The 56010-nt window shown below is 70.5% G+C and carries 55 protein-coding genes, 1 tRNA gene and 2 pseudogenes (1 of these 58 only partly in view); 32 read left to right on the top strand and 26 right to left on the bottom strand.

Annotated features, from left to right (window positions below; all coding sequences use genetic code 11):
• The 3 genes from SLP03_RS13315 to SLP03_RS13305 all read left to right on the top strand — a co-directional run.
• On the top strand, positions 1 to 956 hold the 3' portion of the coding sequence (locus tag SLP03_RS13315) for a phosphatase PAP2 family protein (protein ID WP_319460883.1). The gene continues 535 nt to the left of window position 1, outside the view; 956 of the gene's 1491 nt are visible here — the last part of the coding sequence; its start codon lies off the left edge, out of view; it ends in the stop codon at positions 954 to 956.
• 9 nt (positions 957 to 965) lie between these two features.
• Positions 966 to 1769 (top strand): endonuclease/exonuclease/phosphatase family protein, encoded by an 804-nt coding sequence (locus tag SLP03_RS13310; protein WP_319460882.1) that lies wholly within the window; start codon positions 966 to 968, stop codon positions 1767 to 1769.
• 286 nt (positions 1770 to 2055) lie between these two features.
• Entirely contained in the window at positions 2056 to 2313 is a 258-nt protein-coding gene (locus tag SLP03_RS13305) for a hypothetical protein (protein WP_319460881.1), read from the top strand.
• A gap of 425 nt (positions 2314 to 2738) precedes the next feature.
• Here the strand turns inward: SLP03_RS13305 and SLP03_RS13300 are convergent, their stop codons facing one another.
• Both SLP03_RS13300 and SLP03_RS13295 read right to left on the bottom strand, forming a co-directional pair.
• Positions 2739 to 3701: a TIGR03557 family F420-dependent LLM class oxidoreductase gene (locus tag SLP03_RS13300; protein WP_319460880.1), complete on the bottom strand. Its 963-nt coding sequence runs from the start codon at positions 3699 to 3701 to the stop codon at positions 2739 to 2741.
• A 169-nt stretch (positions 3702 to 3870) separates the two neighbouring features.
• Positions 3871 to 4689: a LysR family transcriptional regulator gene (locus tag SLP03_RS13295; protein WP_319460879.1), complete on the bottom strand. Its 819-nt coding sequence runs from the start codon at positions 4687 to 4689 to the stop codon at positions 3871 to 3873.
• Between the two features lie 132 nt (positions 4690 to 4821).
• On the opposite strand from SLP03_RS13295, the gene SLP03_RS13290 reads away from it, so the two are divergent.
• The 4 genes from SLP03_RS13290 to SLP03_RS13275 all read left to right on the top strand — a co-directional run bounded on the left by SLP03_RS13290 (position 4822) and on the right by SLP03_RS13275 (position 9424).
• Positions 4822 to 5991 (top strand): MFS transporter, encoded by a 1170-nt coding sequence (locus SLP03_RS13290; RefSeq protein WP_319460878.1) that lies wholly within the window; start codon positions 4822 to 4824, stop codon positions 5989 to 5991.
• A gap of 109 nt (positions 5992 to 6100) precedes the next feature.
• A complete protein-coding gene (locus tag SLP03_RS13285; protein WP_319460877.1) occupies positions 6101 to 7549 on the top strand; it encodes a transposase in 1449 nt (482 codons plus the stop codon).
• A 26-nt stretch (positions 7550 to 7575) separates the two neighbouring features.
• The gene (locus SLP03_RS13280; RefSeq protein WP_319460876.1) at positions 7576 to 8514 is read left to right on the top strand and encodes a hypothetical protein; all 939 of its coding nucleotides are present in this window, start codon (positions 7576 to 7578) and stop codon (positions 8512 to 8514) included.
• A 166-nt stretch (positions 8515 to 8680) separates the two neighbouring features.
• Positions 8681 to 9424, top strand: coding sequence for a class I SAM-dependent methyltransferase (locus SLP03_RS13275; protein WP_319460875.1), 744 nt, complete (start codon positions 8681 to 8683; stop codon positions 9422 to 9424).
• A 110-nt stretch (positions 9425 to 9534) separates the two neighbouring features.
• Here the strand turns inward: SLP03_RS13275 and SLP03_RS13270 are convergent, their stop codons facing one another.
• Positions 9535 to 10047 (bottom strand): GNAT family N-acetyltransferase, encoded by a 513-nt coding sequence (locus SLP03_RS13270; RefSeq protein ID WP_319460874.1) that lies wholly within the window; start codon positions 10045 to 10047, stop codon positions 9535 to 9537.
• Positions 10048 to 10204: 157 nt separating this feature from the next.
• Here SLP03_RS13270 and SLP03_RS13265 point away from each other — a divergent pair, with 157 nt between their 5' ends.
• Entirely contained in the window at positions 10205 to 10747 is a 543-nt protein-coding gene (locus tag SLP03_RS13265; protein WP_319460873.1) for a 2'-5' RNA ligase family protein, read from the top strand.
• Positions 10748 to 10775: 28 nt separating this feature from the next.
• Here SLP03_RS13265 and SLP03_RS13260 read toward each other — a convergent pair whose 3' ends face one another.
• The 6 genes from SLP03_RS13260 to SLP03_RS13235 form a co-directional block, all read right to left on the bottom strand.
• Positions 10776 to 12020 carry an RNA polymerase sigma factor gene (locus SLP03_RS13260; RefSeq protein ID WP_319460913.1) on the bottom strand — a complete coding sequence of 415 codons (1245 nt, stop codon included), beginning with the start codon at positions 12018 to 12020 and terminating at the stop codon, positions 10776 to 10778.
• A 21-nt stretch (positions 12021 to 12041) separates the two neighbouring features.
• Positions 12042 to 12434: a YciI family protein gene (locus tag SLP03_RS13255; RefSeq protein ID WP_319460912.1), complete on the bottom strand. Its 393-nt coding sequence runs from the start codon at positions 12432 to 12434 to the stop codon at positions 12042 to 12044.
• A 48-nt stretch (positions 12435 to 12482) separates the two neighbouring features.
• Positions 12483 to 14741 carry an alpha-galactosidase gene (locus SLP03_RS13250; protein WP_319460872.1) on the bottom strand — a complete coding sequence of 753 codons (2259 nt, stop codon included), beginning with the start codon at positions 14739 to 14741 and terminating at the stop codon, positions 12483 to 12485.
• Between the two features lie 147 nt (positions 14742 to 14888).
• Positions 14889 to 15800: a carbohydrate ABC transporter permease gene (locus SLP03_RS13245; RefSeq protein WP_319460871.1), complete on the bottom strand. Its 912-nt coding sequence runs from the start codon at positions 15798 to 15800 to the stop codon at positions 14889 to 14891.
• Positions 15797 to 16753: a sugar ABC transporter permease gene (locus SLP03_RS13240; protein ID WP_319460870.1), complete on the bottom strand. Its 957-nt coding sequence runs from the start codon at positions 16751 to 16753 to the stop codon at positions 15797 to 15799. The genes SLP03_RS13245 and SLP03_RS13240 overlap by 4 nt, the downstream gene beginning before the upstream one ends.
• A gap of 23 nt (positions 16754 to 16776) precedes the next feature.
• Positions 16777 to 18108: an ABC transporter substrate-binding protein gene (locus SLP03_RS13235; RefSeq protein WP_319460869.1), complete on the bottom strand. Its 1332-nt coding sequence runs from the start codon at positions 18106 to 18108 to the stop codon at positions 16777 to 16779.
• 278 nt (positions 18109 to 18386) lie between these two features.
• On the opposite strand from SLP03_RS13235, the gene SLP03_RS13230 reads away from it, so the two are divergent.
• The 5 genes from SLP03_RS13230 to SLP03_RS13210 all read left to right on the top strand — a co-directional run bounded on the left by SLP03_RS13230 (position 18387) and on the right by SLP03_RS13210 (position 24352).
• Positions 18387 to 20438, top strand: a complete 2052-nt coding sequence (locus SLP03_RS13230) for a beta-galactosidase (protein ID WP_319460868.1) — start codon at positions 18387 to 18389, stop codon at positions 20436 to 20438.
• Between the two features lie 479 nt (positions 20439 to 20917).
• A complete protein-coding gene (locus tag SLP03_RS13225) occupies positions 20918 to 21061 on the top strand; it encodes a hypothetical protein (RefSeq protein WP_319460867.1) in 144 nt (47 codons plus the stop codon).
• Positions 21058 to 22473 (top strand): transposase, encoded by a 1416-nt coding sequence (locus SLP03_RS13220; protein ID WP_319460866.1) that lies wholly within the window; start codon positions 21058 to 21060, stop codon positions 22471 to 22473. Before SLP03_RS13225 ends, SLP03_RS13220 begins: the two co-directional genes overlap by 4 nt.
• A gap of 15 nt (positions 22474 to 22488) precedes the next feature.
• Positions 22489 to 23265 (top strand): DeoR/GlpR family DNA-binding transcription regulator, encoded by a 777-nt coding sequence (locus SLP03_RS13215; RefSeq protein WP_319460865.1) that lies wholly within the window; start codon positions 22489 to 22491, stop codon positions 23263 to 23265.
• Between the two features lie 133 nt (positions 23266 to 23398).
• Positions 23399 to 24352 carry a sporulation protein gene (locus tag SLP03_RS13210; protein WP_319460864.1) on the top strand — a complete coding sequence of 318 codons (954 nt, stop codon included), beginning with the start codon at positions 23399 to 23401 and terminating at the stop codon, positions 24350 to 24352.
• Positions 24353 to 24417: 65 nt separating this feature from the next.
• Here SLP03_RS13210 and SLP03_RS13205 read toward each other — a convergent pair whose 3' ends face one another.
• A complete protein-coding gene (locus SLP03_RS13205) occupies positions 24418 to 24753 on the bottom strand; it encodes a hypothetical protein (RefSeq protein WP_319460863.1) in 336 nt (111 codons plus the stop codon).
• Positions 24754 to 25168: 415 nt separating this feature from the next.
• On the opposite strand from SLP03_RS13205, the gene SLP03_RS13200 reads away from it, so the two are divergent.
• The gene (locus SLP03_RS13200) at positions 25169 to 25591 is read left to right on the top strand and encodes a hypothetical protein (RefSeq protein WP_319460862.1); all 423 of its coding nucleotides are present in this window, start codon (positions 25169 to 25171) and stop codon (positions 25589 to 25591) included.
• An 86-nt stretch (positions 25592 to 25677) separates the two neighbouring features.
• Here the strand turns inward: SLP03_RS13200 and SLP03_RS13195 are convergent, their stop codons facing one another.
• Positions 25678 to 27897 (bottom strand): HelD family protein, encoded by a 2220-nt coding sequence (locus SLP03_RS13195; RefSeq protein WP_319460911.1) that lies wholly within the window; start codon positions 27895 to 27897, stop codon positions 25678 to 25680.
• A 237-nt stretch (positions 27898 to 28134) separates the two neighbouring features.
• On the opposite strand from SLP03_RS13195, the gene SLP03_RS13190 reads away from it, so the two are divergent.
• Positions 28135 to 28419, top strand: a complete 285-nt coding sequence (locus tag SLP03_RS13190) for a hypothetical protein (protein ID WP_319460861.1) — start codon at positions 28135 to 28137, stop codon at positions 28417 to 28419.
• A 93-nt stretch (positions 28420 to 28512) separates the two neighbouring features.
• Here SLP03_RS13190 and SLP03_RS13185 read toward each other — a convergent pair whose 3' ends face one another.
• Both SLP03_RS13185 and SLP03_RS13180 read right to left on the bottom strand, forming a co-directional pair.
• On the bottom strand, positions 28513 to 28848 hold the full coding sequence (locus tag SLP03_RS13185; protein WP_319460860.1) for a hypothetical protein: 336 nt from the start codon (positions 28846 to 28848) through the stop codon (positions 28513 to 28515).
• Between the two features lie 86 nt (positions 28849 to 28934).
• Positions 28935 to 30125 (bottom strand): LolA family protein, encoded by a 1191-nt coding sequence (locus SLP03_RS13180; protein WP_319460859.1) that lies wholly within the window; start codon positions 30123 to 30125, stop codon positions 28935 to 28937.
• A gap of 95 nt (positions 30126 to 30220) precedes the next feature.
• On the opposite strand from SLP03_RS13180, the gene SLP03_RS13175 reads away from it, so the two are divergent.
• Positions 30221 to 30877: a response regulator transcription factor gene (locus SLP03_RS13175; RefSeq protein ID WP_319460858.1), complete on the top strand. Its 657-nt coding sequence runs from the start codon at positions 30221 to 30223 to the stop codon at positions 30875 to 30877.
• Positions 30874 to 32511 (top strand): sensor histidine kinase, encoded by a 1638-nt coding sequence (locus SLP03_RS13170; RefSeq protein ID WP_413644519.1) that lies wholly within the window; start codon positions 30874 to 30876, stop codon positions 32509 to 32511. The genes SLP03_RS13175 and SLP03_RS13170 overlap by 4 nt, the downstream gene beginning before the upstream one ends.
• Positions 32512 to 32515: 4 nt before the next feature.
• On the opposite strand, the gene SLP03_RS13165 is transcribed toward SLP03_RS13170, so the two are convergent.
• Positions 32516 to 34084, bottom strand: coding sequence for a tetratricopeptide repeat protein (locus SLP03_RS13165; protein WP_319460857.1), 1569 nt, complete (start codon positions 34082 to 34084; stop codon positions 32516 to 32518).
• A gap of 57 nt (positions 34085 to 34141) precedes the next feature.
• Positions 34142 to 34603 (bottom strand): MarR family winged helix-turn-helix transcriptional regulator, encoded by a 462-nt coding sequence (locus SLP03_RS13160; RefSeq protein ID WP_319460910.1) that lies wholly within the window; start codon positions 34601 to 34603, stop codon positions 34142 to 34144.
• Positions 34604 to 34653: 50 nt separating this feature from the next.
• Here SLP03_RS13160 and SLP03_RS13155 point away from each other — a divergent pair, with 50 nt between their 5' ends.
• Positions 34654 to 35175 (top strand): VOC family protein, encoded by a 522-nt coding sequence (locus SLP03_RS13155; RefSeq protein WP_319460856.1) that lies wholly within the window; start codon positions 34654 to 34656, stop codon positions 35173 to 35175.
• Between the two features lie 24 nt (positions 35176 to 35199).
• Complete coding sequence (locus SLP03_RS13150) at positions 35200 to 36090, top strand: hypothetical protein (protein ID WP_319460855.1); 891 nt, start codon at positions 35200 to 35202, stop codon at positions 36088 to 36090.
• Here the strand turns inward: SLP03_RS13150 and SLP03_RS13145 are convergent.
• Complete coding sequence (locus tag SLP03_RS13145; protein ID WP_319460854.1) at positions 36065 to 36568, bottom strand: potassium channel family protein; 504 nt, start codon at positions 36566 to 36568, stop codon at positions 36065 to 36067. The two genes, SLP03_RS13150 and SLP03_RS13145, sit on opposite strands and share 26 nt — an antisense overlap.
• Positions 36569 to 36679: 111 nt before the next feature.
• The gene (locus SLP03_RS13140) at positions 36680 to 36859 is read right to left on the bottom strand and encodes a DUF4236 domain-containing protein (RefSeq protein WP_319460853.1); all 180 of its coding nucleotides are present in this window, start codon (positions 36857 to 36859) and stop codon (positions 36680 to 36682) included.
• Between the two features lie 305 nt (positions 36860 to 37164).
• Between SLP03_RS13140 and SLP03_RS13135 the strand changes: the two genes are divergently transcribed.
• Both SLP03_RS13135 and SLP03_RS13130 read left to right on the top strand, forming a co-directional pair.
• Positions 37165 to 37335 (top strand): hypothetical protein, encoded by a 171-nt coding sequence (locus SLP03_RS13135; protein ID WP_319460852.1) that lies wholly within the window; start codon positions 37165 to 37167, stop codon positions 37333 to 37335.
• Entirely contained in the window at positions 37332 to 37661 is a 330-nt protein-coding gene (locus SLP03_RS13130; protein ID WP_319460851.1) for a flavin reductase family protein, read from the top strand. The genes SLP03_RS13135 and SLP03_RS13130 overlap by 4 nt, the downstream gene beginning before the upstream one ends.
• A gap of 266 nt (positions 37662 to 37927) precedes the next feature.
• Here the strand turns inward: SLP03_RS13130 and SLP03_RS13125 are convergent, their stop codons facing one another.
• A complete protein-coding gene (locus tag SLP03_RS13125) occupies positions 37928 to 38383 on the bottom strand; it encodes an Rrf2 family transcriptional regulator (RefSeq protein ID WP_319460850.1) in 456 nt (151 codons plus the stop codon).
• 7 nt (positions 38384 to 38390) lie between these two features.
• Entirely contained in the window at positions 38391 to 39305 is a 915-nt protein-coding gene (locus SLP03_RS13120; RefSeq protein WP_319460849.1) for an AraC family transcriptional regulator, read from the bottom strand.
• Between the two features lie 156 nt (positions 39306 to 39461).
• On the opposite strand from SLP03_RS13120, the gene SLP03_RS13115 reads away from it, so the two are divergent.
• On the top strand, positions 39462 to 40238 hold the full coding sequence (locus SLP03_RS13115) for a RhlG family 3-oxoacyl-ACP reductase (protein WP_319460848.1): 777 nt from the start codon (positions 39462 to 39464) through the stop codon (positions 40236 to 40238).
• Positions 40239 to 40323: 85 nt separating this feature from the next.
• Here the strand turns inward: SLP03_RS13115 and SLP03_RS13110 are convergent, their stop codons facing one another.
• On the bottom strand, positions 40324 to 40755 hold the full coding sequence (locus SLP03_RS13110) for an SsgA family sporulation/cell division regulator (RefSeq protein WP_007457244.1): 432 nt from the start codon (positions 40753 to 40755) through the stop codon (positions 40324 to 40326).
• A 294-nt stretch (positions 40756 to 41049) separates the two neighbouring features.
• On the opposite strand from SLP03_RS13110, the gene SLP03_RS13105 reads away from it, so the two are divergent.
• From SLP03_RS13105 to SLP03_RS13095, 3 genes and pseudogenes are all read left to right on the top strand, one after another.
• Positions 41050 to 41592 carry a TIGR02611 family protein gene (locus SLP03_RS13105; RefSeq protein ID WP_319460847.1) on the top strand — a complete coding sequence of 181 codons (543 nt, stop codon included), beginning with the start codon at positions 41050 to 41052 and terminating at the stop codon, positions 41590 to 41592.
• Between the two features lie 50 nt (positions 41593 to 41642).
• Positions 41643 to 41717: transfer RNA gene (locus tag SLP03_RS13100), tRNA-Val, on the top strand.
• 679 nt (positions 41718 to 42396) lie between these two features.
• A pseudogene (locus SLP03_RS13095) lies at positions 42397 to 42761 on the top strand (aquaporin family protein); the annotation flags it as partial.
• A 579-nt stretch (positions 42762 to 43340) separates the two neighbouring features.
• Here the strand turns inward: SLP03_RS13095 and SLP03_RS13090 are convergent.
• Entirely contained in the window at positions 43341 to 43700 is a 360-nt protein-coding gene (locus SLP03_RS13090; RefSeq protein ID WP_319460846.1) for a hypothetical protein, read from the bottom strand.
• 732 nt (positions 43701 to 44432) lie between these two features.
• Here SLP03_RS13090 and SLP03_RS13085 point away from each other — a divergent pair.
• Both SLP03_RS13085 and SLP03_RS13080 read left to right on the top strand, forming a co-directional pair.
• Positions 44433 to 45581: a glycoside hydrolase family 5 protein gene (locus tag SLP03_RS13085; RefSeq protein ID WP_319460909.1), complete on the top strand. Its 1149-nt coding sequence runs from the start codon at positions 44433 to 44435 to the stop codon at positions 45579 to 45581.
• A 185-nt stretch (positions 45582 to 45766) separates the two neighbouring features.
• Positions 45767 to 46144 carry a hypothetical protein gene (locus tag SLP03_RS13080; RefSeq protein WP_319460845.1) on the top strand — a complete coding sequence of 126 codons (378 nt, stop codon included), beginning with the start codon at positions 45767 to 45769 and terminating at the stop codon, positions 46142 to 46144.
• A 480-nt stretch (positions 46145 to 46624) separates the two neighbouring features.
• On the opposite strand, the gene SLP03_RS13075 is transcribed toward SLP03_RS13080, so the two are convergent.
• The 5 genes and pseudogenes from SLP03_RS13075 to mptB form a co-directional block, all read right to left on the bottom strand.
• Positions 46625 to 47047: a hypothetical protein gene (locus tag SLP03_RS13075; protein ID WP_319460844.1), complete on the bottom strand. Its 423-nt coding sequence runs from the start codon at positions 47045 to 47047 to the stop codon at positions 46625 to 46627.
• Between the two features lie 314 nt (positions 47048 to 47361).
• On the bottom strand, positions 47362 to 48948 hold the full coding sequence (locus SLP03_RS13070; protein ID WP_319460843.1) for a glycosyltransferase family 39 protein: 1587 nt from the start codon (positions 48946 to 48948) through the stop codon (positions 47362 to 47364).
• Complete coding sequence (locus SLP03_RS13065; RefSeq protein ID WP_319460842.1) at positions 48938 to 50248, bottom strand: glycosyltransferase; 1311 nt, start codon at positions 50246 to 50248, stop codon at positions 48938 to 48940. Before SLP03_RS13065 ends, SLP03_RS13070 begins: the two co-directional genes overlap by 11 nt.
• A 567-nt stretch (positions 50249 to 50815) precedes the next feature.
• Positions 50816 to 51331: pseudogene (locus tag SLP03_RS13060) on the bottom strand (transposase family protein); the annotation flags it as partial.
• A gap of 200 nt (positions 51332 to 51531) precedes the next feature.
• On the bottom strand, positions 51532 to 53433 hold the full coding sequence (gene mptB / locus SLP03_RS13055; protein WP_319460908.1) for a polyprenol phosphomannose-dependent alpha 1,6 mannosyltransferase MptB: 1902 nt from the start codon (positions 53431 to 53433) through the stop codon (positions 51532 to 51534).
• Between the two features lie 745 nt (positions 53434 to 54178).
• On the opposite strand from mptB, the gene SLP03_RS31620 reads away from it, so the two are divergent.
• The 5 genes from SLP03_RS31620 to SLP03_RS13045 form a co-directional block, all read left to right on the top strand.
• Positions 54179 to 54304, top strand: coding sequence for a hypothetical protein (locus tag SLP03_RS31620; RefSeq protein WP_413644518.1), 126 nt, complete (start codon positions 54179 to 54181; stop codon positions 54302 to 54304).
• A 24-nt stretch (positions 54305 to 54328) separates the two neighbouring features.
• Entirely contained in the window at positions 54329 to 54484 is a 156-nt protein-coding gene (locus SLP03_RS31615) for an ISAzo13-like element transposase-related protein (protein WP_413644517.1), read from the top strand.
• Positions 54411 to 54752, top strand: a complete 342-nt coding sequence (locus SLP03_RS31610) for an ISAzo13-like element transposase-related protein (RefSeq protein ID WP_413644516.1) — start codon at positions 54411 to 54413, stop codon at positions 54750 to 54752. Before SLP03_RS31615 ends, SLP03_RS31610 begins: the two co-directional genes overlap by 74 nt.
• Complete coding sequence (locus tag SLP03_RS31605) at positions 54704 to 55597, top strand: ISAzo13 family transposase (RefSeq protein WP_413644515.1); 894 nt, start codon at positions 54704 to 54706, stop codon at positions 55595 to 55597. Before SLP03_RS31610 ends, SLP03_RS31605 begins: the two co-directional genes overlap by 49 nt.
• Positions 55598 to 55748: 151 nt before the next feature.
• The coding region (locus tag SLP03_RS13045) for a hypothetical protein (protein WP_319460841.1) at positions 55749 to 56010 on the top strand (262 nt) is incomplete at its 3' end.

Below are 56010 nucleotides of genomic sequence, written 5' to 3'. Positions count from 1 at the left end.
TGGCGGTGCTGGTGGCGTTGATCGGGCTGACCCGGATCGCGCTGGGCGTGCACTTCGTCTCCGACGTGATCGCCGGCTGGCTGCTCGGCGCGATGTGGCTCGGCGTCACCGCGTACGCCTTCCGGCTGTGGCGTCGCGAGCGGGGCCGGCCGGTGCCGCCGATCACCGAGGGCCTGGAACCGGAGGCGGGCGAGGAGCTCACCCTCGCGCCGGCCGAGGAGCACATGCTGGAGCACCCCCGCTCCTCCACCGCCGAGCTGCTGGTCGGCTGGGTGATCGTGTTCGGCGCCCTCTACGGCTTCGGGATGTTCGTCAGCTACCACGCCAAGAACACCTTCTTCGGCAACCTGGACACGGCGGTGCCGCGCTGGTTCGCCGAGCGGCGCACCGACCAGCTCACCGAGCTGAGCTGGTGGTGGAGCAAGTTCGGCGACACGCACGCGATCCTGCTGGTCTCATTGGTCTTCTGCCCGCTGGTGCTGGCGATCTGGAAGCGCTGGCGGCCGGTGCTCTTCGTGGTGCTGGCGCTGTTCGGCGAGCTGAGCCTCTTCCTCGCCTCCGCCCGGTTGGTGCAGCGGCCGCGGCCGCCGGTGGTGAACCTCGACGGCCACATGCCGACCTCGTCGTTCCCGTCCGGCCACATCGCCGCGACGATCTGCCTGTGGAGCGCGATCGCGATCATCGTGTTCGCCCGTACCGACCGCTGGTGGCGCTGGCTCCTCGTGGCGATGGCCGTGATCATGCCGGTCGGGGTGGCCACGTCCCGGATGTACCGGGGCATGCACCACCCGACCGACTTCATGGGCGCGATTCTGCTCAGCGCGCTCTGGATCGGCCTGCTCTACTGGGTGGTGCGGCCCAACGCCGACGTGCACCAGGGCAACCAGCCGGCCATCGAGTCGGAGCAGGTCGACGAGCTGGACGACGAGCTGGCCGAGGCCGGCCGGGAGGACTGACCGGCGCCGATGCTGCGGGTGATGACCTGGAACATCAGGACCGGCGGCCGGGACCGCGACGGGCTCGACCGGCTGGACCGGATCGTGCGCGTGCTCACCGCGCAGCGGCCCGACGTGCTGGCCCTGCAGGAGCTGCGCGGCTTCGACCGGGACGGGCTGCTGGGCGACGTGGCGGGCCGGGTGGGGATGGTTCCCCACCTGGCCCGTTCCTGGTTCGGGCAGCCGGTCGCGGTGCTGGTCCGCCCGCCACTGCGGGTGCTGTCGGCGGGGCCGGTACGCCGGCCGTTCCACCACGCCGCCGTTCGGGTGGTGGTGGCCACGCAGGCCGGGCCGCTGGCAGTGTTCAGCACCCACCTCGATCCGTACTCCGGGGGCCGGCGGCGGATGGAGGCCGACTGGCTGGCCGTCGCCGTCCGGCGGACCGGCGGCCCGTTGGCGGTGCTCGCCGGCGACCTCAACACCCTGGACCCGACTGTCGACCATGCCGAGCGGCTGGCCGGCCTGCCCGCGCTCTACCGGCGTCGGCATCTGCGCCGCGACGGCCGTACCGTCGACACCCGCGCGGTGTCCCGGCTGCTCGCGGCGGGCCTGGTCGATCTCTGGCCGCGGTTCGGCGGGGCCGAACCGGAGGGGCTGACCGTGCCGACCCGGCACGGCGGCGCCGAGTTCGCCGCGATGCGGCTGGACTATCTGCTAGCCACTTCGGCGGTGGCCGCGCTGACCCGCCAGGTCCGGGTGGTCCGCGACGGGGAGGTTGACCGGGCCTCCGACCACTATCCGGTGGTCGCCGACCTGGCGCTGACCGCCGGCTGAGCGCGGCGGCGGCCGTTGCCCCGACTGGCTACCGTGTCGCCGCGACCGGCACGCCCACCCTCCGACCGTCCGATCCGGGGCGGCGGCCCGATGCCGGGCACGGCGCTCCCGCCGGGGACCCGGCCGGGCCGGCGTCCGCGCGCGGGCCATCGGGGTACGCCGCCGCTCCGGCGGCCGGCGGCGAGCCGGGACGCCACCGTGCGGCCCGGACGGTGGAGCCACGTCAGCCGCGCGGCGGCGTCCGGACGGACGAGCCGCCGCTGGTCGCCGCCGTGTCGCTCTGGTCGTGGTGCTGCCGGTACGCCTGCTGTGGGAGTTGGCCGCCGCCACCGGCCGGGCGCTGGACCGGCACCTGCTCACTCCCGCCGGTCGGTTCCCGTTCCGGTGGCTGCTGCTTCCGCTCGCCTGGGCGGCCCGCACGCTGGTCTGGGGCCCGCTGTGCAGGGCGGCCCGGACCCTGGTCTGGCTGCCGCTGGGGTTGCTCGGCCGGGGTCTGGCCCGGGCGGTGGTACATCTGGTGTGGGGGTCGCGGTCCACGCGGTAGCCCGGGCGCTCGCCGCCGTTATGGCCGCGGTCGGCCGGGCGCTGCTCGCGTCGGCCCGGGCCGCCGGCCGGGTGCTGGCGGACGCAGTGGTCGGTGCCTGGCGGCTCGCCGGCCGGCTGCTCAGCTTCATTACCGGGTGGTGGTGCGCCCGCTGGGCCTGGCCCAGCGCTGGCTCTGCGCCGCTGAACCCGGCCCGGCGGAGGGCCGCTGGTTCAGATCAGCAGATTGAGCAGGACGGTCAGGACGACCGAGGCGAGGACTGAGAAGAGGATCATCAGGAGGCAGCCGAGCCCGCCGCCGAAGGGGCGGATCTCCGTGTTGCCGACGCGCATGGGCTCACCTTCCCGGGGCGGGGTCGTCAACGAGCCACCACTCGCCGCCGGTTGCCGGGGCGAGGGGCGGACCGGGCCGTCCCGGCGTCGGCCTCACAGCTCGCGCAGTCGCGGCAGTAGCTGCTCCTGCGCCCAGTCCAGGAACATCGGCTGGGTCTCGCCGCCCACCTGCACGATGGCCACGTGGGTGAAGCCGGCGTCGACGAACTTCTTGAACGCCTCGACGTGTTTGTCCACGTCCGGGCCGCAGGGGATGCCCTCGGCGACGTCCTCCTCGCGGACGAACTGGGTGGCGGCGGCGAACGAGTCGGGGCCGGGCAGGTCGGCGTTGACCTTCCAGCCCATGCCGAACCAGCGGAACTGGTCGTGCACGAGCTTGCGGCACTCGGCCTCATCGGGGCCGTAGCAGATCGCCACCTGGCCGAAGCGGGGCTGGCCCGCGCCGCCCGCGTCGTCGTACATCTGGATGATGTGCGGGTCGGGCTCGGTGGCGACCAGCCCGTTGCCGTACTCGGCGGCGAGGGTGGCGGACTGCCGGCCGGAGGCGGCAACGGCCATCGGCACCGGGCGGACCGGCCGGTCCCAGAGGTACGCGTCGGGGACGTCGTAGTGGTTGCCGGAGAAGGTGAGTGTCTCGCCGTCGAGCAGCGGCCGGATGATCTGGAGGGCCTCCTCGAACATCTCGTGCCGCTGCTGCACGTGCGGCCAGCCGCCGACCACGTGCTCGTTGAGGTTCTCCCCAGCGCCGAGGCCGAGGGTGAACCGGCCGTCCGAGAGCACGCCGATGGTGCCGGCCTTCTGCGCGACGACGGCTGGGTGGTAGCGGCGGATCGGGCAGGTCACGAAGGACATCAGCTCGGCCCGGTTGGTGGCGTGCGCGACGGCCCCGAGCACCGACCAGGCGTACGGGGAGTGGCCCTGGGAGTCCAGCCACGGGTAGTAGTGGTCGGACATCACGAGCTGGTCGAAGCCGGCCGCCTCGGCGCGTACCGCGTGGTCGACCAGCTGTTTCGGGCCGGCCTGCTCGCACATCAGGGTGTAGCCGACGCTGACCATGGAGGTTCTCCTTCCGGGCGGATCGTCACCGGATACCCCGCGGTGCGGCGGTCAACCCTGGTGTCCGCTTCCGCGCGGGAGGTGTATATCCTGCGGGCCTTCCACGCCGACCAGGGTGGGGCCAGAACACGGTGGGCACGACATGCTCGGGGTCTCGACGGGCTCGTGCTCAGACCATGCGACGTAGCGCGGTCTCCACGGCGTCGATCAGCGGATCACCTTCGGTCCGTGGGTGCCGTGCGAGACCGAGCTCGACGTCCGGCAGGGTGGGCAGGGCGTCCGCGTCGTGGCAGGCCATGACCGGTTCGAGGTTCGCGGGCATGAGCGCCGCGACGCCGAGCCCGGCCCGTACCGCGGCGAGCACACCGACCAGGCTGTTGCTTTCGAACGCCACCCGCCAGCGCCGATCGGCACATTCCAGCGTTTCCAGCACTGACGTACGCCAGGAGCACGGGTTCGAGAACAGCACCACCGGCAGCGGATCGGCAGCCACGTCCACACCCTGGCCGATCGCCCAGACCAGCGGGCGGCGCACCGTCCAGCGCGGCGGCCCGGGAACGTCCGGCACCGCGTCGAGCACGAGTTGGACGCGGCCCGCGTCGTAGGCCTCCCGCATCGCGGCGCTGGAAATGCTGAGCACCTCCAGCGTCGCGCCGGGGTGCAGCCGGGCGAGGTCGGCGAGGGCCTGCGGAAGCTGGGACGCGGCGAGGTCTTCGAGCAACCCGACGACGCAGTGGCCGGTAAGCGCGCGTCCGGTTTCGGTGAGTGCCTGTGCGGAGAGCGAGAGAATGCGTTCGGCGTACGGCAGGAGCTCCTCACCCGCCCGGGTCGGCGAGACGCCAGACGGCGACCGGTAAAGCAGCGGACGGCCGACAACGCCCTCGAGCTTGCGCAACTGCTGGCTGAGCGCGGGCTGGGTATGTCCGAGCGCGGTCGCGGCACGGCTGATGCTGCCCGCCCGCACGGCGGTGACGAACGACCGCAGCAACGCGGTCTCAAGATCTCTGGCCATAAGCATTTATTATGCCAGCTCCAACAAATTAGCTACTTCTTATGATGAGACCGACGATCTAACGTCACGCAGGTGACCAGATACCGACAGGTGCTCGCCGTGCCAGGGATGGCATCGCTGCTGGGCGTTTCGCTGCTTGCCCGGGCCGCGATCACGGCTGACGTGATGGCGCTGACGATGTATGTCGTGCTGGGCCTGGAGCTGAGCTACGCGGCAGCGGGCGGTGTCGCCGCGGCCCTGACCGCCGGAGTGGCGCTGGGCGGGCCGCTGCTCGGCCGCATGATCGACTCGCGGGGCCCGCGCACCGTGCTGCTGGTAACCGTCGTAGTGCAGGTCGTGTTCTGGCTGAGCGTGCCGATCCTGCCGTATGGGTTCCTGCTGGTCGCCAGCTTCGTGGCGGGTCTGCTGATGGTGCCGGCCCAGGCGGTGAGCAGGCAGGCGATCGCCGCGATGACGACAACGGAGCAGCGCCGGGCCGCGTTTGCGCTGGAATCGGTGCAGGGCGAGCTGTCGTACATCGTGGGCCCGGCGGTGGTGATCCTGTGTGCGGCGACGATGTCCCCCGATGTGGTGGCGTGGGGGGTCGGTGTCGCGATCGTGGCCGGCGGAGCCGGAATCGCCTTGCTCAATCCACCGGTGCGTGCCGATGCGGAGGCGGATGCCGGCGCGGCCGGACGGCCCCCGCGCAGGCAGTGGCTGGGCGCCGGAATGATCGCCGCGCTGACGATGGCGTTCGGCACGACGACGCTGCTCAGCGGCGTCGACCTCGCCATCGTCGCCACGCTGCAAGAAGCAGGTCAGGTGTCCTGGGCTGCCGTGGTCGTAGTGGTGTTCGGCGTGTCGTCCGTCGTCGGCGGACTGATCTACGGCGCGCTGACCCGGCCGCTGCCCACCTGGCTGCTGCTCGGCTTGCTCGGGCTTGTGACGATTCCCGCCGGGCTCGCCCACGACTGGCCCTGGTTGTGCGTGGCCGTCGTCGGCAGCGGGCTACTCACCGCGCCGACCCTTGCCACGGTGGCCGACGCGGTGAGCCGGCTGGCGCCGGCCGGCGTGCGGGGTGAGGCGACAGGTCTGCAATCGTCAGCGCAGAGCGCTGGTTTCGCGCTCGGATCCCCGCTCGTCGGCGTGGCGATCGACCTCTCCGTGCCGGCGGGCGGCTTCGCGGCGGCCGGGCTGGCCGGCCTCGCCGCCGCACTGACCGGACACCTACTGTCCCGCCGCTCGCCCGCTCGAACGGCGGTGCTATACCACCCTGGTCCAGTTGATCTCGGATATTGAGCGTGGCGAGGCAGAACCTGGAAAGCGTGACCATGAATGCCTACTACCACTGCGGTCCGGCTAGTGCTCTGACCACAAGCGTTGGCCGGGTTGGTCGGGGTTGGGGAAAGTGTCGTGGGGGTGGTGTTGGCTTCGGTTCGTGCCTCGTCGTCGGGATCCGGCCGTGCCGCGGGTCGTGCATCGCACGGCGCGTGTGGCGTTGCGGGTGACGCCGGGGCAGCGGCGGCGGTGTTTCGGGTTGCTGCGTTCGGCTGGTGATGTGTGGGCGTGTGTGTTGGAGGTGAACGGGTGGCGTCGGCGCCGCCGGGACGCGCCGCTGGTCGGTTATCAGGAGTTGTGCCGGGAGCTGTCCGCGTCGGGGCCGGGCACGTTCGCGGAGCTGGACTCCGTGGGTGCGCGGTCGGTGTTGCGCCGGTTTTCGGATGCGTGGTTCGCGGCGGCGAAGCGCCGCAACGCGGGTGACGTGTTGGTGCGGTTTCCGCGTCGGCGGCGGGGGTTGGTGCCGGTGCGCTGGTATCACGGCGCGTTCACCCTCGACGGCCGCCAGGTCCGGATCCCCACCGCCAGAGGCACTGTGCCGTTGTGGATCCGCTTGGCGCGCGAGGTGCCGTATCCGGTCGAGCAGGTCCGGTCGGTCACGCTGCTGTGTGAGGGTGGCCGGCTGTTCCTGGACGTGACGGCCGAGGTGCCGGTGGCGGTCTACCCGCCGGGTGTGGGACCGGATCCGGGGCGGGTGGCGGGGGTGGATCTGGGGATCATCCACCCCTACGCCGTAGCAGGCCCCGACGGCGAGGGGTTGCTGGTGTCCGGGCGGGCGATCCGCGCCGAACACCGCATGCACCTGGCCGACACCAAGGCCCGCCGCCGTGCCGTGGCCGCTCGGGCGCCGAAACCGGGCCAGAAGGGGTCGCGGCGGTGGCGGCAGTACCGCCGTCGGACACGGCTGGTGGAGGGCCGGCACCGGCGCAGGGTCCGTCAGGCCCAGCACGAAGCCGCCCGCGCGGTCGTCTCCTGGGCGGTGGAGCAGCGGGTCGGTGTCCTGCACGTCGGGGATCCCCGCGGGGTGCTGGACCTTCCTGCGGGGCGGCGGCACAACCTGCGGTTGCGGCAGTGGCAGATCGGCCGGCTGATGCAGGTCCTCGTCGACAAGGCCACCCTGGCCGGTATCACCGTCCGGCTGGTCGACGAACGGGGCACCTCGTCGACCTGCCCCGCCTGCCACCGGCGGGTGCCGAAACCTCGTGGGCGGACCCTGTCGTGCCCGCACTGCGCATTCTCCGGCCACCGTGACCTCGTCGCGGCGGCCAGCATCGCCACCCGTGTTCCGGGCGGCGGATCCATCACCCCGGCAGCGGTTGTGCTGCCCGGGGTGGTCACGCACCGTCGAGCCGGCCGGCATCTCCCCGGTGCCGGCCGGTCCCGGCGTGACCCCCGCCGCCCACCGAGGGTGGCGCGGGGATCAGTTGGCCCGCGGAGGCCCGCCCCACCACCCGGTGGGGAGTCGCTCGCCCAAAAGGCGAGGATCCACAACACCCACCGCAAACCCGGTGAATGTTAGTGGACACCGCACTAACGTCGAGCGGCATGACTGCCATCTCCCGCGTGGTGACTCGCTTCACGGCCGGGCTTGTCCGCGCCTATGACTTCTCGGCCACCCGTGTGGAGTCGGCTGCGGCGCCGGTTGCTGTCTTTCCCATCGTCGAGGCCGTCGAAGTAGAGAGCCACGCGGTGGCGCCGAACCTGCGGCGTGCGGTGTATGCGACGGCCGACGAGGTGGTGTGCGTCGACCGCGAAAGCAAGACGCTGTGGCGGCTCGGCTTCGGACCTGGGGCGGAGGTTCCGTACAACGCTGCAGCGAGCTGTGAGTTTTCTCTGGACGGGACGGTGGTGTGGGTCTACCGGCCCGACGCGATGTCAGGACGCGGCGACGGCTTGGATCGTTGGCTCGCCGTTGACACCGAGACCGGGGGCGTGGTCGCGCACGTCGAGTTGGATTGCGCCGGACACGGTGGGCACCAGTTCGCTCACCCGGACGGCGCGCACATGCTGCTCGACGTTGGCGAGGGGCAGGACGGTTCGCGGGTGTACCGCGGTCGTCTCGACCGGGACGTCATCGACCTGACCGCCTACCCGTGGATCGACCGCAGCCTCGTGAGTCTCGCCCCGGACGGTCATCAATTCATGACCGTTCATCACGACCAGGAGGACATTGCCTTCCACGCGTACCCCAACGGCGAGGTGTTGATCCGGATTCCAGTGGAGTCCTTCGGCTACGACCCCGACGAGGCGTACGTGGAGTGGACCGGCGGCTATCTCGACTCCGAAACCGCCGTCGTGACGATCGCGGGGGAGACCGAGGACGAACAGGAGTGGTACCGGCACCACTTGATCGACGTACGCACGGGACAGGTACACGGGACGCTCGACACCCAGACACGCGACGCGTATGACCTTGAACCACTCGGCGATGGCTCGTGGCTCAGTACCGATCACGACGACCGACTCTGGCGCCATACCCGTTAGCTGGCCCCTGTCAGGGGAGCCGATACGCCCCGTGCCATGGGTTGATCTTGGCCAGAACCGGCTGAAGCACACCGGATGTCTCCAGAGCATCCACACATCGCTGCCGACCGCGCATGGCATGACAACCCGAGTGCGGGCGTCGACTGGACTCGTGTTGACTTTGGCGGTGGATCGTCAACGGCTCAGCAGCATCGCGCACTCGCACCACCCGATCGCGGCCCCGATCTTCGGTGTCAACCTCAACCGGCTCCTGCGCCGGGCGGGCCGCCAACCGGCGGCTCGTGTCCTCGACCTCGGCTGCGGAGAGGGATCCTGGGCGCTGCAGGCCCTCGCTCACTACCCCGACGGGCACGCGGACGGCGTAGACGTCAGCCCGTACGCCCTCGAACGCGCCGCCAGCGCCGCTGCCGAACGCGGCCTCGCCGACCGGCTCACACTGCACGAGCGCGATGCCCGGACGTACGTGCCTGACGGCGATTACGACTTGGTGCTGTGCGTCGGGTCGACACACGCGTTCGGCGGATTCGGCGAGACGCTGGAGCTGGCCGGTCGGCATGTGAACGCCGACGGCATCCTTATGGTCGGTGAGGGATTCTGGCAAGTCCCGCCGACTCCGGAGGCACTCGCAGCGCTCAATGCGAAGCCTGAGGAATTCACCGACCTCGCCGGCTTGGTCGACGCTGCTGAGCAGGCCGGCTGGACGCCGATGTACGCCCATGTCAGCGACGCCGCCGAGTGGGACGACTACGAATGGTCGTGGATCGGCTCGCTCACCGAGTGGGCGCTGGACAATCCCGGCCATCCGGACGCTGCCGAGGCACTCACCGAGGCCCGGGAGCACCGCGATCAGTGGTTGCGCGGGTACCGCAACGTTCTGGGCTTCGTGACGCTGGTGCTGCGCCGTATCTGATCGTCTTGTGGTATCAGTCTCATGTCGCCAACCGCGCGCCACGGAGCGTCACGGCAAGCGGATTCAAGCCGGCATCCTGCGATGGGAGGGGCCTCTGCGGTGGAGCCGAGTCAGAGTCCGCGCCACTCGTTCTGAAGGATCGCGTAGATGGCAAGGTCGCCCCACTCACTCTTGAGCCACGACTCCTCGCGCAGATGTGCCTCCTGCCGCATGCCCAGGCGTTCGCACACTCGTGCCGACGCGAAATTCCGCGGATCGAGTTGAGCCCACACGCGGTGCATGCCGAGGTCGTCGAAGGCCATATGCACGAGCTCACGCGCGGCCTCGGTGGCATAGCCGCGCCCGTGATGCTCCGGGTGGAAGACCCACCCGATCTCGCCCTGCCTGTCGCACATCTTTCCGGCACGGATCCGGACGTCCCCGATCACGCGTCCGTCAAGCTCAACAGCAAGCAGGATGCGGTCACCGTCTTCCACAATCCGGGTGGCTGATGTCCTCGCGGCGATGAACGACTCCACGGTGGTCTCATCGAGGGGAACGTTGGTCAGGTATCGGCATACGTCTTCGCGCCCGCGGTAGGCGAGGACGTCCGCCTCGTCGCCGATGCGCAGCGGTCGCAGCAACAGACGCTTCGTTGGTCGCTGCAAGGACGACGACACTGACTGCTCACCCTCCCGTCGGCAGCTCAGGTAGCCGGTCTCAGCAGAGACCAGCGAGCAGAATCCTGCCTTAGGCCAGCCCAGTGCGTCCCCGGTCGACGCCGAGATCTAGGCTCGGGCCATGGGTGCGGTACTCCGTCAAAGTGGCCTGATACTCGAGGTTCCCGAGGCGGAAGCGGCAGTGGGACGCCACCGTGACGTGCTCGACGCCAACGCCCGGCTAGGGGTCCCGGCCCACGTCACCGTGCTGTTCCCGTTCGTGCCTCCCGCTCAGATCGACCTGGTGGTCGTAGCTGAGCTTCGGCGGATCTTCGCCGGCACCGCGGCGTTCGACTTTCGACTGACCCGCACCGCATGGTTCGGCGACGAGGTTCTGTGGCTCGCGCCGGAGGATCCCCAGCCCTTCCGGATCCTCACAGAGCTCGTGCACACAGCCTTCCCGGATTTCCCGCCGTTCGAGGGGCAGTTTGACGACGTCGTGCCTCACCTGACAGTGGCTCATGGCTGCGACTCGGCGGACATGCAAGCTGCAGAACGAGCCCTCGAACAGCATCTGCCCATCCTGGGACGTGCCCGGAAGATGACGCTCATTGCTCAGGCCGATGACAGCGGCACTTGGATCAGGCAGACCACGTTTCCGTTGGCTGAGCCGGACAGGAGTTGAACGTCTCTGGTCAGGGCAGACACCCGGGTCAGGACGGGGCGCCGAGGGTCGCCAGGCGAGCGGCCCGCATCGTCAGGTAGCGCTGCTCGGGCAGGCTGGTCGTGCCGCCGGCGGCGGCCCGGTAGTGCGTGACCGCCCGCTCCCGGTCGCCGGCCATCTCGTACAGGTGTGCCCGCGCCGCGTCGAGCCGGTGGTGCCCGGCCAACCGGGGGTCGGCGTCCAGCGCGGCGAGGGCGTCCAGCCCGGCGGCCGGGCCGTGCACCATGGCGGTCGCCACCGCCCGGTTGAGCGAGACCACCGGGTTGCCGGAGAGGCGTTCGAGCACCTGGTAGAGGGCGAGGATCTGCGGCCAGTCGGTCGCCGCGGCGGTGGGCGCCTCGTCGTGCAGCGCGGCGATGGCCGCCTGGAGCTGGTACGGCCCGACCGGTCCGCGCGCCATCGCCCGGGTGACCAGCGTGGTCCCCTCGGCGATCGCGGCGGCATCCCACCGGCCGCGGTCCTGGTCGGCCAGCGAGATCAGCTCGCCCGACGGGCCGGTCCGCGCGGCGGCGCGGGCGTCGGTGAGCAGCATCAGGGCGAGCAGCCCGGCCACCTCGCTGTCGTCGGGCAGCAGCGCGTGCATCGCCCGGGTCAGCCGGATCGCCTCCTCGGACAGGTCCACCCGGCGCAGGTCCGCGCCGAGGCTGGCGGTGTGCCCTTCGGTGAAGATCAGGTAGAGCACGTGCAGCACCGTCGCGAGCCGGTCCTGCCGCTCCTCCTCGTCCGGCATCCGGAACGGTAGCCCGGAGGCGCGGATGCGCTGCTTGGCGCGGCTGATGCGCTGCGCCATGGTGGCCTCGGGGACGAGGAAAGCGCGGGCGATCTCGGCGGTGCTGAGCCCGCCCACCGCCCGCAGGGTCAGCGCGATCGCCGACGCCGTCGAGAGCGTCGGGTGACAGCAGAGGAAGAGCAGGACCAGGGTGTCGTCCCGGTCCGTGGCCAGTGCCTCGTCCGCCGGCGGCGCGGTCCGCCGGTCGTCGCCCTCCCGCCGGGCGGCGCGGTCCTCCCGGTCGCGACGGGCCGCCTCGGCGCGGACCAGCTCGATCATGCGCCGGTACGCGACCTGGACGAGCCAGCCGCGCGGATTGTCCGGCAGCCCGTCGACCGGCCACTGCGTCGCCGCGGCGAGCAGCGCCTCCTGCACCGCGTCCTCGGCTGTGGCGAAGTCGCCGAATCGGCGGGAGAGCACGCCGAGGACCTGCGGCGCGAGGTCGCGCAGCAGGTCCTCGGCGATCCGCTCTGGGGCGTCCAGGCGTCACATCTCCTGCGGTGGCGCCGACATGACGGGGTGCACCTCGATCGGCATGTTGAGCGGCCGGCCGCCCGGACCGGGTGCGGTGGAGATGTGCGCGGCGATCTCGACCGCCCGCTCCGGGGTCTCGCAGTCGACGATCCACCAGCCGGCGAGGAACTCCTTGGTCTCCGCGAAGGGGCCCTCGGTCACCACGGGCGCGCCGCCCGCACCGGCCCGGACGATCCGCGCCTGCTGCGGCCCGGCCAGCCCTTCCGCCTGGACCAGTTCCCCGTCCGCGGCGAGCTTGCCGTTGGTCTCGATCATGAAACCGATGTGTGCCTGGATCTCCTCGGGGGTCCAGGTGTCGATCGACGGAAAGTCGGTCCCGGCGGCGCTGAACTGCATCAGCAGCATGTACTTCACGGTGTGCTCCTCACGCCTGTGCACCGATTGTCGGTGCCTTCACCCTCGGGTAGAAGCTGCCGCTCCGGTTCTCGACATCGGTGGGCAAGAAAGTTGGGGAGATTCTCTGTCAACGGTGGTGACCTCCAGCAGGAGGGCCTGCTCGGGGTGCAGGGCGGGCAGCTGGAGGCCGACCGTCCCGAGGGCCGCCCCGCTGAGCGTGACGCTCGGCAGCCAGCCCGGCTCGGTCAGCTGGAGCATGGCCGGCTCGGGCACCCCGGCCGCCGGCCGGACCGCGTACCGCCGGTGCGGGTCCAGCCCGGGGAGGCGCACGGCGCCCGGGACCTGGGCGACCGAGGTGGTCAGCCGGGAGACCGCGTACACCGCCCGGGAGCCGTCGTGGGCGACCACGCCGTGCGCCTGGACGGCCGGGTCCGGGTGGTCGACCCGGACCACCCGGCCGGCGTGCAGGAGCGGGCGGAGCCGCTTGTGCAGCGCGACCCAGGCGGCCAGCTCGGCCCGCTCCGACGCGGAGATGGCGCTGATGTCCCACTCGATGCCGGTGTGGCCGAAGAGTGCGGTGGCCGCCCGAAAGCCCAGGTCGTGCACCCGGTGGGTGGTGTGCGAACGGTCCGGTCCGATGTGGGTGCCGACCAGCTCGGGCGGGAGGAGCAACCCGGTCCAGCGCTGGATGGCCAGCCGTTCCAGCGCGTCGTTGCAGTCGCTGGCCCAGACCCGGTCGGTTCGGCGCAGGATCTCCAGGTCGACGCGGGCCCCGCCGGAGGAGCAGCTCTCGATCTCCAGGCCCGGGTGTCGGGCGCGCAGCTCGTCCAGCAGCCGGTAGACCGCCAGGGTCTGCGCGTGCACCCCGGGTCGGCCACGGTGCCCGGCCTCGGCGAGGTCCCGGTTGTGGTCCCACTTCAGGTACGCGATGCCGTCGTGCGCGGTGAGCACCGCGTCGAGCCGACCGAGCAGATGCTCGTACGCCTCGGAATGGGCCAGGTCGAGCACCTGCTGGTGGCGCCACTCGGGCGGCAGCCGCCCGGGCGCCTGGAGCACCCAGTCCGGGTGGGCGCGGAACAGGTCGGAGTCGGGGTTGACCATCTCCGGTTCGACCCAGAGCCCGAACTGCATCCCGTGCTTGCGGACGTGGTCGATCAGCGGTTGCAGGCCGTCCGGCCAGACGTCGTCGTCGACCCACCAGTCGCCCAGGCCGGCCCGGTCGTGCCGGCGGCCCCGGAACCAGCCGTCGTCGAGGACGAAGCGTTCGACGCCGACCTCGGCGGCCCGGTCGGCGAGGCTGGTCAGCCGGTCCAGGTCGTGGTCGAAGTAGACCGCCTCCCAGACGTTGAGGGTCACCGGCCGCGGCGTACGCGGGTGCTCCGGGCGGGCCCGCAGGTGGGTGTGCAGCACGTCGCTGAGCCCGTCCAGCCCGACGGTCGAGTGGACGGCGTGGAGCAGGGGAGTGGCGTACTCCTGGCCGGGGGCGAGCACGATCTCGCCGGGGGTGAGCAGTTCACCCCCGCCGAGGGTGGACTCGCCGGTGGGGCGGCGCTCGGCGGCGGTGACGTGGTCGCCGCTCCACGCGGTGTGCACCGCCCACACCTCGCCGTGGCCGAAGCCGAAGCCGGCCGTCCCGGCGACCAGCAGCAGCGTCGCGTCGTGCCCGGTCCGACCGTGCCGGCCCTCCCGCACCCACGCGCCCATCGGCCACGGGTGCCGCTGCGGCGCGCGTTCCCGGCACCAGCGGCCGGTCAGGTCGAGCAGTTCGGTGGCGACCGCCGGCACCGGCAGCACCGGGGTCAGCTCCCGCAGCTCGTAGGGCGCGTCGCCGTCGTTGCGCAGCCGGTGCCGGACCGTCAGCAGGCCATACGCGTCCAGCGCGATCTCGATGGTCAGCGACAGGCCCGCGCCCGGGTCCGACGCCCGCACGGTCACCCGCGCCGGGCCGGGCCCGTCGTGGTCACCGTCCTCTGTGGATGCGCCGACCGCGCCGCCGGTGGGGGCGTCGTCGGAGACGTCGAGGTGGTCGAGGCGGAAAGCGGTCGACCAGTCCCGCCCGTTCCGGTGCCCGGCCAGGCCCGGCCGGCCGCTCCAGCCGGCGCTCGCCTCCGGCAGCAGGGACAGCACGGTGGGGGCGTCGAAGCTGCTTGGCACGACCGGCGGGACGGTGGCGTCGACGAGGGCGGGAAGGTCCTCGGCGGGCAGCGGGCCGAGGTCGGCACCCCAGTGCACGACCCGGGGCAGCCCCGGGCCACGGGCGTCGAGCACCAGGCTGGTCCGCGCCCGGCGCAGGTGGATGACGGTCGGAATCGTCATGACACTCATCTTTCCGTGAGGGCACGCGGCGTCCGTCACTTTTGGTGAGGAGACCGGGCGGGCTGGCCGCGGTGAGCGAGATACCTGTCAGGCATAAATATGACTGACAGGTATCTCGCTCCTTCGGACATGCATCGGCGGGCGCCGTCAGCCCTTCGAGGCGCCCAGCGTCAGTCCCCGGACGAACTGCTTCTGCAGCAGGAAGAAGATCACCAGGGTGGGGATCGCCACCAGCACCGAGCCGGCCGAGACCAGGTTGTTGTCGGTGAAGAACTCGCCGCGCAGGTTGTTCAGCGAGCTGGTCACCGGGAACTTGTCCCCGGTGCGCATCAGCACGGTGGCCCAGAAGAACTCGTTGTAGATCCAGGTCACCTCCAGGGTGGCCAGCGCGGCCAGGGCCGGCCGGCAGAGCGGCATGGTGACCTGCCAGTACTGCCGCCAGACGCTGGCCCCGTCGACCATCGCCGCCTCGTACAGCTCGTGCGGCAACGCCTTCATGTAGTTGCTCAGCACGAAGACGCAGAAGCCGCACTGGAAGGCCACGTTGACCAGGATCAGCCCCCAGTAGCTGTCGTAGAGCAGCTCCGAGTCGCTCATGAACTCCGGCAACGGCACCTGGGTGAAGAGCCGGAACAGCGGGATCAGCAGGGCCTGCTGCGGCAGCAGGTTCGCCGCGGTGAAGAGCCCGAGCAGGACGATGTTGAGTTTCCAGCTGAACCGGGCGATCACGAACGCCACGCAGGAGGCGAGGAAGAGCGTGAGCAGCACGGCCGGCACGGTGATGTAGACCGAGTTGAGGAAGTGCTTGCCGAACTCGGCGGTCTTCCACGCGGTCACGTAGTTGTCGAACGTCCAGCCGCCGAGCGAGACGTAGCCGTGGCTGGCGGTGTACTGGTAGGACCGGAGCGAGGTCAGCACCGCCCAGAGGATCGGGAAGAGCCAGCCGACGGCCACCGCCCCGAGGAAGAGGTGCAGCACCACCCGGGCGGGCCGCAACGGCTTGCGGCGTCCGGCCGGCGCGGCGGCCGTGGGCTCACGGGTCAGGGTCGCGGTGCTCATCGCCGGTCCTCCCGCATCACGGTGGTCAGGTAGAGGGTGATGAAGACCAGGGAGATGACCAGCATGATGGTCGCCAACGCCGAGCCGAAGCCGATCCGGCTGGCCTCGCCCACCACGTTCGAGGTGACCAGCGCGGAGATCAGCTCCAGGCCGTTGCGGCCCTTGTTGATCACCCAGACCAGGTCGAACGCCCGCAGCGACTCGATCACCGTCACCACCAGCACGATGATGTTGATCGGTCGCATCACCGGGAAGACCACCCGGAAGAAGGTGCTGGTCTCCGAGGAGCCGTCCACCGCCGCGGCCTCCCGCAGCGACGGGTCGACGCCCTTCAGTCCGGCCAGGTAGAGCAGCATGATGTAGCCGACGTGCCGCCAGCCGGCGGCGAAGAGCACCGCCCAGATGTTGACGTTCGAGTCGCCGTACCAGTCGGTCTGGGTGCCGAGCACGGCGTTGAGCAGGCCCTGGTCGCGGCTGTAGATGAGCTGCCAGACGAAGCCGATCAGCGCCAGCGAGAGCACCACCGGCAGGTAGAGCGCGGTCTGGTAGATCCGGCTGCCGCGCATCTCCTTGTCGAGCAGCACGGCGAGGAACATGCCGAACGGGGTGGCCACCACGAAGAGCGCGGCCAGCCAGAGCAGGTTGTTCTGCACCGCGGGCCCGAACGGCGGGTAGTTGTTTACCACGTCGTCGTAGTTCTTCAGGCCGACCCAGTCGAGCTCGCCGAGCGGGCCGATGCCGTCCCAGTTGGTGCCGGACAGCAGCACGGTGGCCACCGAGGGCAGCCAGACCAGGCCGATCACCAGCAGCAGGGGCACGATCACCATCAGCGTGATGACGACGCGGTCGGTACGGGACAGCAGCCGTAGCCGGCGGCCACGACCACCCTTGGAGGTGGTCGCGGCCGGCGGCGGCGCGGCGCGATCCGCTTGGATCAGGGGCAGGTCGGACATGTGTCCTTCCCCTCTCGCCGTCGTCAGTCAGTGAAGATCGACTTCTTCTGGTTCTCGATGCTCGTCAGCAGGCCGCCAATGTCCTTCGGGTTCTTGATGAACTGCTGCAACGCCGGAATGATCACGGTGGAGGCGAAGTCCGGCCGGGTGTCCCGGTCGAGGAACTGGGCGATCTCCGTGGCGGAGCCGACCAGTTCGGCGGCCTTCTTCTGCAGGGCGGTGTAGCCGCTGGTGTCCGCGCCGGTGTTGGCGACCAGGGTGCTCGGGTCGTTCTTCACCGTGATGTTCGCGGCGTCCTTCGAGCCGACGTACTCCAGCAGCTTCTTCGCGTTCGCCGCGGACTTCGGCTTGCGGGCCATCATGTAGCCGTCGATCGGCGCGTCCAGGGCCTTCGCCCCGATGGTGGAGTCGATTTCCGGGAAGGTGAAGAAGTCCAGGTCGTTCTGCTCGTCGTTGCTGAACTGCTGGGCGACGAAGAGGCCGAGCAGGTACATGCCGCTCTTCTTCTGCTGCAACGACTGGGCGGCCTCCTGCCAGGTCCGGCCGAGGGCGTCCGGCTGGTGCAGCGGCAGCAGCCCCGCCCAGGTGTCGAAGACCTTCTTCACCTTGTCGGAGGTCCACGCCTCCTTGCCGGCCATCAGGTCGACGTGGAACTGGTAGCCGTTGATCCGCAGGTTGAGGATGTCGAAGGTGCCCATCGCCGGCCAGCCGTCCTTGTCGGCGAAGGCGATCGGTGCGAGGCCGTCCTTCTTCATCTGGGCGCCGAGGGTGTTCAGCTCGTCGAGGGTCTTCGGGACCTGGTAGCCGTGCTGCTGCCAGACCGACTTGCGGTAGAAGACCGCCCACGGGTAGTACGACGACGGCACGAAGTACTGCTTGCCGTCGTCGCCGGTGGATGCCTTCTTGAAGGCGTCCGAGTAGCCGGAGAGCTTGCCCCAGACGTCGCTGACGTCACCGGCCAGGCCCTTGGCGGCGAAGAACCGCATCCGGTAGCCGGCGAACCACATGAACACGTCGTCCGGCTTGCCCTGCAGGTAGTTGTTGATGTTTTCCTGGAACGTGTTGTGGTCGACGGTGTTGACCGCGACCTGGACGCCGGACGAGCTCTGGAAGCCAGCCATCACCTTGGCGATGACGTCCTTCGGCTTCGGGTCCGACTGGTTCGAGCCGACCGAGACCGTCTTGGAGTCCGAGCCGGAGTTGGAGTCGGAGCCGCCGCACCCGGCGAGCAGTCCCGTGCCGAGCAGCGCGCCGGTGCCGGCCGCGCCGGCGAGCAGCGAGCGGCGGTTCAGGCCGGCGATGGACGGGGGTACGAGCCGGGCGAGGTACTCGGCTTGTGAGCGGGGACGGGACATTGTGCCTCCTGCGTGGAAGAGGTGCGCTGCGCCCAAGGGCCGTGAGTGGTGGCGGGGATCGACGTTCGCGCGGGCAGGGATAGATCCACCGTGAATCCACATGTCCGAACACAAACAGCCGGTGGCTCGTCAAGCTACCCCTCCATACGGCGCTGTCAAGAGGGTCGAAGGGCACTGATAATCCAGTCGTGATACGGCTGAGACAAGGTAAACGTTGGAATTCAGTCGATGTTTGAAAGTGTTGACTTGGGTGCTGTCGAGGTGCACGCTCTGCTGTCATGCGGAGCTGGCACGGCGAAGGCATCTGGTACGGGGCGGACTACAACCCGGAGCAGTGGCCCGAGCAGACCTGGGTGGAGGACGTCGCGCTGATGCGCCGGGCCGGGGTCAACCTGGTCTCGGTCGGCATCTTCTCCTGGGCCCTTTTGGAGCCCGCCCCCGGAACGTTCGACTTCGGCTGGCTGGACCGGGCCCTCGACGTGCTGCACGACGGGGGAGTCCGCGTCGACCTGGCCACCGCCACGGCCAGCCCGCCGCCGTGGCTGGCCCACCGGCACCCGGAGACGCTGCCCCGCCGCGCCGACGGCGCGATCCTGTGGCCGGGCGGCCGGCAGGCGTACTGCCCCAGCTCGCCGGTCTTCCGCGAGCGGTCGCTCGCCCTGGTCGAGGCGGTCGCCGGCCGGTACGCCGACCACCCGGCAGTGGTGATGTGGCACGTCTCCAACGAACTGGGCTGCCACAACGTGCACTGCTACTGCGACGTCAGCGCCGAGGCGTTCCGCCGCTGGCTGCGTGACCGGTACGGCGACCTGGCCACGCTCAACGACGCCTGGGGCACCGCCTTCTGGAGCCAGCGCTACCACGACTGGGCCGAGGTCAACCCGCCGCGCAGCGCGCCGACCTTCGCCAATCCCACCCAGCAGCTGGACTTCCTGCGTTTCTCCTCCGACGAACAGCGGGCCCAGCTCCGCGCCGAGCGGGAGCTGCTCACCCGGCTGGCCCCCCAGCCGGTCACCACGAACTTCATGATCGGCACCGGCATCAAGTACCTGGACTACCACTCCTGGGCGTCCGATGTGGACGTGGTCGCCAACGACCACTACCTGACCGCCGCCGACCCGCAGCCGCAGGTCAACCTGGCGCTCGCCGCCGACCACACCCGCGGTGTGGCCGGCGGTGACCCGTGGCTGCTGATGGAACACTCCACCAGCGCGGTCAACTGGCAGCCGCGCAACGTCGCCAAGGCCCCCGGCCAGTTGCGCCGCAACAGCCTCGCGCACGTGGCGCGCGGCGCCGACGGGGTGCTGTTCTTCCAGTGGCGGGCCTCCCGGGCCGGCGCCGAGAAGTTCCACTCCGCGCTGGTCCCGCACGCCGGCCCGGAGACCAAGGTGTTCCGCGAGGTCTGCCGGCTCGGCGCCGACCTCAAGGCCCTCGCCGAGGTACGCGACAGCCGCGTCGACGCCGACGTGGCGATCCTCTTCGACTACGAGGCGTGGTGGGGCGCGGAACTCGACTCGCACCCCAGCGTCGACGTCACCTACGGCGACCGCCTCGCCGCCCTGCACGGCGCGCTCTGGCGGGCCGGGGTCACCGCCGACGTGGTGCACCCGTCCACCGACCTGTCCCGCTACCGGCTGGTCCTCGTGCCCACCCTCTACCTGGTCCGCGACGCCGACGCCGAGGCCCTGCACCGGTACGTCGAGGCGGGCGGCACCGCGCTGGTCACCTACTTCAGCGGCATCGTCGACGAGCACGACCACATCCGGCTCGGCGGCTACCCCGGCGCGTTCCGGGAGCTGCTCGGCATCCGCACCGAGGAGTTCTTCCCGCTGCGGGAGGGGGACCGGGTCCGCCTCGACGACGGCGCCACCGCCGACGTGTGGACCGAGTGGCTCCACCCGGAGGGGGCGGAGGTGCTCGCGTCGTACGCCGACGGGCCGCTGCCCGGCGTGGCCGCGCTCACCCGGCACGCCGTCGGCGCGGGCGCCGCCTGGTACGTCGGCACCCGGCTCGACGAGGCAGCCACCGACCGGCTCGTGGCCCGGCTGCTCACCGAGGCCGGCGCCCGCCCGCCGGTCGCCGCCCCGCCCGGCGTCGAGGTGGTCCGCCGCCGCGCCGCCGACCGGAGCTGGCTCTTCGTCATCAACCACACCGACACCGACGCCCGGCTGCCCGTCACCGGGACCGAGCTGCTCGGCGGCGGCCGCTGCGACGGCGAGCTGGTCGTCCCGGCCGGCGATGTGGCGGTGGTCCGCGAGGTGTCGGAGCGCGCCGAGCAGCAGGCACAGCGCGGCGATCGGGTGTTGGACCGGACGGCCGAGGCTGCCTGATCCCGCGTACCATACCCGCGCCGGAAGGAGGAGTGATGAGTTGTCATTTCCCTTGCGCACCTATTTCGCTCGTTTGTTGTGGTAGGCATCCATCGGGTCGGTGGGTTTCGCGGGGTCGGGAAGTACTGGCCGGGGTTCCCGAGCGGGTGAGCGGCTCGGTGAGCACGATGCGTCGGTGGGAGGCAGAGAGCCGGATTAAGGCTCGCTGTCTGCTGCGGGGCAGCGGTATTTGGACGACTCCGACGCGGGCACGGTGCTGCAAGCCGGGTTTCGATGTCGGGCGGTGGAAGGTCGTGCCTTGGTCTTGTCACCGGGCCAGTAACCCCGCCCGGCCTCGCAGGTCGCGTTTAAACCGCAGTTTGTCTGGCTCGCGGCCTCGCCCTGGACGAGTGGGCCGCGGCGAGATCGGCGGTGGGAGCAACTTGCGCTGCGAGAGGTTTCTGGCGTTGATGGACCCGGGTGTTCGGGGGGAGGTCGCGATGCTCGTGGTGGGCACAGGGATCGGCTGGCCCGGTTCGGCTTCGATTTCCTGCGGGCACGTGGCGGTGCGCGGCGGCTGTGAGATCGTCGTCGCCAAGGAGGAACTCGACGGGGCGGGCCTGACCGTGGAGGGCGACCGGTGAAGGTCACCCGGATCGCCTACTCGACGGCCCTGAACCCGGGTAAGTACGCGGCCTTGCGGGAGCAGGCCCGCCGGTTGGGTCGGGTTCGCGGCGAGGTGTGGCAGCGTTCCGGGTCGATCGCCGGTGTCGGGTCCGGGCTGAAGGACCGGCAGGTGCGGGACCGGTGGTTGGCCGACGGCACGCACGTGCGGTTCGGTGTGCTGGCGAATGCGTGGAAGGAGACCGTCCGCGACGCCATGGCCGACATCGCGGCGAACTTGGCGTCGGCGAAGGTCGAGGTGCGTCGGGCGGTCGGCCGGCGCGCCGGCGATCCGGCCGAGCGCAGGCGGATGCTGACCGCGTTGAAGGCCGACCGGTGGGCCGGCGACATCTTCCTAGCTCGGCGGATGCGCAAGCACTGGAAGCGTGGCAGGAACCGCACGCACGATCAGATCGTGGTGCGCGCCGACCAGCACAACATCGTCACCGACGGGCGCGGCCGGTTGTGGCTGGCGGTTCCTGGTCTCGAACGGCGCAGGATGGTCAGGATCCCGCTGTCCACGACCGTCGCCCCGACTGGCACGCTGCGGCTGATCCTGCGCGGTGGCCGGGTCGAGGTGCACTACCAGATCGACGCATCGCAGATGCGGTCGTCGCTGCGGCCGTGCGGCGACCGGACGATCGGCGTCGACAAGGGCTACACCGAGGCCCTGACCGACTCCGACAGCGAGCGCCACGGCGTTCGGCTCGGCGGGCTGCTGAACAGCGAGTCGGACCGGTTGAAGGAACGCAACCGGCGCCGGGCGAAGCTGCGCTCGATAGCGAACAGCGCCGCTGGTCGTGGTGACCACGCGAAGGCGCGCCGGATCAAGGCCAACAACCTCGGCACCGTCAAGCGGGACCGACAGGCCGCCCGCCACCGCGCACAGGTGCGCACGGAGATCTTCACCGCCGTGCACCGGGTCGTCGACAAGGCGGCCAGCGTGGTCGCCGAAGACCTCACCAAACGCTTCGCCGGGCGCAAAATGCTCGGCAAGAACGTGAATCGGCGTCTGGCCGCGTGGACCAGAGGGGTCACCGCCGAGGCGCTGGCGAACGTGTCGGAGCGCAGAGGTTCTGCGCTCGTGCACGTCAACGCCGCCTACACCTCACAAGCTTGTCACCGTTGCGGCGGCCTCGGCCGACGCAACGGGGACCGGCTTCACTGCACCCGGTGCGGGGTGGTGTGGCAGGCCGACGTGAACGCCGCGATCAACGTCCTGCAGCGAGCAGGCGACCCCGACATCGCCCTGCACACCCCGCACCACAAGGTGAAGCAGATCCTGCAGGACAGGACCGATCGCCACCGGGCCAGACTGCCGGTCCAGGACTCCAGCCCGGCCCTCGCCGAGCGGAGAGCGAATCATCCGAACCGCTCAGCGATGAGCAACTAGTAGGAAGCAGGCCCCATGCTCGCCCAGCAACGGCAGAGCGCCATCCTGGAGCTGATCCGGCAGCGCGGCGGCGTGCGGGTCAGCCACCTGGTCAGCCGCTTCGGGGTGTCGGACATGACGATCCGGCGGGACCTGGAAGTGCTCGCCGAACGCGGGCTGGTCGACAAGGTCCACGGTGGCGCGACTCTGGCCGGCCCCGGGTCGGCCGAGGAGCCCGGTTTCGCGGCGAAGTCGGTCCGGCAGCAGGCCGAGAAACGGGCCATCGCCGAACGGGCCGCCGGCTTGGTCGAGCCGGGAATGGCCATCGCGCTCTCCGCCGGCACCACCACCGCAGCGCTCGCCGCCCGGCTGGCCGACGTCCGTGGCCTCACCGTGGTCACCAACTCGATCCCGGTCGCCGACGCGCTCCACCAGAACCCCCGGGCCGACCAGACCGTCGTGCTCACCGGTGGCATCCGTACGCCGTCGGACGCGCTGACCGGGCCGGTGGCCGAGGCGGCGATCGCCGCCCTCAACGTCGATCTGCTCTTCCTCGGCGTGCACGGGATGAGCCCGCGGACCGGGTTCACCACCCCCAATCTGCTGGAGGCGGCGGTCAACCGGCGGCTGATCAGCTCTGCCCGCCGCCTCGTGGTGCTCGCCGACCACACGAAGTGGGAGACGATCGGCATCGCCACGATCGCCCCGCTGGACGACGCGGACGTGCTGATCAGCGACGGGCGGCTGCCGCCGGAGGGGCGCCGGCAGATCGGCGAGCAGGTCGGCGAGTTGATCATCGTCGATGCCGATTGACGCGCCGATCCACGCCGGACCCCGGGCGGGGGGCGCACCCTCGTTCACAGGCACTTCCCAGCGGCCTGGGTTAGGGTGCCCTGAGCAAGTGTCCGACGTTCCATGGTGGAGCGCCGTCCCGCGGGAGTGACCGATGGTCTTCAAGAAGATGTTGAGCGCGTTCGGCGTGGGCGGCCCCAGTGTCGACACGGTGCTCGCCAACCCGAACACCCGACCCGGGCTCACCCTCGACGGGCACGTCAACCTCGTCGGCGGTGATGCGCCGGCCAGGATCGAGCAGATCACCGTCGGCCTGGTCACCCGGGTCGAGATCGAGGGCGGGGACTCCGAGTACGCCGGCATCATGGAGTTCCACCGGATGGCGGTGAGCGGGCCGCTGGAACTGGCCCCGAAGCAGCAGCTCGCCATCCCGTTCCAGCTACCGGTGCCGTGGGAGACCCCGGTCACCGACGTGTACGGCCAACGCCTGCACGGCATGACGATGGGGCTGCGTACCGAGCTGGCGGTGGCCCGCGCGGTGGACAAGAGCGACCTGGACCAGGTGGCGGTGCACCCGCTGCCGATCCACGAGCGGATCCTCGACGCCTTCCAGGCGCTCGGGTTCCGCTTCAAGCACGCCGATCTGGAACGCGGCCACATCCGTGGCGTGCAGCAGACGCTGCCGTTCTACCAGGAGATCGAGTTCTTCGCCGCGCCGCAGTACGCCCGGACGATCAGCGAGGTCGAGCTGACCTTTGTGACCAGCCAGCGGGGCGTCGAGGTGATCCTCGAGTGCGACAAGCGGGGTGGCTTCCTCAGTGCCGGGCACGACGTCGTCGGCCGGTACGCGGTCCCGCACACCGACGCCGACCGGACCGACTGGGTCCAGGTGGTCGACGGCTGGCTGCGCGAGACCACCTCCCGCTACGGCAACCTGCGCGCCCAGGGCTTCGGCGCGGGGCACGGCCACGGCCACGGCCGGGGTCACGGGATGGGCGGCGTGGTGGCGGGCACCGCGCTCGGCGTGGCCGGCGGCCTCGTCGCTGGTGAGCTGATCGGGGACGCCTTCGAGGGCGACTTCGGCGACTTTGGCGGGGACTTCGAGTAGGACGACGCACGACGGTGGCCCGGGGACATCTCCCTGGGCCACCGTCGTTCTCAGGTGTCGCCCACTCACTGCCGGGCGCGACGCTCCGCACCCGAGCGGCGCGCGGTGCCGGCCTTGGCCAGACCACGGCTCAGCAGGTACGCGCCGGTCAGGATCGTGAGGTACCACCACGCCTGGGTCGGGTTGTTGATGTTCAGCCCGTTGGTGGCGGCACCGGGCCAGAACGCGGCGATCACGACGACCGCGACCGCGGCGACGTAGATCCAGAACTCCGTGGTCAGGAACGACTGCTTCGTCTCCGTGCCCGGTGACGGCATCCGCTCCCGACGCCCGTCCTCCATCATCGGCATCGGACGGGTCGGGGTCTCCTGCATCGCCGCGCGCTGGGGCGCCTCCTGCATCGGCCGATTCATGGGCCTGGTGGATGCAGCCTGCGTGCTCATCTGGTCCTCCTCAGGATGCGATGAGTCGTTCTCCGCATTCCCTCGCCCCGCTACCGCGTTTCGGCCACGGCACGGTTCGCGTTCATGGCGGGGGCACCCCCCCGTCTACCCGTTGCCCCGGGGAGGTAACACCGACCGCCGGCCGGATGCCGTCTCCCCAGGGTACCGACGCTGGAGGGTGCGGACGTCCGGTCCGTGGAAGTATGCCGGGTTCTCCCGCAGGTGCCAGTCGGTCGAGGGGCAGCCGGGACGGCGGGCGGGCGAGCGGCGGGAGTCGCCCCGGTGAACCCCGGCGGACGACCCGCGTCCGGGGGTTTGGCCGGCCGGCGGACGGGCACGCAGCAAGATCCGAGAGAGCTGCGAGGTGGTTGACGTGCGTGAGGACGACATCCGGCAGGACGCCGCCCGCCGGGCCGAGGAACGGGTCGCCGGCGGCGTGTACGGCAAGGGCGCGCTCGATGAGGTCACCGTGCCGCAGACCGACGTGCTACGGGTCATCCAGGACGAGGACCCCGACGACCCGGCGCACACCCGGATCGACCCGAACGTGCTCCGGGACGGCGGCCCGACGCGCGGCCAGGGTGCGATCACCACGACCGGCGGTACCGCCGGCCCGGCCAGTGTCCGACGGGTCGCCCGGCAGCCGGAGCGGCATCCGGGCAAGGTGGCCCCGACCACCACCGGGGATGCCACCACCGGCGGGATGAGCACCCCGGCCGGCGGCTCCACCAGCGACAAGTCCGCCAGCGGTAGCCAGGTCGGCAACTTCACGGACGAGGGAGCCGATCCCGGATAGCCGGAGCACGTTCCGAGGTGCCGGTAGTGGCCTCCCGACCGACGGGAGGCCACTACCCGTCCGCGGTGGTGACGGGGCGGTTCCGGTCAGGCGGTGCGGAGGATGCCCAGGCGCTGGGTGGCGCGGGTGAGGGCGACGTAGAGGTCGCTGTGGCCGCGCGGTGACTCCGCCACGATCCGCTCCGGGTCCACCACCAGCACCGAGTCGAACTCCAGCCCCTTGGCCTGCCCGACGGTCAGCACCACCACCCGGTTCTCCAGCTCCGGCTGCTCGCCGACCGCTGCCTCCGGGAGGGCGGCGGTGATCGCGGCGCCGAGCTCGTCCACCCGACCGGTCGGCACGATCACGCCGAGCCGTCCGTCGTCGAGCCCGGCCGCCTCCCGGGTGGTCACCTCGACCAGTTCGGCGGCGAGCCGGTCCGGGTCGACCGTCCGGTCCCACGGCGGCACGCCGCTGGCCCGTACCGAGCGGGGTGGGCGGAGCGCGGGGTCGATCTCGGCGAGCACCTCGGCGGCGACCGCCATGATCTCGGCCGGGGTGCGGTAGCTGACGGTCAGCTCCTCCAGCCGCCAGCGTCGCGACACGTACGGATCGAGGGCCTCCTGCCAGGAGGGGGTGCCGGAGAGGGCTCCGGTCTGCGCCACGTCCCCGACGATCGTCATCGACCGGCTGGGGCAGCGGCGCATCAGCAGCCGCCAGGCCATCGGTGACAGCTCCTGCGCCTCGTCGACGATGACGTGCCCGAACGCCCAGCTCCGGTCGGCGGCGGCCCGCTGCGCGGTGGTCAGCCGCTCGGACTCCTCCTGCCGTTCCAGCAGCCGGTCGGCGTCGATCAGGTCGGTGACGCCGAGGATCTCGCCGCCGTCCGCCTCGTCCTCGACGTCGATGGAGCGGGAGCCCCGAGCGATCTCCAGCACGCCCTCGGCGTACTCCCGTTCCAGTGACCGGATCCGGTCACGGCGGGCCGCAGCGGCGCGCTCGTCCTCGCCCAGCAGTTCGGCCGACTCGTCGAGCAGCGGCACGTCGGCCGGCGTCCAGCCACCCGGCTCCCGGTGCAGCGAGGCCCGCTCCGCCTCGGTGAGCATCGGGGCGGCGGTGGCGATCCGCTCGGGCGAGGCGTACAGGTCGGCGAGCAGCCGCTGCGGGGTGAGCACTGGCCAGAGCTCGTCCAGCGCGGCCTGAACCTCCGGCTCCTCACGCAGCTCGCGGCGGATCTCGGCCAGGTCGGCCTCGGAGAGCAGGTTCTCCCCGCCTAGCGGGTCGGCGCCGATCCGTTCGGCGACCTGGGCGGCGAGCGCGTGCACGATCTCGATGTCGAAGAGCGCCCGGGCCAGGTTGTGCGGGCGGCCGGAGCGGCGGGCCCGGTCCCGGGCCTGAAGGACCGTCTCCGGGGCGAGGGTGAGGAGTTCCCGCTGCGGGAGTTCGATCTCCTGCGGCTCGTCGGGGATCCACTGCCGGTCGCGGACGGCGGCGGCGAGCACCTCGGTCATGGCCGCCCGACCCTTCAGCGCCGCGGTCTCCGCCGGCTCGGTCCGTCGGGCGCTCACGCCGGGGAAGAGGTCCGCCTGGGTACGCAGCAGCACGCCCGTCTCGGCCAGCGCGGGCAGCACCTGGGAGATGTAGCGCAGGAAGGTCGCGTTCGGTCCGACCAGCAGCACGCCGCGGCTGGCGAGCTGCTGCCGGTGGGTGTAGAGCAGGTACGCGGCCCGGTGCAGCGCCACCGCGGTCTTGCCGGTGCCCGGCCCGCCCTGGACGACCAGCACCCCGGGCAGGTCGGCGCGGATGATCCGGTCCTGCTCGGCCTGGATGGTCTCCACGATGTCGCGCATCCGGCCGGTCCGGCCGGCGGTGAGCGCGGCTAGCAGAGACGCCTCGCCGGTCAGCTCCTCGTGCGCGGTGGGCGAGGCGGTGGCGAGGTCGAGGACCTCGTCGTTGAGCCCGGTCACCTTCCGCTGCCGGGTACGCAGGTGCCGCCGCCGGCGTACGCCCTGCGGGTTGGCGGCGGTGGCCAGGTAGAACGCCCGGGCGGCGGGCGCCCGCCAGTCCATCAGCAGCGGGTCGTAGTCGCCGCTGGTGTCGAAGATGCCGATCCGGCCGATGTAGCGGCCGGAGCCGTCGTCGGCGTCGAGGCGGCCGAAGCAGAGCCCGTTCTCCACCGCCGAGTACTGCTCGACCTGGTCGGCGTACATCCGGACGGCGGAGTCGCGCTGGGAGCGGGCCTGCAACGTGCCGCCGGTGGTGCGCAGTTCCTCGGCGAGCCGGCGGGCGGCCTGGTCCCGCATGCCGTCCAGCCGGCCGTACAGCATCGAGACGTACTCCTGCTCGCGACCGATCTCGTCGTCCTGGTGCAGCTCACCGGGGGAGTGCGTTGACAAGCCGGCTCCTCTTGGGCTAAAATCGGCACCGGAATGGCCTACGGGGCCGTTCCTTTTTGTGTTTGAACTGAGAAAGATACCGCGCGGCGGGCCGCCGGACCAAGCCTGCCCGGTCGATCACGCCCACGTCACACCGCCGCGCCGTGCGGCTTCCGTGACGCGTGACGGGTGAGGCTACGATCCGATACCCCGGCTGACGGCACATTCACGAACGTCGCGTGGCTGGCTGCGACAACCTTTGGTACGCCGATCGCCACGTTGAGCATCGTCGACAGGGATCGGGTCTGGTTCGCTGCCACGCACGGGCTCGACGGCGTCGCCGAGGTCGGGGTCGACCCGGGCCTCTGCGCATCCGTCGTCAAGCAGGACGGCCCCTACGTCGTCACCGACGCCGCCGTCGATCCAGCTGTCAGCTCGGCCGGGACACGCCCTGCACCGCCGTCCCGGAGCTGAAGGTCGCCGACGCCTGGGGCGACTCGGCGTGGGGATGCCTCGACCACGTCGACGACGCGATCCTGAACGCCCGCTCGGTTTTCGTCGCCGACGTCAAGCTCGCCGGCCTTTCCGCATACCTCGGCAACCGGCCGGTGCACTGACGCTTCGGTCAGCGGACTGCTGTTGAGGATCGAGGCCGCGGTGCGGGCACGTGGCGCCGGCGTGAGCGGTCGCTCCCGATGCCGCCACGGCCTCGGCGAGGAAGGCGTTCCGGCCTGCGACCAGCCGTCGAAGATAGGGAAGCAGGACCAGCCGGGAGACCGTTCCACCGACAGCCTCCGCAGGGGCGGTGAACTCGATGACGTCGCGCATGACGGTGGCGGAGGCGTTGCGCGGATCGGCGGTGAAGAGATGCTCGTGGTACCAGTGACGGAACGGGCCGCTCACCTGCTCGTCAACGAAACGGTACGGCCTGTCGTAGGCGGTGAGCAGGGCCCGGACGGCATCCCCGTCCGGGCCCCCGATCCGTCGGATCAGCTTCGCGCCGCCTGGTAGAGCCGCTCCGGGGTGACCAGCCCGGCCAGCACCCGGCCGTCGTCGGTGAGCAGCACGCTGAACAGCTTCCCGGACAGCAGCCGGCCGCTGCCCCAGTCACCGCTCACCTTCGGCAGCGAACCCAGCAACCCGGCCACCTGTCCGGCCCCCGGGCTCGCGTTGTCGCCGGCCTTCGCGCCGCCCGCCGGTCCGGGCACGCCGCCGGCCTTCGCGCCGCCGGCCAGGCCGGCCGCGTCGAGCCGCGCGACCAGCACGGTGGTCCAGCCCGTGCCGACGGTACGCACGTCCGTGCCGTCCGGCCGGTGGCCGGTCCTGCCGTCCGTATCGGCCTTCCCGTCCGGCAGGGTCCTGTCGGCCGACTCCTCCTTGACGGTCACCCCCGGCGGCGGGTTGAACCGGAACTGGTCCGCCTCGGGCCGGCTGAAGTCGACCTGGGTGAACGCCACCTCGATGGCCGGCTTGTCGGTGCCGTCGGCGAGCACCTGGAACCGCAGCGGCACGTGCTCCTTCGCGTCGAGGGCGATCCGCACCTGGTGCACCAGTGAGTCGGCGTCGCGCGGGGTCAGCACCAGCTCGTACGCGTCCCGTCCGGCGACCCGGGCGGTGCGGCCGACGGTGACCGCGGTGGTCGGGTCGACCGCGGCGAGCGCCCGGTCGGCGGCCTCGGCCGGCGTGCTCGGCAGGGCCGACGCGGTCCCGTCGCGGCCCGGCAGGGTGCGCTGCGTCGTGGCGTCGCTGTCCGGCAGCTTGCGGTGCGTCGCCGTGTTGGTACGGCTCTCCCAGACCCACAGGTCCCGGCCGTCGCGGATCAGGTCCCGCTCGCCGAGGGTGTCGAGCAGCGCGACCCGCTGCCGCTCCTCGCCGGAGTACCAGACCCGCAGGGTGTGGGTCCCGGTCAGCAGGGTGGTCAGCTCGTTTCCGCCGGCCAGGCCGGCGAGGTTGGCCAGCGCCGGCAGGCCCAGGTCGGCCCGCTGCACCACGGTGCCGGAGAGCCCGTCGAGGCGGGACGTCTGCAGGTCGACGAGCAACTGTGCGGCGGTACGCGGTGGCAGGGCCGGGTCGGCCGTGGCGGCGAACGTGCCGACGGCGGCCCCGCCACCGATCACGGCGACCCCCGCGGTCACCGGGACCAGCCAGCGCAGCACCGCGCGGTTCTTCAGTACGGACATGGTGGACACCTCCTGACCGCCATCCTGCACCCAGGTGGCTGTGAAGGTGCTGAGGAGAACCCCTACGGGTGTCGTCCGGGTGGCACCCTGGAGGCGTGCGGGTGCTGGTGGTGGAGGACGAGTCGCGGCTGGCGGCGGCGTTGCAGCGGGGTCTGCAGGCCGAGGGCTTGGCGGTGGACGTGGCGCCCACCGGCCCGGCAGGGCTGGACGCCGCCCGGCACGGGGACTACGACGCGATGATCCTCGACGTGATGCTGCCCGGCCTCTCCGGGTACGAGGTGGTCCGCCGGCTCCGGGCCGAGGAGCACTGGCTGCCGGTGTTGATGCTGTCGGCCAAGGACGGCGAGTACGACCAGGCCGACGGGCTGGACTGCGGCGCCGACGACTACCTCACCAAGCCCTTCTCGTACGTGGTCCTGCTGGCCCGGCTGCGGGCGCTGATGCGCCGGGGCGCGCCGGAGCGCCCCGCCGTGCTGGCCGTGGGCGACCTGCGGCTGGACCCGGCGCGGCGCCGGGTGACCCGGGCCGACGCCGAGGTCGCCCTGACCACCCGGGAGTACGCCCTGCTTGATTATCTGATGCGCCGCCCCGGCCAGGTGGTCTCCAAGACCGAGCTGCTCGACCACGTCTGGGACGCCAGTCTGGAGACCGCGCCGAACGCCGTCGAGGTCTACGTGGGCTACCTGCGCCGCAAGATCGGCCGGGATCGGCTGGAGACGGTCCGCGGCGCCGGCTACCGGCTCGCCACATGAGCCGCCTCCGCCGGCTGCTGCCCGGCCTCGGCCTGCGGGCGCGGCTGACCGCGATCGGGGTGCTCGGGCTGGCCGTGGGCCTGGCGCTGGGCGGCGCGCTTCTGCTCGGGGCGCTCGGCTGGACCCTCCAGCGCACGGTCGACGCCGAGGCGCTGCGGACGGCGGACGCCGTCGCGCTGCTCGCCGCGGAGGACGCCCTGCCCGATCCGCTGCCGGTCGCCGGCGGCCAGCTCCGGGTGCAGGTGATCGACGCCGAGGGTCGGGTCCGCGCCGCCTCGATCGATGCCGACCGGCTGACCCCGATGCTCCGCCCGGACCAGCTCGAACCGGGGACCCGGCAGCGGCTGGTGGTCGGCGGGCAGCGGCCCGGACTCGCCGGCCCGGTCCGGGTGGTGACCGTGCCGGCCGGCACCCCGGGGGAACCGCTCACCGTGGTGGTCGGCAAGTCGATGGCGGACGTGCGGCACAGCCTGGCCGTGGTCCGCACCCTGTTGCTGGTCGGCTTCCCACTGCTGGTGGCCGGGTTGGCCGTGGTCGCCTGGCGGGTGGTCGGCGCGACGCTGCGCCCGGTGGAGGCGCTACGCAGCGGCGCGGCCGAGATCACCGGGCGGGCCGGGGCGGGCCGGCTGCCCGTACCGGAGGGACGGGACGAGATCCACCGGTTGGCGGTCACCCTCAACGACATGCTGGACCGGCTGGAGTCGGCCCGGGACCGGCAGCGGGCGTTCGTCGCCGACGCCGCGCACGAGCTGCGCAGCCCGCTGACCACCATGCGTACGGAGCTGGAGGTGGCCCGGCGGTTCGCGGACCGGACGGACTGGCCGGCGGTGGCGGAGAGCCTGCTCGCCGACACCGAGCGGCTGGCCCGGCTCGTCGACGACCTGCTGCTGCTGGCCCACTTGGACGAGGCGTCCGGGGCGGGGGGTGGCGGCCCGGCACGCCGGGCGGTCGGTCCGGTGGAGCTGGGCGAGCTGCTCCGCGGGGTCGCCGGCCGGCACCCGTCCCCGCCGGTGGAGCTGACGCCGCCGGCTGCACCACTGTGGACCGAGGGGGACCCGGACGAGCTGCACCGGATCGTCACCAACCTGCTCGACAACGCCGTCCGGCACGCCCGCTCCCGGGTCACCCTGTCCGTCACCGGCCCGCACCCCGCCGCCGGCCCGGTCCGGTCCGCCGGCCCGCTCGCGCCGGCCGACGGGGGGACGCCGGCCGATCCGGGAACGCCGGCCCCCAGGCAGCGCACGGGGGCGGACCGGGGGTCGTACCACCTGGTGACGGTCACCGACGACGGGCTGGGGATCCCGGCGGCCGACCGGGAGCGGGTCTTCGACCGGTTCACCCGGCTGGACGACGCCCGGGCGCGGGACGTCGGCGGGGCAGGCCTGGGGCTGGCCATCGTCCGCGAGCTGGTCCGCCGGGCCGGCGGCACCGTCGAACTCGCCGACGGCGAGGCGCCGGTCGCACCGGGCGCGGCGGTGGCGCGGGTGGCGGCCGGCACGCCCGGGTCCACCTCGACGGAGGCCGGTGCGCCCACGGCGGGGGAGGCGGCGGGGTCGGGCGTCGGGTACGGCGGCGGACCCGGCCTGCGGGTGAGCGTTCGGCTGCCGGCGTTGGTCGAGCCGGACGCAGGTTGAGCGGTCAGCCGCGGCGGGTGCAGACCGGCTGGGCCCGGGCCACCGTGTCGGTGGACCAGACCAGCGCGACGGTGAAGCAGTAGTCGGTGGTGCGGCTGAGGCCGTAGGCGATGTAGCTGTCGGTGCCGGCCGGCAGCTGCTCGAAGGTGTGCTGGCCCTCGCCGGCCCGGCCGCCGGCGATGACCACCGGTCCCTCCGCCCCGGGCGGGTACGTCCAGCGCAGGGCGATGCTGTCACGCCGGTCGGTCAGCCTTACCGCGCCGGGTGGGGTGCCGGGGGAGGCGGGCGGCGCGGCGGGGGGCGTACCGGTGGGCGGGGCGGGTGATCCGCTGGCCGGGCCGCCGGTCGTGGCCGGCGGGGAGGGCGAGGCACCCCTTCCACCGTCCACCCTGGACACAACCGCGATCACCGCGCCGGCGCCGAGCAGCACCACGGCCACGCCGGCCGCGGCCAGCGGCAGCCACCGGTTGGCGCGCGGCTCGGGCGCGGGCGGCCGGGGCACGTGCACCGGCAGGTACCTCGACGACGGCTCCGGCTCGGCGGCCCGGGGGACCCGGCGTACGCCGTCCGGCTCGTCGTCGGCGAGGCCGACCACCGTCGGGGGTAGCGCACTCTCCCCGGCCCGGTACAGGTCGTCGAGGTGTTCCTCCGGCGGCCACCAGTCGTCGTCCCCGGCCGGCTCGCCGAACGGCTCGTCGCGGGCCTCCGGCGGGAGCCGCGGCGTGGGCACGCTCGGGTGCGGGGCCGCCCGGTCCGGCGGGTGGTAGAGCGGCTGCTCGGGCGGCTGCTGCGGCGGTGGTTCGGGGGGACCCTCGTCGGCCGGTGGCACCCGGGCGGCCGGCACCATGGGCGCCGCCCGGGCGGGCGGCTCCGGGTCGGCGCAGGCGTGGTCGGGGTCGGCCGCCGCCCGGGTCAGGGCGGCCACCTGCGCCGCGAGCGGGTCGTCGGCGGCCAGGTGCGCCTGGCAGAGCTCCTCGGCGAGCGTCAGGTGCTCGTGCGAGGCGGCGTCCCGGCCGCAGTCGCGTTCCATCGCGCCGAGCTTGGCCAGCATCTTGATCCCGCTCGGGTGGCCGTCGCCGTACACCTCGCGGAGGAGCTCCCAGGCGTCCTGGAGCCGGTCCCGGGCCACCTCGCACTGGCCCCGGGCGTACTCCACGGTGGCCAGGTCGGCGTGGGCGGCCAGCACCCGCATCGACTCGGGCCCGTCGCGGGCGGTCAGCTCGATGATGACGTCGGAGTAGAGCCGGGCGGCCCGGGCGTCGCTGCCGACCCGGTGCAGCACCGCCGCCAGGGTGGCGGCGGCGGTGATCGTCCGCTCGTCGGCGCGGCCGTACAGCCGGGTGGCCGCCGCGTACGCGAAGGCGGCCCAGCCGCGGGCGGAGTGCGGTTCGCCGAGCGCGACCAGCACCCGCGCCTGGAGTCCGGCGGCGTCGGCCAGCTCGGTGGAGGCGTTGGCGGGGCGGGGGTCGGCGTCGGTCAGCGCGTCGGCGAGTAGTCGCTGGGCACCGGCCAGGTCGCCCGCGGACACCAGGTGGTGCGCCTGGACAGTCAGTTCGCCGAAGCCGGAGGGCACGCCCCATCGTGGCCGCCCGGCGACGGCAAGTACAACCCCCGGAGGTGATCGGATCGGTCAGGAACCGGTCAGGTGGTCGGCCAGGGTCTCGCTGATCCGCCGGAGCTGGTCGACCTGGGCCGGGCTCAACGCGTCCAACAGGTGCCGTCGTACGCCCTCGACGTGGCCGGGCGCGGCGGCGGCCAGGGCGGTGAAGCCGGCGTCGGTGAGGACGGCGACCTGCCCCCGCCGGTCGGTCGGGCACTCCTCGCGGCGGATCCAGCCGGCCGCCTCGAGCCGAGCGGCGGCGTGCGAGAGCCGGCTGCGGGAGGAGCCGGTGGCATCAGCGAGGTCGCTCATCCGCAGCCGCCGGTCCGGGGTCTCGGAGAGCCGGACGAGGATCTCGTAGTAGGCGTGCGGCATTCCCGCGTCGCGTTGCAGCTCGCGGTCGAGGGTGTCCATCAGCGCCCGGGAGGCGGTCAGGAACGCCCGCCAGGTCCGCTGCTCGTCGGGGTCCAGCCACCGGGTCATGACGCCCATCATAGCGCTAGTGGTTGAATGCTCAACTAAACCGCGTTACCGTGGTGGGCATGGGAATCCACCGGCTCAACCACGCCGTCCTCTACGTCAGCAACCTCGAGCGCAGCGTCGCCTTCTACCGCGACGTGCTGGGCTTCCGTCCGGTGGCGATGACCCCGGACGGGTTCCGCGGCGCGGCCTTCCTCCAGGCGGCCGACTCCACCAACGACCACGACCTCGGCCTGTTCGAGATCGGCGCGGCGGCCGGCCGCTCGCAGGCCGGCCGGGCCACCGTCGGCCTCTACCACCTGGCCTGGGAGCTGGACACCCTGGACGAGCTGGCCGCCACCGCCGAGCGGCTCGCCGCCGCCGGCGCCCTGGTCGGCACCTCCGACCACGGCACCACCAAGAGCCTCTACGGGCAGGACCCGGACGGGCTGGAGTTCGAGATCGTCTGGATCATCCCGGCCGACCTGCTCGACGACGACGCCCTCGCCGCCCGCAAGCGGATCGGCCGGCTCGACATCGACAAGGAGCGGCGGCGCTACGGCGGCCAGACCCGCGGTGGGGTGGGGATCTCCCTACCGGCCTGAGCGGCCGTGCGGTAGAACGGCAGGATGTCCACCGACGCGGTCCTGCGCGAGCTGCTCGTCCGGCAACTCGACCACTGGCTCCCGGGAGCGCTGCACCGCTCCCGGCGGGCCACCCTCGCCCTCGCGTACGCCGGTAACGACGCCGGCAGCGCGGATGACGCGCTGCGGGTGGTGGCGGAGTTCGCCGACCGGCTGCGCGGCCGGCGGCTGACCGTGCTGGTGCTCGCCGACGCCGCAGACCTGCCGGCCCAGCTCGGGCCGGTCGAGGCGACCCTGCCCGCGGACGTCGCGGTGCACGTGGTGCCCGGCCACCCGGACCGGCTGCCGGTGGCGCTCAAGGCGGCCGGCGCGGCCGGTGCCCCGCTGCTCACCGTCGTCGACGGCGGCGAGCCCACCCCGGCCCTGCTGGCCGCCGTCACCACCGGGAGACCGGCCGAGCTGCTGCTGATCACCGAACCGGGCCGGTCGCCGAGGCCGGCGCTGACGGCGGCCGGCTTCCCGCTGGTCACCGAGGTCGACCTCGTTCCCGCCGACGGCTCCCCGGCCCGGCTGTTCGCCTACGCGACCGGCTCCGACCGCGGCCTGGAGGCGGTCAAGGACGCGCTCTGGGCGGTCGACGAGTACGCCGGGGTGCGCTACCGCGACCCGGCCGACCCGGCGGGACGGCTGCTGGACATCACCCTCGAGCCCGAGCCCGGCCCGCTGCGCCGCGAGCTGCTGGCCGAGCTGGCCCGCTCCGGCCCACGGACGGTGACCGAGCTGCGCCGCTTCACGTTGACCTCGACGGTCTACCGGGCGGCCGACGCGACCCGGGCGCTGACCTCGCTGCTCACGTCGGGCGCGGTGGCCCGGGACCCGGAGCACGGCCGGCTCGGCGGCGACGTGCTGATCAGCGCTGCTGGGTCAACTGTCTGACCACGATGGAAGCCCCGGTGGCGAGCACGCCGATGCTGAACGCCATCTGCACGCAGACCACCACCCGGGCGATCTGCCCCTGGGCGTGTACGTCGCCGTAGCCGACGGTGGTGAGCGTGGTGAGCGCGAAGTAGAGCGCGTCGACCCGGGTGTCCAGTCCGGCAAACTGGCCGGGTCGGCCGTTCGCCACGACGTAGTCGGCGAGCGCGAACACCAGCAACCCGGTGACCAGGGCGACAACGAGGCGGATCAGCGAGCGGATCTCCGCGCCGCCGGTCGGCGCGGTGAGCTGTCGGCGTACCTGGCCGGTGACCAGCAGCGCGACGGTGAGGACGAGGAGCAGGGTGCCCGCCGCGCGCAGGATCAGCCGCAACCCGTTCGGGTCGGACTCCAACGGCACCAGGAAGAACGCGAGGACCAGCAGCGCGCAGGCGGCCAGCGCCTGCCGCCGATCCCGCCGGTACGACCCGTTCGCCATGCCGCGATTCTCCGCCGCGACCGACCCCGGGTCGGCGGGAACGCCCAACCCGACGTCGTACGTCGAGCGGGGTGCCGGTGATTCACCGGCACCCCGCTCGACCTCGGGACGTCACGCCCGGGTCTTGTCCTGCTTCCAGGACAGCGGCCCCGGCAGGTCCACGCGGTGGGCGCGGGTCTTGGAGTTCCAGGACCAGCGGCCGATCTTGATGCTCCAGGAGGAGAAGCCGTGCTCGGTGAAGTTCAGCACCAGCGGGCCGTACTTCTTACGCTTGCGGAACTGAATGCCCATCACGGGCTCCTCTCGTCTTTCATCCCTGCCGGGTCGGTATCGAACATGCCCGGAACGGCGGGTCGCGAAACCCGGTCGGATCCGCACTGGACGGTGGCCCCGCACGCCCGTCAAATCTCTATCCAACGGGTAGGTGTTAAGGAGTGGTAAATGCTGGTGGAGGCGGGCTGTAACAGAGCAGGCGACGCGCATCTCACTGTGTGGAAGGGCGTTGACCGGGCCGGAGAACGGCCGGCACCCCGGAGCAGATCGCCGACCAGATCGAGCTCTGGTTCACCCAGGGCGCCGCCGACGGCTTCAACGTCATGCCACCGCTGCTGCCCTACGGATTGGAGGCCTTCGTGGACCACGTGGTGCCACTGCTGCGCGAACGCGGCCTGTTCCGGCACGAGCACACCGGTCGTACGCTGCGCGAGCACTACGGGCTGCCCCGCCCGACCAGCACGTACGCCGCCCGTGCGCTGGTGACGGAGTGACCACCGTGGACCGGCCGGGGGCCGGTGCCGTCGAGCTGCGACCGGTCGACCGCGACCTGTTCCGCACCCTGCTGCGCCGGCAGGCGTCCACGGTCGCCGTGGTCACCGCGCCCGGCCTGGTCGCGAACCGGCACCTGCCGGCGCTGCCGCCGGCCGGGTTCACCGCCACCTCGTTCACCTCGGTGTCGCTGGACCCGCCGCCCGGTGACCACACCATCGTGCTCGGTGAACCCCTCGCCCTCGGCACGGGGGAGGGCGGCGACCCCCTCGTCCACCACCGCGGCGACCACACCACTACGTTCGGCACGTGGCCCTCGCCGTGGTGACCACCCCACCGGCGGAGAAGCTGCTCGCCCTCGACCGGGCCCCCCCAGGACCTGCTGTTCCGGGCGGCACCGGGTGCTGCTGCTGATGAACATCGGCCGGCCGGCCGAGGGCGCCTGGCGGTGGCGGCTGCCCGGCTGGACTACCCCGAGGTGGTCCGGACGCTGTGACGGCGGTCGGCGGTCGGCGGCTGGCGGCCGGCGGCCGGCGGAGTGTCGGTGCGATCCCTACGAAGCTGATGTCGTGGATGAATCACCGGGGTTGGCGGTCAGCGGGGCTCCCAGGCGTCGGGGCGGGCGATCAGCTTGCGGACGTGCCCGGGGAGCTTCCCGCTGGCCATCTCGGCCAGGCTCACCTCGTCAACGACCTGGCGGACGGCGGCGCGGACCGCCACCCAGAGGCGGGGCAGGTTCTCCGCCGCGCCCGCGTAGTGGGTCTCCTCGGGGCGGAGCCCGCGCACGCCGGCCAGTGGGCCGTCGACCGCGCGGAGGATCTGCCCGATGGTGACGTCGCGGGGTGGGCGGGCCAGAGTGTAGCCGCCCTCGGCGCCGCGCTGGGCGCGGACGACGCCGGCCCGGCGCAGGTCGGCCAGGACGGCCTCGAGGAACTTACGGGGCATGTCCTGCTCGGCGGCGATGGCCTGGGTGGACAGCAGGGCGGGGTACGCGGTGGCCAGGCTCAGGGCCGCCCGGACCGCGTAGTCGCCGCGCGCGGAAATCTGCACCCTGTCATCATGCCCGGCCGTTGGGCACCGGTGCGTCGGCGGGCGGGCGCGGGCGCACCATCCGGACCGGTAGGGGCTGTTCCCGGGCGGCTCGGAAGGCCCCCGGGCTGACCCCGATCTCCCGGGTGAAGAAGCGGCCGAAGTTGGTCGGCTCGGGGAAGCCGAGCCGGCGGCCGATCCGGGCGATTGGGTCGTCGGTGGCGGCGAGCAGCCGGCTGGCCTGCAACGCCACCCGCTCGTCGATCACCTGCTTGGCGCTGCGGCCGGTCACCGCCAGGCAGGCCCGGGTGAGCGTCCGCACCGAGCAGCCGAGCTGTGCGGCGTAGTCCTCGACCCGGCGGGTGTGCTGGTAGCCGCGTTCGACCTCCCGGCAGAGCCGGTGGAAGGTCTCCGCCTCGGGGCGCAGCGCGGTCCGCTCCTCGGCGCCGCCGAACAGGGTCAGCCGCAGCAGCAGCACGGCTAGCTGGTGCCGGAGCAGGGCCCGGGCGGCGGGTGCACCCCGGTGCCGGTCCGCATCCACCGTCAGCTGCGTGACCTCGCCGATCACCGCGTCCTCGTCCTCGCCGGCGAGCTGCCGGTACGCCGGCGCCGCGTCCGGGTCCACGTCCAGGCCGCGCAGCGTCGCCGCGCCCCAGCGCACCACCGTCGCGTCCAGGTGGGCGCCCACACAGCGCAGCACCTGACCGGGGCGGGCCCGCAGCAGGGTGCCGGGCCGGCAGGGCAGCGCGCGGAAGTCCAGTTCCGCGCTGCCGTGTCCGCCGGTGACCAGGATCAGCAGGTCCGCGTCGAGGAGCACGGGGCGGCGCCAGCCGGGCTCGGGCGTCAGGTCGCCGAGCGCGCCGGTGGTGATGCCGTCGGCGTCCCCCTCGGCGGGGGACAGGTCTGTACGGGTGGCCGGGGAGAGCTGACCGGGAGTGACCATCGTCCTGACGTTAACCGCCCCCTGCCCAGCGTGCATCTCGAGGCCGGCGGCGAGCGCGGGCTTGTCGGTGCAGTCACGCGCCGACTAGGTTACCGATCGGTAGCGCCTGGGTCGGCGGACCACTCCGCGGCCCCGCCGATTCGCGATGGGATGGGCATGACGGATCTGTTCTCGGTCGAAGGCAAGACGGTCCTGGTCACCGGCGGCTCGCGGGGGATCGGGCTGATGATCGCCCGGGGCTTCGTACAGGCCGGCGCGAAGGTCATCATCTCCTCGCGGAAGGCCGAGGTCTGCGAGCGGGTGGCCAAGGAACTCTCCGCCCAGGGGCACTGCGAGGCGATCCCCGCCGACCTGAGCCACGACAAGGGCGCGCAGGGGCTGGCCACCGCGGTGCGGGAGCGCACCGACCGGCTCGACGTGCTGGTCAACAACGCCGGCGCGACCTGGGGCGCGCCGCTGGAGGAGTACCCGGAGAGCGCGTTCGACAAGCTCTGGGCGGTCAACGTCAAGGCCGTCTTCCGGCTCACCACCGCGCTGCTGCCGGCGCTGCGCTCGGCAGCCAGCGCCGACGACCCGGCCCGCGTGATCAACATCGGGTCGATCGACGGGCTCCGGGTGCCGTTCATGGAGGTGTACGCCTACTCGGCCACCAAGGCGGCCGTGCACATGCTCACCCGCAGCCTCGCCCACCAGCTCGCCGGCGAGCGGATCACGGTCAACGCGATCGCGCCCGGGCCGTTCGAGAGCAAGATGATGTCCTTCGCGCTGGACGACCCTGCGTCCCGGTCGGCGATCGAGCAGCAGGTGCCGCTCGGCCGGATCGGGCGTCCCGAGGACATGGCGGGCACCGCGATCTACCTGTCGTCCCCGGCCGGGGCGTACCTGACCGGCGCGGTGATCCCCGTCGACGGCGGGATCACCACGCACGGCTGAGTCGGGCACGCCCACGGCGTACCCGATCGGTGGTAGCCGGAGCCGCGCGGACTCGGCAGATCCGCGCGGCCCCGGGGTTGCGTCGTCAGCGGCCGGCGAGCAGCCGGTTCACCGCCGTGTCGACGTCCAGGTGCTCGGCCTCGCGGCCTCGCGGGACGACGACGTAGGTCCGGCGCAGGAAGCGCACGAGCACGCTGCGCGGGACCTCGAAGAGGGCGTTGCCGTCCGGGGACGACAGCGCGAGCGCGACGAAGTCGCCGCGCGGGGTGGCCCACGGCCAGACTCGGACGTCGCCGATGCCGGCCGGCTCGTCGAGCCCGGTGACCAGCAGTTCGCGGGCGAACGACCAGCTCACCGCCTCGCCGCCGGCGGATTCGGCGTGGAACAGGACATGGACCGCATACGGGTCAGCAGGGTCGTAACGCAGACTGGCACGCACCGGCAATGCGGTGGCGTCAGGCGCGACGAGCCTTAGCGACGTCTCGACCTCTACGGTCGTCGGTCGGATGACACTCATGGACGTTCTCCCCCCGGCACCGCTGCGGAACGCGCGTGTCCCGCTTTTCCCATACTCAGGTGCTACTCCTGGCTACGCTCCGCCATACGCTGACTTCACCCAGTGGTGGGAAGGCGGTCGCAAAGCCTCCGAGAATGTGAAAATTCTTGTAGGATTTGCCGATTCGCCCAGACCGTGGTGCCGCCCGGCATCGGGTGGTTCAGTCGTCGACTTACTCCGGTAACGTCCAGTCCTCTGCAGGGGTGACGGTCCGGGGCGACACTGGGGGTGGAAATGGTCGCGAAGGGTTCCTCAATGGATCCGACGACCACGGCCGACCCGCCGAAAGGAGCGGCCCGAGCAGCCGAAAGGCGGGGGTACGGGGTGTCGACGGAGCGTTCTGAGGGCGCCTCCCGTAGCTCTTCCGGCGACCCCGGCGTGGCCGCCGCCGCACGGCGTCGCGGAGCATGGCGGGAGCGGGTGCACACCACCCTCGAGCTGATCCGCGCCAACCCCACCGGGCGGATCACCCTCAAGATCTTCATCGCGATCGCGGGCGCCATCGTCGTCACCGTCGGTATCGCCCTGATCCCGCTGCCCGGGCCCGGGTGGCTGCTGGTGATCGCCGGGCTGGGCATCTGGGCGGTCGAGTTCCACTGGGCGCGACGCCTGCTCGGCTTCACCCGGCGACACGTGCAGAACTGGACGCGGTGGGCGACCAGCCGTTCGCTGCCGGTACGGTTCGTGCTGGGCCTGGTCGGCCTCGTGTTCGTGGCCGTGGTGGTGTGGTTGTCGCTCAAGTACAGCCTCGGCATCGACCTGGCGGCCCGGGCGCTGCACTACCTTGCGACGCACTGACCCCGGGTTTTTGGTCTGGCTTCTCGATCAGGTAGAGTCATCGGCGCTGAGGGCGATTAGCTCAGCGGGAGAGCGCTTCGTTCACACCGAAGAGGTCACTGGTTCGATCCCAGTATCGCCCACCATCAATATCCGCAGGTAGGAAGCTCGTTGCCGGAGTCGCCGGTAACGAGCTTTTCTGCTATCTCCCATTACTTTGGGAGCAGTTTGGGAGCAGGGCGCCGAGTGATGCCGACCGATCGTACCCAGCGACCGTCCGAGCAGGGTTGGGCGAGGGCCCGGTGGGGTCTCGGGCTGGTACGGGAGAAGCAAGATCGGGAAGGTGGCGCCCACGGTGGTGGTCCCCCCACTCGTCGAGTCTGGACTGCTGCGTCGTGGACTTCGTCCAAGATGCCGCCGTTGAACCGGCGCTGCGCCTTTCCTTCATCCGTGGCTACATTGGACCTTGTCGCGACGTTGGTGGCGCCGGTGCCGGCCGCCCGGCGGCGCCGACGATGAGGTGCCGGCCCGGGCCGGTGACCGGTATGGGTCGGTCGCGCCGAAACGCTCCGGCTTTCTGGTTTATCTGGAACGCGCGCCCCAGCCCAGAATGTGAATCCGTGCTGGCGTGATCTTGTCGGCCGATGCAGTCATCGAGCGGGCGATCGCGGCAGACCTGATCATGCTGAGAGGGCAGCGGCAATCGCGGCGCTGGCTCGGCATCGGGTCCGGTGCCCGGTCACGCTGCTACCAGCGGATAGGGAGCATCGGACTACGGATCAGAAGGTTAGGTGTTCGAGTCCCTTCGGGCGCACAAGATCAAGAAGCGGGATCGACTTCTCCGGCAAGGACCGCGCCGCCGGGTGCCTCCGGCTCGGCGAGGTCGTCGCCACCGCCGGCCTGATCCTGCTGGCCTTCGCCCTCGCCCGCTGCGGGCCGCGCGCCCGTCACGCCGGCTTCGGTCGTTGCGTACATCGGCGCCGCGTACTGGTTCACCTCGTCGAGGTCTTTCGTCAACCCGGCGGTGACCGTCGGCCAGCGTTCACCGACACCTTCGCCGGCATCGCCCCCGCCGCCGTCCCCGGCTTCCTTGTCGCGCAATTCGTCGGCCTCGCCGTGGGCGTCAATCTCCTGGCCTCGCTCTACCCGACGGCGGGGAGGCCGCCGACCAACTGGTCGTGCCGACCGACGAGCGAGGCCAGGCGCTCGACCACCGGGCATGACCACCAGCCGGGTGCCCGCGGAGCGGACAGGCCCTATCGGTGCCTGCTCAATCCGCCGCGTCCCGCCGGCCGCTACCAGCTGCTCGAGCGCAACAGCGACCCCAACCGCGTCGGGTGGCCCCAGGTGTGACGAGGTGGCCTATCCAGGCCAACGCCGTCGATAGTGCTGGCGGTACACCTCCTCCTCGCAGTGGCAGCCTGGTGTCTTGCCTCGTGCGCTGGACCACCGGTTGTGCGGTCCGGTGAGGATCGTGGTGCGTACGACCTGGCCGGGCGCGGTGGGCGCGCCGGGCTGGCTGAGCTTGACTCAACCCCTCTATAGCGGGAGTTCCGCTGTTTCCAACGCATCGACCCACCCGCTTGACAACCCGCCGCCACCGCTACTACGCGGCATTGCCCTTAGCCGCCCTGCACTGCGGAAGAAGCTGCCGAAACGGTAATTGCGGGACGTTCAACTATTCGCATGGGGGAGGGTCTCGCTGCTGCTAATGAGCCATCACTTGCTCTGAGCAACATCATCAAACGTTTGCGTTTCCGGGTCGTAGGTCAGGCGTAGCCCGAGGTTGCGGTAGACCTCCAGCTTGTGTTCGGGCTCGGCGTGGCGCAGGGCGGTGCCAGGTCACCGAGTTCTTCGACGATGGCGATGATCTCTTCTTCGGTGATGCGGCTGATGGTGTCCGGCGGCTCGGCGGTTGCCGGGGCCTGTTCGTGTTGTTCGGCGCGTTTCCGTCGGCCTGGGTTTCGGCGATCCATCCGGCGACCACAGCCGGGTCCGCTACCGAGCAACTCCACCCCCTCGGCCTGCGCCCGGCCTAACAGCTCATCGGCGAGCGACTCGTCCACCGGCGGCGGTTTCGACGCCGGCTCTCGATCGGAGTCGCGGGGCACGGTCTTAGTGTCGGTCATCACGTGGTCCCTTCCCGAGTCGATCACGACTCAGAATCAGGCCACGACCACTTACACAGCCGATCTGAACACGCCCTGGCCTCCGCCCAGATCCACCAGCTGGGCGAACGCCTCGAAGTGCAGGGCCGACGAGCTCTCCCGGCGCGGGCGGCCCGTCGACGGCGACATCGAAGGGCTGCCGCTCTGATGCGAGAGATCGTCCCAGATTAGGGCCGCTTGGGGCGTTGAATGGTGCGGTTGTGCGGTGACGGTTGGGTGAGGGTCGTAGGCGGGATTAGTGCCAGGCCCGAGTTGGTTACATCCCTTACGAGGGTCGGCTGGTGGTGCTCCTGCCGCCCACCCCGCGGAGCCCGGCTGATGCTGTGCCCTGGATAGGTGGCACGGCTGCACGATGTCTGGCCGTTGAATTTGAGCACACCCGTCGAGACTCTGGAGGAGATATTGTAGGTAACCCGATCGTCGTCGACAGCAATCCAGAACTCATGGAGCTGATCGCTCACGAAGTCGACCTTTTCTAATCCAAGAGCCGACTGATCGCATTGTCGAGCTACCACGATGGGGCGAGGGTCCGTTACGCGCCCGGTGTCGGATTTCACAACCACGCCCGCAAGGGTTCCGGCATCTCTGATCTACTTTTGATTCTTTTGGAGGATCATGTCTACGTGGCGTAGCACTCGATTCCGAAATACCCCCCGGCCCCGCCGGGTCGTCGTTATCCTCGTTTCTGTGCTGATGGTAGCAGTAGTCGCCGCCATGGTGTCACTTGTCGGTATCGTGGCCAGCGCTGGCAAGACACTGGACGGACCCCGGCACAACGGACCCCTGCACACCGAGGGCGCGAACCTGGTCGACGCGCATGGCGATAAGGTCACCCTCACCGGGGTGAACTGGTTCGGGTTCGAGACCAGCACGTTCGCGCCCCATGGGCTGTGGACACGCAACTGGGAGAGCATGCTTGACCAGATGAAGGCATCTGGGTTCAACACGATCCGGCTGCCATACTCGAACGAACTCTTCACGCAGACCGCCCCGCCGACCGAGGGCATCGACTACGACAAGAATCCGGACCTCAAGGGCCTGTACGGACGCGACCTGATGGACCGCATCGTCAACGGTGCTACCGATCGCGGCCTGATGGTGCTGCTTGACCAGCACCGCCCGGACTCGAATGGCCAGAGCGAACTGTGGTACACCAGCACCCTCAGCGAGCAGCAGTGGATCGACGACTGGACCATGCTGGCAACCCACTACCGGGGCAACCCGTTGGTGATCGGCGCGGACCTGCACAACGAGCCGCGCGGCCAGGCGACGTGGGGCGACGGTAACGAGAAGACAGACTGGCGGCTGGCGGCCGAGCGTGCCGGCAACGCGGTGCTGAAGGCGAATCCCGACTGGCTGGTCATCGTCGAGGGCGTCGAGAAGGTCGGCGACGAACAGTACTGGTGGGGTGGCAACCTGATGGGCGCCAAGGACAACCCGGTGCGACTATCCCAGCCCGGCAAGCTCGTCTACTCCGCGCACGACTACGGCCCAGGGGTGTACCGGCAGAATTGGTTCGACGCACCCAACTTCCCCGAGAACATGCCTGATCTGTGGAAAAAGCACTGGGCCTACCTGAACACCGAAGGCACCGCCCCGGTCCTGCTCGGCGAGTTCGGCGGGAAGTCCATCGATCCCAGCACCACCGAGGGCATCTGGCAGCGCAAGCTGTTCAGCTACCTCAAGGAGCACGGGATGAGCTACACCTACTGGTCGTGGAACCCCGACTCCGGCGACACGGGTGGCGTGCTGCAGGACGACTGGAACACCATCGACCAAGCGAAGCTGGACGTGATGAAGCAGTACCAGGCGCCTCGGCTCGAGGCGACCGATGCCCGGTAACTCCAATCTCATTGACACGACGCGTGGGCGGCCCCGAACGGGGCCGCCCACGCGTCGTTTTGGCCAAGCCGCGGCGGCGTCATCACGTCGCATCCGGTGGGGCCGGGCAGGCCTGGGCCCTCGGGGCCCGCGACGGTTCGGCCCTGGCCGCGGGTGCGCTGGTCGGGCCGGGGTTCCATCCCGCCATGGCAGAGGAGCGGGCGGCGGCGCGCGAGGCCTTCGGGCTGCCGGGTGGCCGACTGGCGCTGGTCGCGGCCGGCTCCTGGGGTGTCGGTCGGGTCGAGGCGACCGCGGCGGAGGTCGTGGCCCCAGGCGTGGCGACGCCGGTCGTCGTCTGCGGTCGCAACGAGCGCCTGCGGTCGCGGCTGAACCGGGCCGCCGTGCCGGCCCTCGGCTGGGTCACCGACATGCCGCTGCTGATGCGGGCCGTGGACGTGCTCGTGGAGAACGCGGGCGGGCTCATGGCGATCGAGGGCATGACCACCGGGCTGGCGGTGGCGACCTACCGTCCGATCCCGGGGATGGCATGGTCAGCGCGGCGACCCTCGACAAGGCCGGGGTGAGCACCTGGACCGTTCGCACGGCGATCTCGGCCCGATGCTCGTCCGGCTCCTCGACGGCGACCTCGGCACGGCCGAGCGGTCCGCGGCCGCGCCAATGTTGCGCAACGATCCGGCGGACATCGTCACCCACCTGGCCACGCCGTCCGGTGAGTCCCGGCACGCCAGACCCACGCCGCGCTGGCGCGGGTGGCGGGCCGTCAACGTATACGGTTCGAGGAGTGTAGCTGCGTGGCAGATCGCGCGTGACCGGTTTCCGGCCCGTCCTGTTGCCGCACGTTGGGACGCCGAGGAAGCTGGGCGCGTGGTTGAATCCGGGACGTATCGGCGGCTGGCAGTGCCCGAGCTCGGCGACGGCCCGCTGCAGCGCATAGACTGCGGCGGGTACTGTCCGGTCGTCGCGGGATGCGCGGTGAGACGACCGAACGCCTCGGTGGTCAGGTCCGCCAGCCGCCGACTGCGGTTGGTCAGCAGCACCTGGGCCTAGACACCGCGCAGACGGTGGCGGCCGTCGGCGTCGGTTTGGCTGCGGTAACCCCAGCCCTGCATGAGATCGGCGACGGCGCGCATCACCGTCGTAACCGGCTCATCACCGAAGATCAGCTTCGCCAGGTGCAGTCGGTTGAAGTTGCCCACATGCTGGTAGTCGGTGAACCCGCCGAGCACAAAGGCAAGTCCCAGCAGGAACGGACGCACCGTGGTCTCGGTGGGCACCTGAGCGGAGCGGAAGGCTTGACGGCTGGAGCCGGCCGGCCTGGCCCAATCCCAGACGGTCCAGCCCCACCAGGAACGGCCCAGCGCGCGACAGTTGCCCAAGATGATCGCAGTAGCGTGCAGTCCAGCCCGTTTGAACCGCAGATCCTCATCGTGATGCAGGCGACCGCGGGCAGCGTCCAGCGGTTCCACCAGCCACGCCAACGCCCGCCAGGACGCGACGGTCCCTGGTTGGCCGGGATGTTCTGGCCGTCGATTTCGGCCGTCCGCCGTTGCGTCGGCGACGACGAAGTTGCAAGGCCGCCGCCCTGCCCGGTGACGTCCACGGCCCCGCCGCCGATCACAGCACGCGCGACCGGGAGGACGACCAACAGCCCGCCGCCGTCAACACGGCGCGCTTCCAGGTCAGTCTCGGCAGCCGTGGCTGCTTCCAGAATGGCTTCTTCTGCCCTGGCTCGTTCATGTTGTTCTCCCGCCCCGATGTCGTCACTGCTCAGCGAGTACGCCTATTGATCTTGCGTATGGATCTTGTAGACGGCGAGTTGAACGTTGCCCCGTTTGGCGTGCCAGATTTGTTCGCTGTGTTTGTCGACCGCCTCGAGGATCCATGACTCGCGGCCGCCGGCATTGTTGTCCGCCATCGACTGATGCATACGGTTGGACATCACGACGTAGTCGATGTTCCGCCAATCCGACCGGAACAGCTCGTCGCGTACATACGGGTCCGACGATGCCTTGAAGTGAGAGTGCGCATTCGGAAACACTGGATGCCGGTCGTGTAGCGCGGTCCAGATGTCGTCGTCCATGATGATCCGGGCGTCCGGCGAAATGTTGGCCCGGACAAAGTCGATCTGCTGTTCCTGCATGGTCGTCAGGTGCAGATGGTATAGGTCCTGGAACTGCACGTGTCCATGGGTGTCGTGGTGCAACACGTAGGCACCCGGGACGAGCAGTGCCGCCGCGACCAAACTCGCGGCCGCGCCGGCCCGGACCGGCACCGCCACCCGGGAGGCGAGATGCCCAAATAGGATACCTACATTGAGGGCGAGGAGCGGCAGTATCGGCGCGACGTAGAAGTCCAGCAGCTGGCTCCCGCGCACCAGGTAGACGGCGTACCCCAGTACGAGCAACGCGGCGACCAGGTAGCCGGGGCGGTGCGCCCGGTCCCGAAACCACAGCCACAGTACGGCTAGGACCGCAACGCTTCCGCCGATCAGGAGCAGAGGGTCCTTGGGTAACCAGCTACCCTGCATCATTTCGAGGAACACGCTGTGCCCCTTCGGGGAGGTGCGGTTCAGTTGCCACCAGATGCTGTAGAGCAGCGAGACGTGGTCAGCCGGCGGGTTGTGGCGGTCGAAGTTCAAACGGGTGGGGAAAAGCTCATGGTTGAATAGCGCGAACAGAACATACTCAGCCACCGGAACCGTCACCGCGATCCACCAGAAGCTCGTCACGAAACGTCGATTCTGCTGCCCCTTGCCTTGTCGGTGCGCCAGATAGCCGAGGGCGGGGACGAAGAAGATGGCGTTTTCCTTGGTGATGACCGAAATGCCGAACGCGAAGCCGGCGATCATCGCCGTCCCGATACGCCCTCTCCCGCGGATCAGCAGGTAGATGGCCAGCAGCAGCCAAAAGACCATCAGGTTGTCGAGCAGAACCATTCGCTGGTAGTAGATCGCGAGCGGCGAGAAATTGACGATGAACGCGGCGATGAACGCGCCCGCAGCGCTGTTCGTAACTGTCCGGACGATGCCGAACAGGAGCCCGACACTTGCCACATGCGCCACCAGCATCAGGATCCGCATGGTGCCGACCTCATTGCCGAAAGCGTGGAACCCTCCGGGCAGGACGCCTGCCCATCCGGCCATTACTATCCATCCGCCGGGTGCGTGATCATAGAAGTACGTGTAGGGAGACAACCGGCCATCGTTGACCAGTGACCATGCCTGCTGGACGTAGATGCCCTCGTCGGTGAGGAACAGCGGGTACTGGGAGAGGTTGTAGGCGTGCGTGAACAGGCCGCTGACGAGGGAGACCACCAGCAGGGCCGCGGCGGCCGGACCCCCGAGCGAGGAACGCCACCTACGGAACATCCTCGGCCTCCTTGGCCGGGCCGGCTGCGGCAGCGTCGGAGCCCGTCCGGTGGGCGCCTACGTGCTCGGTCTTCTCCCATTCCCCTCGGCGAGCCACCTGCCGCCGGAAGGCCCGAAGCGCTGCGTACGAGAGGACCAGCTGGTATGGCAGCCAGGTGACGGCCATCTTCACCACGGTCCACGGCCTCACCTTCATCTGGTGGGCGTCGGCGAACTCGTACAACCCCACGACCGCGACCAGAAAGTGCGCGAACAGGAACAGGACCGGCACGACTGACAGCATCGCCACCGGCATCGGCGCGTCCACCACAAACACCATGCACAGCGCCAACGGCAGATACAGCGCGAGCCACGCCTGGGCGTGCGGAAACGCGAGGGTATAAAGCGCCAGTGCGCGCTGCCGCCTGGTCGGCAGCTGCTTCCAAACGCCCTTGCGCAGGGTCTGCATAAAACCCTGGCTCCACCGGGTCCGCTGCGTGATGAACTGGCGGAATGTCGGCGGCGTCTCCTCCTTGGTGACGTAGCGGTCGTCGTAGATCACCCGGATGCGTTCGCCTATGCTACTTATCCGGAGGCTGATCTCCGCGTCCTCAGTGAGGTTGGACTCGTCCCAGCCGCCGATCCGATCCAGCAACTCGCGAGAGAAGAACACCGTGTTCCCACCGAGCGGTAAGAAGCCGAGCCGAGCTTGATGGTGGAGGCGGCTCTTGAACCAGAAGAAGTACTCGAGGACGTTGAAGACGGAATACCAGCTGGACCAGAAGTTCATGAGCTGAACGCCGGCCTGGACGACCTTGACTCCCTCGTTCACCATCACCGTGTTGACGATGTTCACGATGTCCGGGTGGATCTCGTCCTCGGCATCGAAGACGGCGACGACGTCGGAGTTCGCGTATTGAAGTGCGTAGTTCAGAGCGTGCGGCTTGCTGATCGGGCCATCGTCGAAAACCACCAGCCTTACGCTCGTGATGCCGTTCGCCTTGAGATCAGCGATCCTCCGGGCAGTTTGGTCGATGGTCCCGTTGTCGTCTGCGGAGCAGACGACGATGACTTGCAGAAGTTGCGCAGGGTAGTTGCTGCGAACGACTCGGTCCAGGGTCCTCGCGATGACCGCCTCTTCGTGGCGTGCAGGCACGATGGCAGTGAAGGACAGGGCTGGGGCGGCAAGTTGGTCTGGCGCCCGGCCGAGATCGTCCAGGTCGGGCTTCCTCCATGCATAGACCATCATGTAAAGCGCGTACGCAGCCTGAACGCTGAGCACGGTGGACACCAGTACCACCAAACCAAGCAGGAACTGCATTGAATACGCCTCCCCGAATCCACTTCGTGCTTGCAGCGAAGTCGACGGCCAGCAGCAGGGCGCTCACGACGTAAGGTTGAACTTCAGCAACTGCCAGACCTCCCCGCGAACCGGACATTCACAACTCGTTGGGCAGGTAGGTGTGTGTGACGGCCACCTCGGCCGCCGGGATGGGTGCAGCGAACGGCTGCATCCGCACCTCCCAGTGGAGCAGGAACAGGACGAAGCCGTTGGCCCCCGCCGCCGACGAGGCCGGGGAACCGCCACAGCCGGGAGCTATAGAGTGCCGCCGTGCTGCGTGCGAACAATGCTGGCTCGGGCAGGTGTGGGCTCATTGGAGCACCGAATTCGCAGGTCAGGTCGTTACCCCACAAACTTATCGTGTCGGGGCGCCGCTATCTCCTCCATGGCAAATTTGATCAGGCCCCGATTCAGGGAGGCCGCACCCGTTACCCATGAGGGGGTGGCCGGCCTGCGCGTGGTGGCTCGCCCGCCGCCCGCCCGGACACGCTAGCTAAGGGACGTCTCGTAACTGGGTGAAGGTGTTGCCCGTGACCGGGCTGGTGCTCACCCGACGAGGGCGATGTTGTGCAGGTGGGCGATGGCGGAGGCGGTGTCGGTCAATGTGCTGGCGGCGCGGCGGTAGTCGCGCAGGATTTTCCAGCACTTCATGCGGGCCAGGGCGTGCTCGACCTGGGCTCGGACGGTGCGGTGCTGGGCATTCAGCTCTTCCTTCCAGGCCGGTAGCGGGCTGCTGTCGCGGTTCTTGCGGTACGGGATGATCACCTCGGGGTTGCCGCGGTAGCCGCCGTCGGCCATGACCGGCCGCCCGTCCAGCTTCTGGTCGATCCCGCTGGTCCGGTAGACGATCGTGTCGTTGCGGTTGCCTGGCTGTGGGTCGCCGAGGGCGATGACGAGTCGGGTGCTGGCGTCGATGGCGACCTGCAGGTTCGTCGAGTAGCGGTAATTCTTGCTCGGGGCGGCCAGACGGTGGTCCCGGGTCGGGATGAGGGTGCCGTCGACGATGGCAATCTGGTCAACGGGCCGCCGGCGGACCGGCGCCAAAGCCAGCAGTGGCCCGAATCCCCAGATCCCGGGCGACCTGCGCGATCGGCTTACCGGTCTCCCGCACGATCCGCCCCGTCACGGAACTCCCGGTCGAACCGTCTCCTCGTCTCAGCCATGACCATCTACCCCCTTAGGTCCGGCCTCCACGCTAACGGGGGAACCTCAGCTCGCGCCGCCGTTCGTGGAATGGCTCATGGGCCTACCCGCCCACTGGGTCACCGACCCCACGCTAGGCCCTCATCGCGGCCCTGCCCGAGTCGCTCGCCACCAGGAGCACCGCCAGCCCGCGTTCGGTGCTGACCGACTGGCACCTCCATCCCATGATCCTGGTAGGGCTCGCGGGGCTCCTTTTGAACCAGAGCGCCTTCCAGGGTGGGCCGCTCGGCGCGCCGCTGACCCCGTTCACCCTGGTGGAATCGGTCGTCAGCGTGATCGCCACCCGTACCGCGTTGCGCGAGACGCTGTCCGTCCACGGACCACGCCCCGTGATCGAAGTCGCCGCCTTCACCGCCTTGGCGGGCGGAACCTGGCTTGCCGGCACCGGTCGTCAGTGGTGCCACCAGTGCTGATCGCGCCAGCAGTCTCGGGCCTGGCCGGTCACCTGGCTGATCCACTGGCGGAATGTCCGTGAGCGCCGGCTGAAGGACCGTGCCCGCAGGCACGGGCGACGGGGCCGACACTCGCCGGCGACGCAGCCAGGTGAACGCCGCCGCCACGAGAAGGACGGGCAACGTTCCCAGGAGCGCGCCGGCGAGCGCGGGCAGGCTTGGCTGGACGCCGCCCGGCAGGACCAGCAGGACGAGGGCCACCGAACCGACCGCGACAATCCGGCGCATCGCAGCGCTACGCGCGGCCGCCGCCAGTGGCACGATCGCCCACAGCAGGTACCACGGATGCACGACCGGGCCGGCGATGACGACCACCGCGAGACACAGGCCAAGCGCGGTGACGGGTCCAAGCCGCTCGCTTCGCCGCCACAAGGCCAGACAGAACCCTGCGGCAACGACAAGACCGGCCAGCCAGACCTTGTGCCTCGTCTCTTCGACGCCAAGGCCGCTCACGTGGTGCAGCACGGTGCCGATCGCCCAGCCCAGGTCCGTGGTGAGCGACATCCAGGTACGTGCGTGCGTCGGCGTACCCAGGGCCTGTACCCAGCCGAAGCCGGCTCCCGCCAGCGCCGTGACTGTCAGCGCGGTAACGCCCGAAACAGCAACGGTCCGGAGTGCCGCGCGCAGGCGCGGCCGGTGACCGTCCAGTTGGTGCGCCCAGATGGGCACCAAAAAGGCAATCGCCAGCGCCGACGGTGCCTTGACGAGCGTGGCGAGCGTGATCAACACGACCCCGATCGCGGGCTGGCGCCGTAGCGCCACGACCAAACCGACGCACATCAGGCCCAGCATCAGCGCCTCGTTGTGGGCGTCGGAAATCAGATGAAGCAGCACGAGGGGATTGAGCACGCCCAGCCACATCGCCGCCGGCGGGTGCACCCCGCAGTAGCGGGCCAGCCGGGGCACCGACCACACCAACAGGCTCACACCCAGCAGCGCCAAGAGACGCATCCCCAGGATGCCGGCCCAGACGCCACCCTCCGTCAGCTGAGTTACCCCGGCGGCGAGGTTCAGGAAGACCGGACCGTACGGTGCCGGGGTGTGCTGCCAGATCTCGGGCACATTCACGGTGAGGGGACCACCCAACGCCGCCGGCGCCACGCGGTACGCGTCCAAGCCGGCGGCTGTCATCGCGCCCTGGGCGAGATAGCTGTGGACGTCGCCGCTGAAGATCGGGATGGTGAAGGCAAACGGCACCCCCCACCATGCCGTTGTGGTCGCAACCTCGCGACAGGACGGGCCGCCGGAGGTGCGGAACAGCATCCCGATGCGCCACCACGCGAGCAGGAGCATGGTGAGCCCGAGGTAGACCACGGACACCGACAGCACCGTCGAGGCGCGCAGCTCGAGGATGACCGGCAGTTCGATCGCTACCTCGCCGAGAGGCCTCACGCCCGCCAGCAACCCGCCCACCACGGTCACGGTCGAACCCACTACCCCGAGGGCCCGGGAGGAGGCCAGGTCAGATGCCGAGGATGGCGGCGGTACTCGATCATCCCGACGTTTCATGGCAGCGTTACGCAACACCATCAGCAATCAGCACCATTCAGCCGGGCAGTGATCGCCTCCGAGAGGCATTTTCGCCACTGCTGTCCCCACCTATGGCAGCCCGCGTCCCGGTCATCCCACTTGCGGTCGGCAGAGATGGCTGCACCCCATGAATCTAGCCTTTCCAGCCGCCTCAGCATCCGTAGAACAATGGGTGTGTCTCCTGTTACGGAAGTAAGCAACGGCGACCGACGAGGCGACACCGTGGTTAAGGAGCCGGGAAAGGTTGAAGAAGGACGCGCTGGTCCGCGTGGGTCCGCCACGTCCAGACACAACGCGCACCACCCCTATTCGTGGCCCGTACCAACCGATACTTCCCGGTGAGCAGAGGGCGGCGGTGGTCGAACTCAACTCGGCTGATTAGGCCAGGCAACTCGCGGTCTAGAACCAACGCCGTTCAGTTAGGGCCTGCAGAGAAATAAGTAGCGGATTCGCGTTCTGGTGGTCTGTGATGTGGTATGGGCATCGTGGATTGGACGGAAGATCTGCTGGCCGCGAAGTTCCAGGTGCTGTTCCCGCATCTGGATGAGCGGCAGCGCCGTCGGCTGATGGGGGCCGAGGCCCGAATGCTTGGTTATGGTGGGATCAGGCTGGTGGCCCGGGCGGCCGGGTCGCGGAGAGTACGGTGTCCCGTGGTGTGTCCGATCTGGAAGCTGGCGGGGAGCCGTTGGGTCGGACGCGCCGGGCGGGCGGGGGCCGTAAACGCATGGTCGAGCTCGATGCACGCCTGCGGCCGGCGTTGCTGGCCCTGTTGGAGCCGGACATGCACGGTGATCCGATGTCGCCGCTGCGGTGGACGACGCGCAAGCTGTCCGCCGAACCGCGGGCCTAGGGTTGGCGGATCTCGGCGGACACGGTGGCCGACCTGCTGCGGGCGGAGGGCTTCAGCCTGCCGGGCAACGCCAAGACCATCGAGGGCAAGCAGCACCCGGACCGGGATGCCCAGTTTCGTTACATCAACGAGCAGGTCAAACAGCATCAGGCCGCCGGTGACCTCGGTGGTCAGCATTGACTCGAAGAAGAAGGAACTGGTCGGGCCGTATCACAACGGCGGCCGGGAGTGGCAGCCGCAGGGCCAGCCAGTCCAGGTCCGGCAGCCACGACTTCCCGGATGCCGAGTTGGGCAAGGCCATCCGGTACGGGATCTACGACCTGGCGGGGACACCGGCTGGGTCAACGTCGGCACCGACCACGACACCGCCGCGTTCGCCGTCGTCTCGCTGCGCCGCTGGTGGGAGGCCATGCCACCACCGTCTACCCGCAGGCCACCAGACTACTGATCACCGCTGACGCGGGCGCCTCCAACAGCTACCGCACCCGCGCCTGGAAGAGTGAACTGGCCGCCTTCGCCGCCGAGGTCGGACTGGAGATCACCGTATGTCACTTCCCGCCGGGTACCTCCAAGTGGAACACGATCGAGCACCGCCTGTTCAGCCACATCTCCATGAACTGGCGCGGTAGACCACTGACCAGCCACGAAGTCATCGTCAACACGATCGCGGCGACCACCACCCGCACCGGTCTTCGCGTGCACGCCGAATTCGATACCGGCCAGTACCCCAAAGGGGAGACGGTCAGCGACGCCCAGATGGCCGCCCTACCCATCGTCCGCCATGACTGGCACGGCGACTGGAACTACACCCTGCGCCCCGAACCCACCCAACCAGGCGCCGAAGAGCCGCCACCATCGGCGCATCGGGCCGACCGCCGTGACCTGTCCCGGCTGGTCCATCCCGTCGTGACCGGGATGCCCACAACCGCATGGGACGACCTGCTCACCCGGCTCGCCGTTCCCCGCGAGGCGCAAGGCGCAGCCGACCTGCACAACCGACGCGGCGGCGTCCGACGCTTGCCGCCAGGCACCGGACGCCGACCTCGCCTCACCCTCGCTGACCGGCTCCGGGCCACCGTGCTTGACCAGCGACTCGGCATGCCACAACCGGTGATCGGTGACCTGTTCGACGTCTCCCGCATGACCATCAACAACGCCGTCCGCCAGACCCGCCAACTCCTCGCCCAGATCCGACACACCATCGAACCCGCCAACGTGCGCCTCGCCACCCTTGCCGACCACGCCGCTAGGGCAGGCCTCGACATCACCGCAGAAATCGAAAAAGCGTGTTGATCCTCTGCACGCCCTAACTAAACGGCGTTGTTGTGCCCTGAACGACGAAGGAGCTTGATATGTAGGCAGAGCTGCGGAGTTGATGCTGTGCGGGAGATGAAGGTTTGGCCCTTCGGAGCCGCCCACTCGGGGGGAGGCTTCAAACCACCACATGCTGCGTTGGCTGAAGACCGTCGTGGTGAGCGATGTGGAAAAGGCGCACGAGATGCGTCAGGTGGGGATCAGGAAGGCGATCGTCGATGAGGTGTCGTTAGTTTACGAGGTGGCATCGAAACCGGGGTATCCAATGCAATCCCGGGATGAATCTGGCGGGTTCCCGATCTGCTGGCCAGGTGGTGTCCGGCATGGATGGCGACGTGAGCCTGGTCTGCTGCTCTCGTATGGAACAGGGGAAGGCGCGTTCGGATACTGCT

The organism is Micromonospora sp. RTP1Z1, from assembly GCF_033804685.1.
In the GTDB taxonomy this organism is placed as follows: Bacteria; Actinomycetota; Actinomycetes; order Mycobacteriales; family Micromonosporaceae; genus Micromonospora.
The sequence above is the reverse complement of the archived record's forward strand: the minus strand, read 5'-3'. Positions and strand labels throughout refer to the sequence as shown.

Coding starts and splice junctions, on each gene's coding strand:
- SLP03_RS13310 (WP_319460882.1), top strand. CDS start 966: ATGCTGCGGGTGATGACCTGGAACATCAGGACCGGCGGCCGGGACCGC.
- SLP03_RS13300 (WP_319460880.1), bottom strand. CDS start 3,701: ATGGTCAGCGTCGGCTACACCCTGATGTGCGAGCAGGCCGGCCCGAAA.
- SLP03_RS13290 (WP_319460878.1), top strand. CDS start 4,822: ATGGCATCGCTGCTGGGCGTTTCGCTGCTTGCCCGGGCCGCGATCACG.
- SLP03_RS13280 (WP_319460876.1), top strand. CDS start 7,576: ATGACTGCCATCTCCCGCGTGGTGACTCGCTTCACGGCCGGGCTTGTC.
- SLP03_RS13265 (WP_319460873.1), top strand. CDS start 10,205: ATGGGTGCGGTACTCCGTCAAAGTGGCCTGATACTCGAGGTTCCCGAG.
- SLP03_RS13255 (WP_319460912.1), bottom strand. CDS start 12,434: ATGCTGCTGATGCAGTTCAGCGCCGCCGGGACCGACTTTCCGTCGATC.
- SLP03_RS13250 (WP_319460872.1), bottom strand. CDS start 14,741: ATGACGATTCCGACCGTCATCCACCTGCGCCGGGCGCGGACCAGCCTG.
- SLP03_RS13245 (WP_319460871.1), bottom strand. CDS start 15,800: ATGAGCACCGCGACCCTGACCCGTGAGCCCACGGCCGCCGCGCCGGCC.
- SLP03_RS13240 (WP_319460870.1), bottom strand. CDS start 16,753: ATGTCCGACCTGCCCCTGATCCAAGCGGATCGCGCCGCGCCGCCGCCG.
- SLP03_RS13235 (WP_319460869.1), bottom strand. CDS start 18,108: ATGTCCCGTCCCCGCTCACAAGCCGAGTACCTCGCCCGGCTCGTACCC.
- SLP03_RS13230 (WP_319460868.1), top strand. CDS start 18,387: ATGCGGAGCTGGCACGGCGAAGGCATCTGGTACGGGGCGGACTACAAC.
- SLP03_RS13225 (WP_319460867.1), top strand. CDS start 20,918: ATGCTCGTGGTGGGCACAGGGATCGGCTGGCCCGGTTCGGCTTCGATT.
- SLP03_RS13215 (WP_319460865.1), top strand. CDS start 22,489: ATGCTCGCCCAGCAACGGCAGAGCGCCATCCTGGAGCTGATCCGGCAG.
- SLP03_RS13210 (WP_319460864.1), top strand. CDS start 23,399: ATGGTCTTCAAGAAGATGTTGAGCGCGTTCGGCGTGGGCGGCCCCAGT.
- SLP03_RS13205 (WP_319460863.1), bottom strand. CDS start 24,753: ATGCAGGAGGCGCCCCAGCGCGCGGCGATGCAGGAGACCCCGACCCGT.
- SLP03_RS13195 (WP_319460911.1), bottom strand. CDS start 27,897: ATGCTGTACGGCCGGCTGGACGGCATGCGGGACCAGGCCGCCCGCCGG.
- SLP03_RS13180 (WP_319460859.1), bottom strand. CDS start 30,125: ATGTCCGTACTGAAGAACCGCGCGGTGCTGCGCTGGCTGGTCCCGGTG.
- SLP03_RS13170 (WP_413644519.1), top strand. CDS start 30,874: ATGAGCCGCCTCCGCCGGCTGCTGCCCGGCCTCGGCCTGCGGGCGCGG.
- SLP03_RS13160 (WP_319460910.1), bottom strand. CDS start 34,603: ATGGGCGTCATGACCCGGTGGCTGGACCCCGACGAGCAGCGGACCTGG.
- SLP03_RS13155 (WP_319460856.1), top strand. CDS start 34,654: ATGGGAATCCACCGGCTCAACCACGCCGTCCTCTACGTCAGCAACCTC.
- SLP03_RS13150 (WP_319460855.1), top strand. CDS start 35,200: ATGTCCACCGACGCGGTCCTGCGCGAGCTGCTCGTCCGGCAACTCGAC.
- SLP03_RS13145 (WP_319460854.1), bottom strand. CDS start 36,568: ATGGCGAACGGGTCGTACCGGCGGGATCGGCGGCAGGCGCTGGCCGCC.
- SLP03_RS13140 (WP_319460853.1), bottom strand. CDS start 36,859: ATGGGCATTCAGTTCCGCAAGCGTAAGAAGTACGGCCCGCTGGTGCTG.
- SLP03_RS13135 (WP_319460852.1), top strand. CDS start 37,165: ATGCCACCGCTGCTGCCCTACGGATTGGAGGCCTTCGTGGACCACGTG.
- SLP03_RS13120 (WP_319460849.1), bottom strand. CDS start 39,305: ATGGTCACTCCCGGTCAGCTCTCCCCGGCCACCCGTACAGACCTGTCC.
- SLP03_RS13115 (WP_319460848.1), top strand. CDS start 39,462: ATGACGGATCTGTTCTCGGTCGAAGGCAAGACGGTCCTGGTCACCGGC.
- SLP03_RS13110 (WP_007457244.1), bottom strand. CDS start 40,755: ATGAGTGTCATCCGACCGACGACCGTAGAGGTCGAGACGTCGCTAAGG.
- SLP03_RS13105 (WP_319460847.1), top strand. CDS start 41,050: ATGGATCCGACGACCACGGCCGACCCGCCGAAAGGAGCGGCCCGAGCA.
- SLP03_RS13090 (WP_319460846.1), bottom strand. CDS start 43,700: ATGACCGACACTAAGACCGTGCCCCGCGACTCCGATCGAGAGCCGGCG.
- SLP03_RS13085 (WP_319460909.1), top strand. CDS start 44,433: ATGGTAGCAGTAGTCGCCGCCATGGTGTCACTTGTCGGTATCGTGGCC.
- SLP03_RS13080 (WP_319460845.1), top strand. CDS start 45,767: ATGGCAGAGGAGCGGGCGGCGGCGCGCGAGGCCTTCGGGCTGCCGGGT.
- SLP03_RS13070 (WP_319460843.1), bottom strand. CDS start 48,948: ATGTTCCGTAGGTGGCGTTCCTCGCTCGGGGGTCCGGCCGCCGCGGCC.
- SLP03_RS13065 (WP_319460842.1), bottom strand. CDS start 50,248: ATGCAGTTCCTGCTTGGTTTGGTGGTACTGGTGTCCACCGTGCTCAGC.
- mptB (WP_319460908.1), bottom strand. CDS start 53,433: ATGAAACGTCGGGATGATCGAGTACCGCCGCCATCCTCGGCATCTGAC.
- SLP03_RS31620 (WP_413644518.1), top strand. CDS start 54,179: ATGGTCGAGCTCGATGCACGCCTGCGGCCGGCGTTGCTGGCCCTGTTG.
- SLP03_RS31610 (WP_413644516.1), top strand. CDS start 54,411: ATGCCCAGTTTCGTTACATCAACGAGCAGGTCAAACAGCATCAGGCCG.